Annotated in this window: 45 protein-coding genes, 2 rRNA genes and 1 pseudogene (1 of these 48 running past the window's edge); 15 read left to right on the forward strand and 33 right to left on the reverse strand. The window is 66.4% G+C overall.

All coding sequences use genetic code 11. From position 1 onward, the window contains the following. Nucleotides 1-86: 86 nt before the first annotated feature. The 6 genes from ACHQ4I_RS10505 to hisD form a co-directional block, all read right to left on the reverse strand. A 23S ribosomal RNA gene (locus ACHQ4I_RS10505) occupies nucleotides 87-3,223 on the reverse strand. A 329-nt stretch (nucleotides 3,224-3,552) separates the two neighbouring features. Beyond that, nucleotides 3,553-5,069 (reverse strand): 16S ribosomal RNA (locus ACHQ4I_RS10510). Together the 16S and 23S rRNA genes form the textbook arrangement of a ribosomal RNA operon. A 435-nt stretch (nucleotides 5,070-5,504) precedes the next feature. Then, nucleotides 5,505-6,137, reverse strand: coding sequence for an imidazole glycerol phosphate synthase subunit HisH (gene hisH, locus ACHQ4I_RS10515; RefSeq protein ID WP_420771503.1), 633 nt, complete (start codon nucleotides 6,135-6,137; stop codon nucleotides 5,505-5,507). Continuing rightward, nucleotides 6,137-6,751, reverse strand: a complete 615-nt coding sequence (gene hisB, locus ACHQ4I_RS10520; RefSeq protein WP_040688866.1) for an imidazoleglycerol-phosphate dehydratase HisB — start codon at nucleotides 6,749-6,751, stop codon at nucleotides 6,137-6,139. Before hisB ends, hisH begins: the two co-directional genes overlap by 1 nt. A 23-nt stretch (nucleotides 6,752-6,774) precedes the next feature. Continuing rightward, the gene (locus ACHQ4I_RS10525; RefSeq protein ID WP_420771504.1) at nucleotides 6,775-7,908 is read right to left on the reverse strand and encodes a histidinol-phosphate transaminase; all 1,134 of its coding nucleotides are present in this window, start codon (nucleotides 7,906-7,908) and stop codon (nucleotides 6,775-6,777) included. Next, nucleotides 7,905-9,242, reverse strand: a complete 1,338-nt coding sequence (gene hisD / locus ACHQ4I_RS10530; protein ID WP_420771505.1) for a histidinol dehydrogenase — start codon at nucleotides 9,240-9,242, stop codon at nucleotides 7,905-7,907. The genes ACHQ4I_RS10525 and hisD overlap by 4 nt, the downstream gene beginning before the upstream one ends. A gap of 222 nt (nucleotides 9,243-9,464) precedes the next feature. Between hisD and ACHQ4I_RS10535 the strand changes: the two genes are divergently transcribed. After that, nucleotides 9,465-10,118 (forward strand): Uma2 family endonuclease, encoded by a 654-nt coding sequence (locus ACHQ4I_RS10535; protein WP_420771506.1) that lies wholly within the window; start codon nucleotides 9,465-9,467, stop codon nucleotides 10,116-10,118. Nucleotides 10,119-10,183: 65 nt separating this feature from the next. On the opposite strand, the gene ACHQ4I_RS10540 is transcribed toward ACHQ4I_RS10535, so the two are convergent. Together ACHQ4I_RS10540 and ACHQ4I_RS10545 are read right to left on the reverse strand one after the other, a co-directional pair. After that, nucleotides 10,184-10,471: a putative quinol monooxygenase gene (locus tag ACHQ4I_RS10540; RefSeq protein WP_420771507.1), complete on the reverse strand. Its 288-nt coding sequence runs from the start codon at nucleotides 10,469-10,471 to the stop codon at nucleotides 10,184-10,186. A gap of 26 nt (nucleotides 10,472-10,497) precedes the next feature. Beyond that, entirely contained in the window at nucleotides 10,498-11,538 is a 1,041-nt protein-coding gene (locus ACHQ4I_RS10545) for an aldo/keto reductase (protein WP_420771508.1), read from the reverse strand. Between the two features lie 139 nt (nucleotides 11,539-11,677). Between ACHQ4I_RS10545 and ACHQ4I_RS10550 the strand changes: the two genes are divergently transcribed. After that, entirely contained in the window at nucleotides 11,678-12,538 is an 861-nt protein-coding gene (locus ACHQ4I_RS10550; RefSeq protein WP_420771509.1) for a helix-turn-helix transcriptional regulator, read from the forward strand. Between the two features lie 53 nt (nucleotides 12,539-12,591). On the opposite strand, the gene ACHQ4I_RS10555 is transcribed toward ACHQ4I_RS10550, so the two are convergent. The 5 genes from ACHQ4I_RS10555 to ACHQ4I_RS10575 form a co-directional block, all read right to left on the reverse strand. Then, complete coding sequence (locus ACHQ4I_RS10555; RefSeq protein WP_420771510.1) at nucleotides 12,592-14,241, reverse strand: serine/threonine-protein kinase; 1,650 nt, start codon at nucleotides 14,239-14,241, stop codon at nucleotides 12,592-12,594. 103 nt (nucleotides 14,242-14,344) lie between these two features. After that, the gene (locus ACHQ4I_RS10560; RefSeq protein WP_420771511.1) at nucleotides 14,345-16,096 is read right to left on the reverse strand and encodes a penicillin-binding transpeptidase domain-containing protein; all 1,752 of its coding nucleotides are present in this window, start codon (nucleotides 16,094-16,096) and stop codon (nucleotides 14,345-14,347) included. A gap of 110 nt (nucleotides 16,097-16,206) precedes the next feature. Then, on the reverse strand, nucleotides 16,207-17,067 hold the full coding sequence (locus tag ACHQ4I_RS10565; RefSeq protein WP_420771512.1) for an arylamine N-acetyltransferase family protein: 861 nt from the start codon (nucleotides 17,065-17,067) through the stop codon (nucleotides 16,207-16,209). A 67-nt stretch (nucleotides 17,068-17,134) separates the two neighbouring features. Next, nucleotides 17,135-18,136, reverse strand: coding sequence for an alpha/beta hydrolase family protein (locus tag ACHQ4I_RS10570; RefSeq protein WP_420771513.1), 1,002 nt, complete (start codon nucleotides 18,134-18,136; stop codon nucleotides 17,135-17,137). Nucleotides 18,137-18,156: 20 nt separating this feature from the next. Further along, nucleotides 18,157-19,365: an MFS transporter gene (locus ACHQ4I_RS10575; protein ID WP_420771514.1), complete on the reverse strand. Its 1,209-nt coding sequence runs from the start codon at nucleotides 19,363-19,365 to the stop codon at nucleotides 18,157-18,159. Between the two features lie 109 nt (nucleotides 19,366-19,474). Here ACHQ4I_RS10575 and ACHQ4I_RS10580 point away from each other — a divergent pair, with 109 nt between their 5' ends. Continuing rightward, the gene (locus tag ACHQ4I_RS10580; protein ID WP_420771515.1) at nucleotides 19,475-19,810 is read left to right on the forward strand and encodes an ArsR/SmtB family transcription factor; all 336 of its coding nucleotides are present in this window, start codon (nucleotides 19,475-19,477) and stop codon (nucleotides 19,808-19,810) included. A gap of 191 nt (nucleotides 19,811-20,001) precedes the next feature. Then, entirely contained in the window at nucleotides 20,002-21,180 is a 1,179-nt protein-coding gene (locus ACHQ4I_RS10585; RefSeq protein WP_420771516.1) for a winged helix DNA-binding domain-containing protein, read from the forward strand. A gap of 207 nt (nucleotides 21,181-21,387) precedes the next feature. Here the strand turns inward: ACHQ4I_RS10585 and nadC are convergent, their stop codons facing one another. The 3 genes and pseudogenes from nadC to nadA all read right to left on the reverse strand — a co-directional run bounded on the left by nadC (nucleotide 21,388) and on the right by nadA (nucleotide 25,266). Next, nucleotides 21,388-22,248 carry a carboxylating nicotinate-nucleotide diphosphorylase gene (gene nadC, locus ACHQ4I_RS10590; RefSeq protein ID WP_420771517.1) on the reverse strand — a complete coding sequence of 287 codons (861 nt, stop codon included), beginning with the start codon at nucleotides 22,246-22,248 and terminating at the stop codon, nucleotides 21,388-21,390. Between the two features lie 106 nt (nucleotides 22,249-22,354). Beyond that, nucleotides 22,355-24,084: pseudogene (locus ACHQ4I_RS10595) on the reverse strand (L-aspartate oxidase). Between the two features lie 138 nt (nucleotides 24,085-24,222). Then, on the reverse strand, nucleotides 24,223-25,266 hold the full coding sequence (gene nadA / locus ACHQ4I_RS10600; protein WP_420771518.1) for a quinolinate synthase NadA: 1,044 nt from the start codon (nucleotides 25,264-25,266) through the stop codon (nucleotides 24,223-24,225). A 92-nt stretch (nucleotides 25,267-25,358) separates the two neighbouring features. Between nadA and ACHQ4I_RS10605 the strand changes: the two genes are divergently transcribed. Further along, complete coding sequence (locus ACHQ4I_RS10605) at nucleotides 25,359-26,117, forward strand: NUDIX hydrolase (RefSeq protein WP_420771519.1); 759 nt, start codon at nucleotides 25,359-25,361, stop codon at nucleotides 26,115-26,117. Between the two features lie 865 nt (nucleotides 26,118-26,982). Here the strand turns inward: ACHQ4I_RS10605 and ACHQ4I_RS10610 are convergent. The 4 genes from ACHQ4I_RS10610 to bioB form a co-directional block, all read right to left on the reverse strand. Further along, a complete protein-coding gene (locus ACHQ4I_RS10610; RefSeq protein WP_420771520.1) occupies nucleotides 26,983-27,267 on the reverse strand; it encodes a hypothetical protein in 285 nt (94 codons plus the stop codon). 158 nt (nucleotides 27,268-27,425) lie between these two features. Next, entirely contained in the window at nucleotides 27,426-28,148 is a 723-nt protein-coding gene (locus tag ACHQ4I_RS10615; protein ID WP_420771521.1) for a DUF2567 domain-containing protein, read from the reverse strand. Between the two features lie 2 nt (nucleotides 28,149-28,150). Beyond that, the gene (gene bsaP, locus ACHQ4I_RS10620) at nucleotides 28,151-28,366 is read right to left on the reverse strand and encodes a biotin synthase auxiliary protein BsaP (RefSeq protein ID WP_420771573.1); all 216 of its coding nucleotides are present in this window, start codon (nucleotides 28,364-28,366) and stop codon (nucleotides 28,151-28,153) included. Nucleotides 28,367-28,428: 62 nt separating this feature from the next. After that, the gene (bioB, locus tag ACHQ4I_RS10625; RefSeq protein WP_420771522.1) at nucleotides 28,429-29,442 is read right to left on the reverse strand and encodes a biotin synthase BioB; all 1,014 of its coding nucleotides are present in this window, start codon (nucleotides 29,440-29,442) and stop codon (nucleotides 28,429-28,431) included. A gap of 104 nt (nucleotides 29,443-29,546) precedes the next feature. On the opposite strand from bioB, the gene ACHQ4I_RS10630 reads away from it, so the two are divergent. Then, nucleotides 29,547-30,131, forward strand: coding sequence for a TetR/AcrR family transcriptional regulator C-terminal domain-containing protein (locus ACHQ4I_RS10630; RefSeq protein ID WP_420771523.1), 585 nt, complete (start codon nucleotides 29,547-29,549; stop codon nucleotides 30,129-30,131). Between the two features lie 40 nt (nucleotides 30,132-30,171). Here the strand turns inward: ACHQ4I_RS10630 and ACHQ4I_RS10635 are convergent, their stop codons facing one another. Further along, nucleotides 30,172-31,593 carry an MFS transporter gene (locus ACHQ4I_RS10635; protein ID WP_420771524.1) on the reverse strand — a complete coding sequence of 474 codons (1,422 nt, stop codon included), beginning with the start codon at nucleotides 31,591-31,593 and terminating at the stop codon, nucleotides 30,172-30,174. 175 nt (nucleotides 31,594-31,768) lie between these two features. Between ACHQ4I_RS10635 and ACHQ4I_RS10640 the strand changes: the two genes are divergently transcribed. Both ACHQ4I_RS10640 and ACHQ4I_RS10645 read left to right on the forward strand, forming a co-directional pair. Continuing rightward, a complete protein-coding gene (locus tag ACHQ4I_RS10640; protein WP_420771525.1) occupies nucleotides 31,769-32,746 on the forward strand; it encodes a sigma-70 family RNA polymerase sigma factor in 978 nt (325 codons plus the stop codon). Further along, nucleotides 32,743-33,291, forward strand: coding sequence for a maleylpyruvate isomerase family mycothiol-dependent enzyme (locus ACHQ4I_RS10645; protein ID WP_420771526.1), 549 nt, complete (start codon nucleotides 32,743-32,745; stop codon nucleotides 33,289-33,291). The genes ACHQ4I_RS10640 and ACHQ4I_RS10645 overlap by 4 nt, the downstream gene beginning before the upstream one ends. A gap of 17 nt (nucleotides 33,292-33,308) precedes the next feature. Here ACHQ4I_RS10645 and ACHQ4I_RS10650 read toward each other — a convergent pair whose 3' ends face one another. The 8 genes from ACHQ4I_RS10650 to ACHQ4I_RS10685 all read right to left on the reverse strand — a co-directional run bounded on the left by ACHQ4I_RS10650 (nucleotide 33,309) and on the right by ACHQ4I_RS10685 (nucleotide 42,035). Next, on the reverse strand, nucleotides 33,309-34,502 hold the full coding sequence (locus tag ACHQ4I_RS10650) for an MFS transporter (RefSeq protein ID WP_420771527.1): 1,194 nt from the start codon (nucleotides 34,500-34,502) through the stop codon (nucleotides 33,309-33,311). A 180-nt stretch (nucleotides 34,503-34,682) separates the two neighbouring features. Beyond that, nucleotides 34,683-36,026 carry an LLM class flavin-dependent oxidoreductase gene (locus ACHQ4I_RS10655; protein ID WP_420771528.1) on the reverse strand — a complete coding sequence of 448 codons (1,344 nt, stop codon included), beginning with the start codon at nucleotides 36,024-36,026 and terminating at the stop codon, nucleotides 34,683-34,685. After that, the gene (locus tag ACHQ4I_RS10660) at nucleotides 36,023-36,772 is read right to left on the reverse strand and encodes an ABC transporter ATP-binding protein (protein ID WP_420771529.1); all 750 of its coding nucleotides are present in this window, start codon (nucleotides 36,770-36,772) and stop codon (nucleotides 36,023-36,025) included. The genes ACHQ4I_RS10655 and ACHQ4I_RS10660 overlap by 4 nt, the downstream gene beginning before the upstream one ends. Beyond that, nucleotides 36,748-37,614: an ABC transporter permease gene (locus ACHQ4I_RS10665; protein WP_420771530.1), complete on the reverse strand. Its 867-nt coding sequence runs from the start codon at nucleotides 37,612-37,614 to the stop codon at nucleotides 36,748-36,750. Before ACHQ4I_RS10665 ends, ACHQ4I_RS10660 begins: the two co-directional genes overlap by 25 nt. Before the next feature lie 2 nt (nucleotides 37,615-37,616). Next, the gene (locus ACHQ4I_RS10670) at nucleotides 37,617-38,705 is read right to left on the reverse strand and encodes an ABC transporter substrate-binding protein (protein ID WP_420771531.1); all 1,089 of its coding nucleotides are present in this window, start codon (nucleotides 38,703-38,705) and stop codon (nucleotides 37,617-37,619) included. 78 nt (nucleotides 38,706-38,783) lie between these two features. Beyond that, the gene (locus ACHQ4I_RS10675; protein ID WP_420771532.1) at nucleotides 38,784-39,950 is read right to left on the reverse strand and encodes an alpha/beta fold hydrolase; all 1,167 of its coding nucleotides are present in this window, start codon (nucleotides 39,948-39,950) and stop codon (nucleotides 38,784-38,786) included. 256 nt (nucleotides 39,951-40,206) lie between these two features. Continuing rightward, on the reverse strand, nucleotides 40,207-40,884 hold the full coding sequence (bioD, locus tag ACHQ4I_RS10680) for a dethiobiotin synthase (RefSeq protein WP_420771533.1): 678 nt from the start codon (nucleotides 40,882-40,884) through the stop codon (nucleotides 40,207-40,209). After that, nucleotides 40,881-42,035 (reverse strand): 8-amino-7-oxononanoate synthase, encoded by a 1,155-nt coding sequence (locus ACHQ4I_RS10685; RefSeq protein WP_420771534.1) that lies wholly within the window; start codon nucleotides 42,033-42,035, stop codon nucleotides 40,881-40,883. Before ACHQ4I_RS10685 ends, bioD begins: the two co-directional genes overlap by 4 nt. Before the next feature lie 133 nt (nucleotides 42,036-42,168). Between ACHQ4I_RS10685 and ACHQ4I_RS10690 the strand changes: the two genes are divergently transcribed. Next, complete coding sequence (locus tag ACHQ4I_RS10690) at nucleotides 42,169-42,480, forward strand: hypothetical protein (RefSeq protein ID WP_420771535.1); 312 nt, start codon at nucleotides 42,169-42,171, stop codon at nucleotides 42,478-42,480. Nucleotides 42,481-42,622: 142 nt separating this feature from the next. Here ACHQ4I_RS10690 and ACHQ4I_RS10695 read toward each other — a convergent pair whose 3' ends face one another. Beyond that, nucleotides 42,623-43,918 carry an adenosylmethionine--8-amino-7-oxononanoate transaminase gene (locus tag ACHQ4I_RS10695; RefSeq protein WP_420771574.1) on the reverse strand — a complete coding sequence of 432 codons (1,296 nt, stop codon included), beginning with the start codon at nucleotides 43,916-43,918 and terminating at the stop codon, nucleotides 42,623-42,625. Nucleotides 43,919-44,089: 171 nt separating this feature from the next. Here ACHQ4I_RS10695 and ACHQ4I_RS10700 point away from each other — a divergent pair, with 171 nt between their 5' ends. The 3 genes from ACHQ4I_RS10700 (at nucleotide 44,090) to treY (ending at nucleotide 49,708) form a co-directional block, all read left to right on the forward strand. After that, nucleotides 44,090-45,055: a bifunctional helix-turn-helix transcriptional regulator/GNAT family N-acetyltransferase gene (locus ACHQ4I_RS10700; protein WP_420771536.1), complete on the forward strand. Its 966-nt coding sequence runs from the start codon at nucleotides 44,090-44,092 to the stop codon at nucleotides 45,053-45,055. Between the two features lie 82 nt (nucleotides 45,056-45,137). Next, nucleotides 45,138-47,258, forward strand: a complete 2,121-nt coding sequence (glgX, locus tag ACHQ4I_RS10705) for a glycogen debranching protein GlgX (protein ID WP_420771537.1) — start codon at nucleotides 45,138-45,140, stop codon at nucleotides 47,256-47,258. An 11-nt stretch (nucleotides 47,259-47,269) separates the two neighbouring features. Further along, a complete protein-coding gene (treY, locus tag ACHQ4I_RS10710) occupies nucleotides 47,270-49,708 on the forward strand; it encodes a malto-oligosyltrehalose synthase (RefSeq protein ID WP_420771538.1) in 2,439 nt (812 codons plus the stop codon). On the opposite strand, the gene ACHQ4I_RS10715 is transcribed toward treY, so the two are convergent. Continuing rightward, the gene (locus tag ACHQ4I_RS10715; RefSeq protein ID WP_420771539.1) at nucleotides 49,694-50,875 is read right to left on the reverse strand and encodes a DUF2235 domain-containing protein; all 1,182 of its coding nucleotides are present in this window, start codon (nucleotides 50,873-50,875) and stop codon (nucleotides 49,694-49,696) included. The two genes, treY and ACHQ4I_RS10715, sit on opposite strands and share 15 nt — an antisense overlap. A gap of 89 nt (nucleotides 50,876-50,964) precedes the next feature. On the opposite strand from ACHQ4I_RS10715, the gene ACHQ4I_RS10720 reads away from it, so the two are divergent. Continuing rightward, the gene (locus tag ACHQ4I_RS10720; RefSeq protein ID WP_420771540.1) at nucleotides 50,965-53,808 is read left to right on the forward strand and encodes a helix-turn-helix transcriptional regulator; all 2,844 of its coding nucleotides are present in this window, start codon (nucleotides 50,965-50,967) and stop codon (nucleotides 53,806-53,808) included. 423 nt (nucleotides 53,809-54,231) lie between these two features. On the opposite strand, the gene ACHQ4I_RS10725 is transcribed toward ACHQ4I_RS10720, so the two are convergent. Then, nucleotides 54,232-54,444 carry a hypothetical protein gene (locus ACHQ4I_RS10725; protein WP_420771541.1) on the reverse strand — a complete coding sequence of 71 codons (213 nt, stop codon included), beginning with the start codon at nucleotides 54,442-54,444 and terminating at the stop codon, nucleotides 54,232-54,234. Nucleotides 54,445-54,530: 86 nt separating this feature from the next. Between ACHQ4I_RS10725 and ACHQ4I_RS10730 the strand changes: the two genes are divergently transcribed. Next, the gene (locus ACHQ4I_RS10730) at nucleotides 54,531-54,965 is read left to right on the forward strand and encodes a nitroreductase family deazaflavin-dependent oxidoreductase (protein ID WP_420771542.1); all 435 of its coding nucleotides are present in this window, start codon (nucleotides 54,531-54,533) and stop codon (nucleotides 54,963-54,965) included. 85 nt (nucleotides 54,966-55,050) lie between these two features. Then, nucleotides 55,051-56,415, forward strand: coding sequence for a threonine ammonia-lyase IlvA (gene ilvA / locus ACHQ4I_RS10735; RefSeq protein ID WP_420771543.1), 1,365 nt, complete (start codon nucleotides 55,051-55,053; stop codon nucleotides 56,413-56,415). Nucleotides 56,416-56,477: 62 nt separating this feature from the next. Here ilvA and ACHQ4I_RS10740 read toward each other — a convergent pair whose 3' ends face one another. Then, nucleotides 56,478-57,671, reverse strand: the 3' portion of a protein-coding gene (locus tag ACHQ4I_RS10740) for a serine hydrolase domain-containing protein (protein WP_420771544.1). Its footprint extends 57 nt past the window's final position; only the last 1,194 of its 1,251 coding nucleotides appear in the window; its start codon lies off the right edge, out of view — the gene reads right to left on this strand; it ends in the stop codon at nucleotides 56,478-56,480.

A 57,671-nucleotide genomic window follows, 5' to 3' on the forward strand; every position in this document is an offset into this window, starting at 1 on the left:
ACCCACACCCACCCCAGGGGGTTTGTGTGGTGCATCTGTATCTGTGTGTTGTTTCAGATACCGCACAGTGGACGCGTAGCTTCTTTGTTGGTAAGTCCTCGGCCGATTAGTACCAGTCACCTACACCCGTTACCGGGCTTCCAGTTCTGGCCTATCAACCCCATGGTCTGTGGGGGGCCTTAACCACTCGAAGGTGGTGAGAAACCTCATCTTGGAACAGGCTTCCCGCTTAGATGCTTTCAGCGGTTATCCCTTCCGAACGTAGCTAACCAGCAGTGCCCTTGGCAGGACAACTGGCACACCAGAGGTTCGTCCGTCCCGGTCCTCTCGTACTAGGGACAGCCTTCCTCAAGTTTCTGACGCGCGCGGCGGATAGAGACCGAACTGTCTCACGACGTTCTAAACCCAGCTCGCGTGCCGCTTTAATGGGCGAACAGCCCAACCCTTGGGACCTACTCCAGCCCCAGGATGCGACGAGCCGACATCGAGGTGCCAAACCATCCCGTCGATATGGACTCTTGGGGAAGATCAGCCTGTTATCCCCGGGGTACCTTTTATCCGTTGAGCGACACCGCTTCCACTTGCCGGTGCCGGATCACTAGTCCCGACTTTCGTCCCTGCTCGAGCTGTCACTCTCACAGTCAAGCTCCCTTGTGCACTTGCACTCGACACCTGATTGCCAACCAGGCTGAGGGAACCTTTGGGCGCCTCCGTTACATTTTAGGAGGCAACCGCCCCAGTTAAACTACCCACCAGGCACTGTCCCTGAACCAGATCATGGTCCGAGGTTAGAAGTCCAATACGATCAGAGTGGTATTTCAACGATGACTCCACCAACACTGGCGTGCCAGCTTCACAGTCTCCCACCTATCCTACACAAACCGTACCGAACACCAATACCAAGCTATAGTGAAGGTCCCGGGGTCTTTTCGTCCTGCCGCGCGTAACGAGCATCTTTACTCGTAATGCAATTTCGCCGAGTCTGTGGTTGAGACAGCAGAGAAGTCGTTACGCCATTCGTGCAGGTCGGAACTTACCCGACAAGGAATTTCGCTACCTTAGGATGGTTATAGTTACCACCGCCGTTTACCGGGGCTTAAATTCTCAGCTTCGCACCCCGAAGGGCGCTAACCGGTCCTCTTAACCTTCCGGCACCGGGCAGGCGTCAGTCCGTATACATCGTCTTACGACTTCGCACGGACCTGTGTTTTTAGTAAACAGTCGCTTCTCTCTGGTCTCTGCGACCACACCCAGCTCAGACCGCAAGGGCCATCACCAGACGTGGTCCCCCTTCTCCCGAAGTTACGGGGGCATTTTGCCGAGTTCCTTAACCACAGTTCTCTCGATCGCCTCAGTATTCTCTACCTGACCACCTGTGTCGGTTTGGGGTACGGGCCGTGTACCAACTCACTAGAGGCTTTTCTCGGCAGCATAGGATCACTGAATTCACCTCAATCGGCTACGCATCACCTCTCAGGCTCAATGTTGTGCGGATTTGCCTACACAACGCCCTACAGGCTTACACCAGTACAACCACTGACTGGCCCAGCTACCTTCCTGCGTCACCCCATCGCTTGACTACTACAGCAGGGGTCGTGCGCAGCCCCATCCAGCTTCCCGAAGGAAGTCTTTCAGGTTTTGGGCACTTAGCACCACTGATTCGCCATTGGGCGCGGATACACGGGTACGGGAATATCAACCCGTTGTCCATCGACTACGCCTGTCGGCCTCGCCTTAGGTCCCGACTCACCCTGGGCGGATTAACCTGGCCCAGGAACCCTTGGTCATTCGGCGGACGAGTTTCTCACTCGTCTTTCGCTACTCATGCCTGCATTCTCACTCGCATAGCCTCCACGGCTGGATCACTCCGCCGCTTCCATGGCTACACGACGCTCCCCTACCCATCCACACCACTGGAAGAAGATCCGTAGACCAACCTCGGTGTTATGTGTGAATGCCGCGGCTTCGGCGGTGTACTTGAGCCCCGCTACATTGTCGGCGCAGAATCACTTGACCAGTGAGCTATTACGCACTCTTTCAAGGGTGGCTGCTTCTAAGCCAACCTCCTGGTTGTCTTCGCGACTCCACATCCTTTTCCACTTAGTACACGCTTAGGGGCCTTAGCCGGCGATCTGGGCTGTTTCCCTCTCGACTACGAAGCTTATCCCCCGCAGTCTCACTGCCACGCTCTCACACACCGGCATTCGGAGTTTGGCTGATTTCGGTAAGCTTGTAGGCCCCCTAGACCATCCAGTAGCTCTACCTCCGGTGTGAAACACGTGACGCTGCACCTAAATGCATTTCGGGGAGAACCAGCTATCACGGAGTTTGATTGGCCTTTCACCCCTACCCACAGCTCATCCCCTCAGTTTTCAACCTAAGTGGGTTCGGGCCTCCACGACGTCTTACCGTCGCTTCACCCTGGCCATGGGTAGATCACTCCGCTTCGGGTCTAGAACATGCGACTGGAAACGCCCTATTCGGACTCGCTTTCGCTACGGCTACCCCACACGGGTTAACCTCGCCACATGCCACTAACTCGCAGGCTCATTCTTCAAAAGGCACGCCATCACCCACCCACCCGAAGGTGGCGCAGGCCCTGACGGATTGTAAGCGCACGGTTTCAGGTACTATTTCACTCCCCTCCCGGGGTACTTTTCACCTTTCCCTCACGGTACTAGTCCGCTATCGGTCACCAGGGAGTATTCAGGCTTACCGGGTGGTCCCGGCAGATTCACAGCAGATTTCACGGGCCCGCTGCTACTCGGGCACTTTTCACGAGAGCCAAGAAGTTTTCGTTTACCGGACTATCACCGTCTATGGCAGGCCGTTCCAGACCACTTCAACTAACAACTTGGTTTCTAACTCTCGCTCATCACGGCAGTGATGAGAAGAAAAGCCCCACTACCCCACACGGACAACGACTGCCGTCTATCACATCCGCATGGTTTAGCCTCATCCGCTTTCGCTCGCCACTACTCACGGAATCACTATTGTTTTCTCTTCCTGTGGGTACTGAGATGTTTCACTTCCCCACGTTCCCTCCACACACCCTATATATTCAGATGCGGGTAACACGACATCACTCGTGCTGGGTTTCCCCATTCGGAAATCCTCGGATCTCAGCTCGGTTGACAGCTCCCCGAGGCTTATCGCAGCCTCCTACGTCCTTCATCGGCTCCTGGTGCCAAGGCATCCACCGTACGCTCTTAAACACTTACTAACAAAGATGCTCGCGTCCACTGTGCAGTTCTCAAACAACACACCCACTCAAACCCCAACCCCGCACCAGCAGAAGACCTTTCAGCCTTCCCGGTATGACAGGAGATCCGAGCGGATCGTTATCTTGCCTGGAAAGAACGCCTGTTCTTTCAGGACCCAACAGTGTGTCGATATATTCACCGCGACCAACCACACAGGATTGATCGAATGCGATAAAGCTTGTCAGCGTTCCACCCATGAGCGTCCGCAGTTCTACATGTGAGAACTAAACGGTCTCTGACGCGGTCGAGGACGACTGTTCGAACCGACCAGCGTAGAAGTGCTCCTTAGAAAGGAGGTGATCCAGCCGCACCTTCCGGTACGGCTACCTTGTTACGACTTCGTCCCAATCGCCAATCCCACCTTCGACGGCTCCCTCCACAAGGGTTAGGCCACCGGCTTCGGGTGTTACCGACTTTCATGACGTGACGGGCGGTGTGTACAAGGCCCGGGAACGTATTCACCGCAGCGTTGCTGATCTGCGATTACTAGCGACTCCAACTTCACGGGGTCGAGTTGCAGACCCCGATCCGAACTGAGACCGGCTTTAAGGGATTCGCTCCACCTCACGGTATCGCAGCCCTCTGTACCGGCCATTGTAGCATGTGTGAAGCCCTGGACATAAGGGGCATGATGACTTGACGTCGTCCCCACCTTCCTCCGAGTTGACCCCGGCAGTCTCTCACGAGTCCCCGCCATTACGCGCTGGCAACATAAGATAAGGGTTGCGCTCGTTGCGGGACTTAACCCAACATCTCACGACACGAGCTGACGACAGCCATGCACCACCTGTACACCGACCACAAGGGGGCCTACATCTCTGCAGGTTTCCGGTGTATGTCAAACCCAGGTAAGGTTCTTCGCGTTGCATCGAATTAATCCACATGCTCCGCCGCTTGTGCGGGCCCCCGTCAATTCCTTTGAGTTTTAGCCTTGCGGCCGTACTCCCCAGGCGGGGTACTTAATGCGTTAGCTACGGCACGGATCCCGTGGAAGGAAACCCACACCTAGTACCCACCGTTTACGGCGTGGACTACCAGGGTATCTAATCCTGTTCGCTACCCACGCTTTCGCTTCTCAGCGTCAGTTACTTCCCAGAGACCCGCCTTCGCCACCGGTGTTCCTCCTGATATCTGCGCATTTCACCGCTACACCAGGAATTCCAGTCTCCCCTGAAGTACTCTAGTCCGCCCGTATCGACCGCAAGCCCACCGTTGAGCGGTAGGTTTTCACGATCGACGCGACGAACCGCCTACAAGCTCTTTACGCCCAGTAATTCCGGACAACGCTCGCACCCTACGTATTACCGCGGCTGCTGGCACGTAGTTGGCCGGTGCTTCTTCTACAGGTACCGTCACTTACGCTTCGTCCCTGTCGAAAGAGGTTTACAACCCGAAGGCCGTCATCCCTCACGCGGCGTCGCTGCATCAGGCTTCCGCCCATTGTGCAATATTCCCCACTGCTGCCTCCCGTAGGAGTCTGGGCCGTGTCTCAGTCCCAGTGTGGCCGGTCACCCTCTCAGGTCGGCTACCCGTCGTCGCCTTGGTAGGCCATTACCCCACCAACAAGCTGATAGGCCGCGGGCCCATCCTGCACCGATAAATCTTTCCACCACAAAACATGCATCCCGTGGTCATATCCGGTATTAGACCCAGTTTCCCAGGCTTATCCCGAAGTGCAGGGCAGATCACCCACGTGTTACTCACCCGTTCGCCGCTCGTGTACCCCGAAGGGCCTTACCGCTCGACTTGCATGTGTTAAGCACGCCGCCAGCGTTCGTCCTGAGCCAGGATCAAACTCTCCGTTGAAGACTCTCAATCACACCCCAAAGGATGCAATCAGAAGAATTAACCAGAGTCCGAAAACCTTGGCAAAATCAAACGCCAGCAAAAGTATTTGCTGACTAAAATGTCCAGCCCCACCACACGGGGGTATGAGGAGCCGGAACCAATAAATAATTGGCACTGACATTCATCGACACACTATTGAGTTCTCAAAGAACACACGCACACACATTCACTCCGGATTAAATCCGGGCTTCCGTGAGGCAACTTGGTGAAGCTTAGCCCAACCGTTCCCCGACACAAAATCAGGGTCCGTTCGAACCAGTGTGATCGTCAGGCGCTCCTCGTCCTACCTCGTTTCCCAGGCCGTTCGGCTCCGGGTCGGTGTCCGTGTCGCTCTGACTTGGATAAAGTTACTTACCGGCGTGCACGATGTCAAATCGCCTGGCCAGCGGGTGTTTACAACGAGTTCACCCAATTGCGGAGCAGCTGCGCGCCCGCATCACCTGACTTTTCGGGATGAAACTGCGTCGCCGACAGCGGACCGTTCTCGACGGCCGCCAGGAATGGGACACCGTGTTCTGCCCAAGTGAGCTTGGGCGTAGCGAAGTGTTCGCTCGGCGGCAGGTCCCAAGTCTGCGCGGCATAGGAGTGCACGAAATAGAAACGCGTATCGCTATCCATACCCGCGAACAGGACACTGTCGGACGGAGCCGACACCGTGTTCCAGCCCATATGCGGCAGCACGGGAGCGGAAAGACGCTCGACCACGCCCGGCCATTCCGCGCATCCCTCGGTTTCGACACCGAACTCGACTCCGCGCTCGAACAGGATCTGCATACCGACGCAGATTCCGAGCACCGGACGCGCACCGGCGAGGCGCTGGCCGATAATGCGCTCGCCTTTCACCTCGCGCAGTCCGGCCATGCACGCGGCAAATGCGCCGACACCGGGGACGACGAGTCCATCGGCGGCTAGCGCGATACCGGCGTCGGCGGTCACCTCGACATTCGCGCCCGCGCGGACCAGCGCGCGCTGCGCCGAGTGCAGATTGCCGGAGCCGTAGTCGAGCAGGGCGACAGTCTTGGTCATCACAGCGTCCCCTTCGTCGATGGCACACCGCTCACCCGCGGGTCCAGTTCGACGGCGGCGCGCAAAGCGCGTGCCACCGCCTTGAATTCGGCCTCGGTGATGTGGTGCTGGTCGCGGCCGTACAGCACCCGCACATGCAGGGCGATGCGGGCGTTCAGCGCGATCGACTCGAAAACGTGCCGGTTGAGGACGGTGGAATACGGCGCGCCCGGGCCGGAACCGGGGATCACCGCGTGCAGCAGGTGGTCGGGTTCGCCGGTGTGCACGCAGTACGGGCGGCCGGAGACGTCCACCGCGGCGTGCGCCATGGTCTCGTCCATCGGAATGAATGCGTCGCCGAAGCGGCGGATGCCGGACTTATCGCCCAGCGCCTTACCCAGCGCCTGGCCGAACACGATGGCGGTGTCCTCGACGGTGTGATGCGCCTCGATCTCGATATCGCCCTCGGCGCGCACGGTCAGGTCGAAGCTGGCGTGTGCGCCGAGCGCGGTCAGCATGTGGTCGTAGAACGGGACACCGGTGGAGATATCGGTCTTGCCGGTACCGTCCAGGTCCAGTTCGACGACGATATTGGATTCCTTGGTGACGCGCTCCACCCGCGCGGTGCGATTCATCGTTGCTTCCTCCACAGGCGGATTCATCGGATGGTGAGGTCGGTATCGGCGAGGGTGCCGCTGACGCTCAGGAATTCATCGTTCTCGGCGGCGAGACCGATGGTGGCGCGCAGATATCCGGGGATACCGACGTCGCGGATCAGCACACCGCCGTCCAGATAGTGCTGCCAAGCGCGCGGTGCATCGGTGAAGCGGCCGAAGAGCAGGAAGTTCGCATCGCTGGGGATCACGTCGAAACCCATGGCGCGCAACGCTTCCGCGACCCGGTCCCGCTGCGATGCCAGTTCGGCGACGCTGGCGAGGGTTTCGTCGGCGTGCCGCAGGGCCGCGCGGGCGGCGGCCTGAGTAACCACCGACAGGTGGTACGGCAGCCGCACCAGCAGCATCGCATCGATTACCGCGGGGGCCGCGACCAGGTAGCCGAGGCGCCCGCCCGCGAAGGCGAAGGCCTTGCTCATGGTCCGGGTGACCACGAGTTTCGTCGGATACCGATCGATCAGCGCGATCGCGCTCGGCTCGGCGGAGAACTCGCCGTATGCCTCGTCTACGACCACGATGCCCGGCGCGGCGGCCAGAATCCGTGCCAGGTCGGCCTGCGGAATGCTGTGTCCGGTCGGGTTGTTCGGGCTGGTCACGAAGACCACGTCGGGTCGACGCTCGGCAATGGTGGTGAGCGCGTAGTCGATATCGAGGGAGAAGTCGGCGTTGCGCTTGGCCTCTACCCACTCGGTATCGATGCCCTCGGAGATGATCGGGTGCATCGAATACGACGGCACGAAACCCAGTGCGCTGCGACCGGGTCCGCCGAAGGCCTGCAGCAGCTGCTGCAGGATCTCGTTGGAGCCGTTGGCCGCCCACACATTGGCGGTGCTCACCGCGACGCCGGTCTGGCGGGTCAGGTATTCGGCCAGGTCGGTGCGCAGGGCGACGGCGTCGCGGTCCGGGTAGCGGTGCAGATCGGTGGCGGCGGCGCGGATGGATTCGGCGACGTCGTCGACGAGGGCCTTACTCGGCGGGTGCGGGTTCTCGTTGGTGTTGAGCTGCACCGGGACCGTCAATTGCGGTGCGCCGTAAGGCTTTTTGCCGCGCAGGTTATCGCGCAGCGGTAGATCGTCGAGGCTGACTTCGGCACCGGGCACGGTGATCTCGGGGGTCATGCCAGCGCCTCGAATCGCGCCTGCACGGCCTGCCCGTGTGCGGGCAGATCCTCGGCATTGGCCAAGGCGACCACGTGACCGGCGACATCTTTCAACGCGGCCTCGGTGTATTCGACCACGTGGATGCCGCGCAGGAAGGTCTGCACGCTCAAGCCCGAGGAGTGCCGCGCGCAACCCGCGGTCGGCAGCACGTGATTGGAGCCCGCGCAGTAGTCGCCCAGGCTGACCGGGGCGTACGCGCCGACGAAAATCGCTCCGGCACTGCGCACCCGGGCCGCGACGGCCGGTGCGTCGGTGGTCTGGATCTCCAGGTGTTCGGCCGCGTAGGCGTTGATGACGCGCAGGCCCTGCTCGATATCGTCGACGAGCACGGTGCCGGATTGCTTGCCGGACAGCGCCTCTCGGACCCGGTGCGCGTGCTTGACCACGGTCATCTGCGCGCTGAGCGCGGCATCGACCGCATCGGCGAGTTCGGCGCTCTCGGTGACCAGCACGCTGGCCGCGAGCACATCGTGCTCGGCCTGGCTGATCAGATCCGCGGCCACGTGGGCCGGATCGGCGGTGGCATCGGCCAGGATCGCGATTTCGGTGGGTCCCGCCTCGGCGTCGATGCCGACCAGGCCGCGGCACAGTCGCTTGGCGGCGGTCACGTAGATATTGCCGGGACCGGTGATCATGTCGACCGGCTCGAGCTGGGCGCCATCGGTATCGAGGCCGCCGTAGGACAGCAGCGCGACGGCCTGCGCACCGCCGACCGCCCACACCTCCTCGACGCCGAGCAGCTTCGCGGCAGCAAGGATGGTCGGGTGCGGCAGCCCGCCGAACTGCGCCTGCGGCGGCGAGGCCACCACCAGCGAGTCGACGCCCGCCGCCTGTGCTGGCACCACATTCATCACGACGCTCGACGGGTAGACGGCATTGCCGCCGGGCACATAGAGCCCTACCCGCTCGACCGGCACCCAGCGCTCGGTGACCGTACCGCCGGGCACGACCTCGGTGGTGGTGTCGGTGCGCCGCTGATCGGCGTGCACCTTGCGGGTCCGCTCGATCGCGACCTCGAGCGCGGTGCGCACGGCCGGATCCAACTTGTCCAACGCGGCTTCCAGCTCGGCCGCGGGCACCCGCACGCTCGCTGGAATCACTCCGTCGAACTTCTCACTGAATTCCAGCGCCGCCGCGACCCCGCGATCCCGGATCGCCTCCACCACCGGCCGCACCTGATGCAACACCGAGTCCACGTCGACTCCCCCGCGCGGCAGCGCGGTGCGCAGCTCGGCAGCGGAGGGAGTACGGCCGCGCAGATCGACGCGGGCGAGCTCGATGCGGGATGTCATGAGGTCTGCGGTCCTGTCTGTCCTGATCGTTGGACGCCGGTTTCCGACGCCGAGCGGTCGGTATTCTCCGCTCCACTCCAGGTACCAGCCTATCGGTCCGCCACCACCGGATTTTCGCCGCGCCGGTGTTCGATGACGCACACTCGTTCCGGTGTCGAATCTGCTCGGGTCGGGCCGAGAAACAGCGATTCGCGACGTGCTGAAGTTGACTACGATGGCGTCATGTCCATTCCGCATGTTCAGCAGCCCGATCTCCCCGAGCGCATGACCTGGGAGGAGCTGGAGCGACTTCCCGAGGAGATCGCCGAGCAGATCGAGCTATGGGATGGGCGGGTGGTGTGGGTGCGCCGCGGTCCGTCCGAACATCAGGTCTTCATGGGACGTCTGTGGACTGCACTCGAGCGTTGCGCGCGCAAGGATATGTCGGATCGTCCCCAGCACTGCTGGCGAGCCGGTTTCGAGACCAACGTCTTTCTTGGACGCACCGGTAAGTCCGATTTCTTGACGCCGGACTTCCTCGTCCACCGCTGCCTCGAGTCGCCCTATCAGGATGTCCGTGGCGATGACGTCCTGCTGGTCGGCGAGGTCTTGTCCCCCTCGAACACACAGACCGACATCGAGGCCAAGAAGGGCCGCTACGCGAGCGCCGGAATCCCGTGGTACTGGGAAGTTCATCTGGCCCGCGAGGCCAGTGCGATCGCCACTGTGCGTGCCTACGCCCTCGAGACTGCTCCTGGCCGCCTCCCCGAGGGCGTCCACCCGTTGCATCCTGCCAACTACCTGCTGGCCGGTGAATGGGTACCCAACGACGAAAACGGCATCGAGATCGACTTCCCGTTCCCGATCTCGATCCCATGGGCTGAACTCGAGTACTAGCCGCGGTCTTTCGTACCGCAACCGCGATGCCCCGGTCCAAGATAGGGACCGGGGCATCGCGGGTATCAGGCCGCCACAAGGCGTTTGACGACCATCGGCTCAGCGAGGATTTGGGCCAGTACGTCGCGCACGTGGAAGAAGTGCGGGGTGGTGAAGTGCTCGTCGAGGGCCTCCGGGCCGGTCCATTCCTCGATCAACACCATGCGGGTTGAATCGTTGGGGTCGGTGTAAGGCTGGTAGACGAGGCAGCCGGGCTCGGCGAGGGAGGGTTCGATCATTGCTTCGAGTGCGGTGCGCAGCCGGTCTTCGCGACCTGGGTTGGCGCGGAATTCGGCAACTACGTGCAGTGTCATGTCGGTTTCCTTCGGGATTGTCGGGATCACCCGCGGGCGGGGCCGGTGCCCGCGCCGGTCGCGGTGATCGCGGTCTCGATCTCGGCGAGATCGTCGCTGGTGAGGGCGAGGTCGCTGGCGCCGAGCCAGCCGTCGATCTGGGTGGTGTTGCGGGCGCCGACGATCGCGCCGGTAACGCCGGGCCATGCGGTTGCCCAGGCCAGGGCCACTTCGGCGACGGTCACCTCGTGCCGGGCGGCGATCGGGCGCAGTGCCTCCACGAGGGCGAGGTTGGCGGACAGACCCGTGGTGAAATCGGGGTGCGATCGGCGCCAGTCCTCCTCGGGCAGGTTGCGCAGGCGTTCCTCGCTGAACGTGCCGGTGAGCAGGCCCGATTGCTGTGGTGAGTAGACGATCACGCCGGTGCCGTTCTCGCGTGCCCATGCGATATCGGCCGCGGCCGAGCGGTTGATCGCCGAGAACGGCGGCTGGATCGCATCGACGTGGGCGATGGATTCGGCGACCTGTAGCTGGTCCGCGTCATGGTTGGACAGACCGATGGCGCGCACCTTGCCCTCCTTCTTCAGATCGGCCATGACCTGCCAGTACTCCTCGAGCGGAGTGGCCTGGTCAGTGGCCTCGCCCTCGGCGCCGTAGACGAAAACCCCACCGGTATCCGGCCAGTGCACCAGGTAGAGGTCGATCTGATCGGCGCGCAGTCGGCGCAGCGAATTCTCGATCTCCTCGCGCACTACGTCGGGACGCATGATCCGGCGCGGTGGGCCGGAACGGTCGTCACCTTCCTCCCAGATCAGACCGGTCTTGGTGAACAGGTAGGGCCGTTCGGATTCGGGGATGTCGGCGAGGGCGCGGCCGACCAGCTCCTCGGAATGTCCGAGACCGTAGGCGGCCGCGGTGTCGATCCAGTTGATTCCGGCGCCGACCGCGTGCTGGATGGCGGCGATCGATTCGGCGTCGTCGGTGGCGCCCCAGGAGTACTGCCAACCGGATCCGCCGAAGACCCAGGTGCCGAAGCCGAGCGGGGTGATGCGCATGCCGGTGTCGCCGAAGGGGCGGGTGTCGCTCATTGTGTCTGTCTCCTCGTTGCCGGAACCGTTCCGGCTGTGACCTCTACTTTCGGCTCCCGCAAGGGCGGTAAACAGCGCCTCCCGAGCCTGGGCACACCATGACCACCCTGGCCCGCTATCGCCCGGTAATACTGGAATCGTGAATCTGGATCGACGCGCCGAACTAGGCGAATTCCTCCGTTCCCGACGGGCCCGCCTGAGCCCCGAGGAAGTGGGCCTGCCCGATTACGGCAGCCGCCGCCGGGTGCCGGGCCTGCGCCGCGAGGAGCTGGCCATGGTGGCCGGGGTCAGCGTCGATCACTATGTGCGCCTGGAACAGGGCCGTACCCTGCACTTTTCGGAGTCGGTGCTGGACGCCGTCGCGCAGGCGCTGCGACTGAACCAGGTGGAACGCGAGCATCTGTATCGGCTGGCCCGTCCCTGGTCCGGTGAGGAGCCGCCGGCCGAGCAGCAGGTCCGTCCCGGACTGCGCACGCTGCTGGACGCGGCCGCCGATGTGCCCGCCTACATCGTGGGCCGGGGCACCAATGTGCTCGCGTGGAACGCACTGGCCGCAGCGCTCATCACCGATTTCGGCGCGCTACCGCCGCGCGATCGCAATCTGGCCCGGCTGGTCTTCCTCGACGAGGGGATGCGGGAGCTGTACGAGGACTGGGCGGCGAAGGCGGCCGACGTCGTCGCCTATCTCCGGCTGGATATGGCACGCAACCCCGGCGATGCGGGCATCGCCGCACTAATCGACGAGCTGAGCGCCGAGCCGGAATTCCAAAAGCTATGGGAGCGGCACGAACTCAAGGACAAGACGCACGGGCGCTATGTGTACCTGCACCCGGTGGTCGGCAGGCTGGAGCTGGGTTTCGAGACGCTGCGCCTGCCCGACGATCCGGATCAGGCGCTGATCATGCACACCACCGAGCCGGATTCGCCGAGCGCAACGGCATTGCAGCTGCTGGCGACGTGGGCGCGGACCTCGGTGCGGGCGGGCTCCCACTCGGGGTGATTCGCGTGACCAGCGGGGTCGCTGAATTTCCGCTCGACGGTAGAGCAGGCGGGTTAATGGGTGTCGCTGTCAATGAGTGGGGCCCCGCTGCCAGGGTTGATCAAACGCAGCGTCACCGACCTGTTCTGGCCCGCAGAGGTCACGCTGGCCACATTGACTTCCACCGAACCGTCCGGGTTGGTGCCCGTACCACCACCGGCATCAACGGTGTTGAAGCCCGTGACCCGATTCTGCGTCCAGTAATCCTGGAAGGCCGACTGAGTGCCGTAGACCCGCTGGGCAGCGGGAGTCAACTGTTGCCATGCAGCCGCGAACCTCAGATAGGTGAGGTTGTTGTAGAAGTCCACCACTTGATCGATGGATTGCCGCGAGTCTGCCGGGCCGACGCTCTTCGTCTGCCCCGGCGCACCAGCAGAGGCCGTGGAACTGGTCCCGCCCTTCGAAACCGACGATGAAGGCGGACTCGCTTGCACCGATGGCGTATTGGTGCCCGACTGGGTCAGCGCGCCGATCACGATGGCCACGACGGCCACCACCGCACCGACGGTCGCACCGATCAGCACCGCCTTGCGCTTGCCACCGGACTTGCGCGGCAGCGGACGCGGCTGGGTGGTCGTGCGCGGATGCGCGGCGGTGCGCGGATGCGCGGAGTCGCCGCCGGAGTTGTTGGGGCGGACCGAATTTCGCGGCGGCGGCACCGGACGCGGCTGACGGGCCGTCGGCTGGTGTTCCGGCGTCGGATTCGCGGGCGGCCGCAGGGCACGGGTGGCGGACTCGCCGCGGCGGCCGAAAGCCTCACTGGCGGGGACGAATCCGGCGTGCACCGGTGTGGAACCGGCGTCGGCGAGCGCGGACAGGTGTTCGCGGGCGGCGCGCATGGTCGGCCGCTCCGCGGGTTCCGGACTGAGCAGATCCAGCAGGAAGTCGGTGGCCGGGCCGGCATGTCGCGGTTCGCTCACCTGGCCGTTGGCCGCGGCGTAGAGCACGGCCAGCGGGTTGGCGCTGGAGCCGTATGGCGGTTCACCCTCGAGTGCGTGGAAAAGCGTTGCACCCAAGGCGAATACGTCGGCGGCGGGCGTCGGGTCGGCGCCGCGGGCGACCTCGGGTGCGAGATAGGCGGCGGTACCGCAGATCAGACCGGTCTCGGTGAGGGTGACGTCACCGGTGGCGCGGGAGATGCCGAAGTCGGTGATCTTCACGGTGCCGGTGTCGTCGAGCAGGATATTGCCCGGTTTGACATCACGGTGCACGATCCCGGCGTGATGCGCGGCAATGAGCGCCGAGGCGACCTGTTCGCCGATCCGCGCGACCTGGGTCAGCGGCAGCATGCCCTGCGCGGAGATCACTCCGGCCAGACTCTTCGACTTCAGGTACTCCATCACCAGGCACGGATCGCCGTTGTGCTCGGTGATATCGAAGACCACGATCGCATTCGGATGCTGGAAGCGCGCCGCATTGCGGGCCTCGCGGAACGCGCGCTGACGCACCACATCGCGCTCGGCTTCGGGCAGGCTGGGCTTGATGTGGATCTGCTTCACCGCGACCGAGCGCTGCAGGCGTTCGTCGATGGCACGCCAAACCACACCTGTGCCGCCGCTACCAATCCGCTCGACCAGGCGGTAGTGCTCCGCGATCAATTGACCGGTATCGATGGCGCCTACTCCGAACCTTCTCGAAATCGTGACATCACGCGTATTGACCATCAACGCGTTCCGCCGATGAGTGTAGCGGGGCGCAATCCTCAGCACGCGGCTGCGGGGGTATATTCGCCGCCCACAATGCGCCGAGTGCCGCTGCCGTGCTAATTCACGGCCGCGCACGAAGCATACGACCCGCGGCCTCCACCGCCGGACCCGAGCTGTTCGCATCGCTCACGAATACGGCAAAGGCCAGGTCACCGTCTATGCCGACGAACCAGCCGTGCGCATGTTTGTCATCGATGTACTCGGCGGTGCCGGTCTTGCCGATCAGGCCCGGGATATCCCGCAGCGCGGTCGCGGTGCCGCCGGTGATGGTCTCGCGCATCATCGTTTTCAGCTGCTCATCAATGGTCGGCGGCAGCGGCGCCGGTGCGTGGTCGGCGACGCCGGGCTGTCCGTTGACGACCATCGGCAGCGGCATCGATCCGCGCGCGATGGACGCGGCGACCAGCGCCATGCCGAATGGTGATGCCGTCACCCTGCCCTGGCCGATGCCCGATTCCACCCGCGCCGCCGGAGTGTCGGCGGTCGGCACCTTGCCGGTAACGGTGGTCAGGCCCGGTGTGACGAAGTCGATGCCGAGGCCGAGTTGTGCCGCGGCATCGGTCAGACCGTTCGGTGCGAGATTCGCCGCGAGCTGGCCCATGGTGGTGTTGCAGGACTGGGCGAAAGCGGTGTGCAGCGGGACGTTCCCGAGATCGAAGTTGTTGTCGTTGGGTATGCGGCGGCCCTCGATATTCGCGGTGGCCGGGCACGGCAGCACCGTATCCGGTGTCACCGCGCCGGATTGGAGTGCGGCAGAGACGGTGACCGTCTTGAAGGTGGAACCGGGTGGGTAAAGGCCGGTGAGCGCGATCGGGCCCTGCGTGTCGGCGGCCGCGCTCTGCGCGATGGCGAGCACCTTTCCGGTTGAGGGTTGCAGTGCGACGATCGCGGCGGGCTGGGTGATCGGCGTCAACGCGCTCTCGGCGGCGCGCAGCAGATCGGTGTCGAGGGTGGTCACGATGTCCGCGGTGGGTTTCGGATCCTGGCCCGCGATGCGTTCGGTGCCGTCGGGGGTCTGTGCCCGGACCGCCCAGCCAGCGGCCGCGTCGGCGGAGTTCTGCCACAGGTCGGCGAGGCCCGACAGCACCGGGGAGGCCAGGGATTTGTCGGTGGCGAGCAGGCGGGTCTGCGGCGCGAGGGTGACGCCGGGGATCGCGGCCAGCGCCGTTTGGATCGGCGCGATATCGGCATCGCGCAGTGTGATGGCGGTAATCGACTTGCCCTGTGCCGCAGCGAGATCCGATTGCAATGATTGGGCGGTAATGCCCGCCGCGACGGGGGCGAGAACGCCGGCCAGCGCTGCGGTGTCGGCACCGGGAGCGACGTTCACCAGGGTCACCACCTGCTCGGTCATCAGCTCACCGCCCGATGACTCGAGGATGCGGGCGGGCTTCGGATAGGTGGTTCCGTAGCTCAGCGGACCTTTGACGAGGCCGGGTGCGATGGCGTTGGGATCCCACTTGATCTTCCAGCCGTCGCCGAAATCACTGGCGGTGCCGTTGGTGGTGTAGGCCCACTCGTTCTTGCCGTCCTTGCCGAGCTTCCAGGTGGCGGCGAGGGTGAAGGAGTTCTTATCCGCGCCGCGGACATCGAATTTCACCTCTTTGCCCAGCCCGTCATAGAGCTGGCCCAGTGCAGCCGAGGCCTTGGCGGGATCGTCGGTGAGTGCGGCGGCCGCGGCGATATCGTCGCGGTTGAGCGCGTCGGCGAACTGCCCGGCGACGGTGTCGGGCTGGTCCGGTCCGGAAATGCAGCCGGTCGAGGCCACGGCGGCGGCTGCGAACAGGACGAGGAGATTCCGGTATGCGCGCACCCGGCCGACTCTAGTGGCCGACGGTGACCGGCCCGGGTAGCCCGCACGGAGCGAATCCGCACCCTTGTCGGGATTCGCACCCGTTGCGGGCGCCGGGGCGGGTCCGAATTTCAGGCGAGCCAGGGAGTTTCGGCGAGGGCGGCGGCGTCGGGGTCGGACAGGTCGATGTCGAAGACCTCGGCGAGGATTTTGGGTAGTTCGGTGGGTTCGAGTTCGCGGGTTTCGCTGGTGCCGTCGGGGTATTCGGTGATGAGGGTGAGGCCGTCCAGGACATGGTGGACCTGCGGGAGGAAACGCTGCACGAACGGGCGCGTGGTGAACGGGGAGCGCGGGGACGTGGAGACGAAGTGGTTGCCGACCGCGAAATCGGTGCGGTACTGCGGGTTCAACGTGAAGGTGTAGCGGTCGATCCAGCCGTCGCGTCCGAATTGGTGCAGCACCCACAGATCGCTGTCGAGTTCGCCGGTGGTGTGTTCGAGCCGGAATCGCCAGTCGCCGAGCGCGAATTCGCCGCCCTCGACCAGTTCGTAGGGTGCGAGCGGGCCGGAGCCGAAGCCGACATCGCAGAGCCAGATCCGGTCGTCGTCGCTGGTGGTGACGCGCAGCAGGGCGTGGGTGGCGGGACGCACACCGCCGGACGCGCCCATGGTGACCCGGCCGCTGAGACCGGTGACGCCGAAGCCGAGCCGTTCCAGCGCGGCGGCGAACAGGCCGACGTTCTCGTAACAGTAGCCGCCGCGATGCTGCCGGATCATCTTGTTCTGCAACGCTTCCAGGTCCAATGGCACCGGACGGCCGAGGATGGTCTCCAGGTTCTCGAACGGGATCGTGGTGGTGTGGGCGTAGACCAGGGCCCGCAATGTGGCCAGCGTAGGGGTGCGGTCACCGTCGTAGCCGATGCGGGTGAGGTATGCGTCGAGGTCCAACTCCTCGCCGTTCCAGTGGTAGGCGGGATCGTTCGGCTTCGTCATCGCAGTTCTCCTCGTATCGGGTTTGCTGAAATGAACCACAGCTCCCCGACGGGTGTTCCCACGGGGTTCAGGCAGCGCATTTGGCATTCGACGGGGCCGCGGGGGCAGTGTCGATGCCGTGGGCGACATCGACCAGATAGTCGCGGTCCGGTCCGTCGACGGGTTCCGCGCCGATGAGCAACCGCTCGACGACGCAGCCGCCCTCGAAGTACGCGGGGCCGACGCTGTGGTCACCCGGGACCACGGCTCCGTTCAGGTCGCGGCCGGTGACGATGGTGTACATCGAGGTGGGTTTGCCCGCGGCCGCCAGTCCGGCACGCATCTCCAGACTCGCCGGGTAGGGCACGACGTCGTCAGCGGTGCCGTGCACGAGGAAGGCGCGTTTCATGCCCATTCGGGCGGCCAGCAGGACGGGTGAGCGTTCGGCGTAGGCCTGTGGGCAGACCGTCGGTGCGCAGCCGCCCGCGTCGCGTTCGATTTGGGCGGGTAGCGCGGGATCGACACCCGCCGAGGCGAACCACATGGTGAAATCGTCTGCGGGGCTGTAATTGTCGACCCAGTAGTCGAAGAGTCCCGGTGGGCCGTATGCCACTGCGAGGCCGCTCATGGTGCCGCCCTGGCTCCAGCCCCATAGCACGGTGCGGCCGATCGCGGGGTGCTCATTCTTGTACCACTGGGTGGCGGTGACGATATCGCGCCAGCCCGCCCACAGGTTCCAGTCGCCGGTCCGCCAGACGCTGGTCGCGCTGCGTGCGTCCATGGACAGGACCGGGGTCGCGGTGCGGCGGGCGATCGAGGTCAGATATCCGGCGTAGTCGGCGGAGGTGCCGTCATGGCCGTGTACCGCGACGACCAGATCGTGCGGCGTCAGATCGCCTGCCGCACAACGGTACGGCTCGTACACGCGGCCGGTGGCGTCCTCGCCGTCCACCGTCAGGGTGACCGGCCTGATGTCCACCTGGACCGCGCACTCCGGTTCGGCCGAAACGGCCGGTGCGGCAAGGCTTGTCGTCGACACCGCGATGAGCAGCGCACAGCAGACCGTCAGCAGTAGGTATCCGCGCCTCATCTTGGAATGATGACATGCGGCTATCGGGGTCCGATGGCAGCGGCGCGCGTCGCGACGAATATCGCGCCCACCACCGCGGCGGTGCCGACCACGCCCGCGAAGGTGCTCGCGCCCGTCGGCAATCCGATTGCGTCACTGAGGAATCCGGCCGACAGCGGGAGCACGGCGGCGGGCAGGTAGCCGCCGACATTCTGGGCGGCATTGGCCTCGGCGAGTCGATCGGCAGGCACGTTCGCGCTGATGGCGGTGAGGCCGCCGAACTGACCCATGCCCTGACCGATTCCGGCGAGTATCGCGGCCGCGGCGAACAGCGCGATCGATGACAGTCGCAGCGCCGAGCCCAGGGTGACCATGCTGAGCAAGGTGGCCGCAGCGCTGCCGAGCAGGATCGCGCGCAACCGCAGCCGCCGCACCGCGAATTGAATTCCGGTGGCGCCGAGGAACATGACGAAGGCCAGGCCGCCCGCGAGCACCCGGTTGGTGGCGCCCAACAGGTTCGACAGCAGGGAGGGGCCGAGCGAGAGCACGAACGACGTGGCGGTGATGCCCGGGGCAAAGACCGCGATGCCGAGCAGGACCGCGGTGCGGCCACCCGGCGCGACCGCCGGGATGCGGATCCACGGGCCGCGCCCGCCCGCGCCCTTGGGCAGGTCGAGCCGAGCGATGACCACGAAAGCCGAAGCGAGCAGGACGATCTCGACGATGAAAATGGTGACGGTCGGGCCGGGCATTGTTTGCGAAAGCACACCCGCCAACAGCGGACCGAATCCCGCGCCGAGCACCATGGCCGACGACGCCGCCAGTGCGGCAACACGTTTGTGTTCCGGACCGCCGATATCGGTCACCGCCGCCATACCCGCCGACACGGCGGCACCGACCGCGATGCCGGTGAGCAGGCGCGCGATCGCCAGCACCGCAACCGAATTCGCGGTGGCGAACAGCACGCAGGCGAGCATCGCGAGCACCACCGCGGGCAGCAGCACCGGTTTGCGGCCGATGCGGTCCGAGACCACGCCAGCGACCAGCAGCGCGCCTAGCAAACCAACGATGTAGCAGGCGAATACGGCGGTCAAGGTGCCCGAGGAGAAGCCGAGCTGGCGCTGCCACACGACATACAGCGGCGTCGGCGCGTTCGAGAGCACGAAAACCGCCAACACAGGCCAAGCCGCCAGCCACACCGCGCCTTTGCGCTCGACAATCTCCGACTCGGGCGCCACGAGTGTCGCCATCGCCAACCTCCATCAGTTCGAAATTTCTCGTACTAGTACGACGAGAGTCGAACTTAACATCTAGTACGATAGAAGTCGAACTAAGGATTCGAGACCCGCAGGAGATCCGATGCCCGCCACCGACACCGCCGCGACCACGCTGCCCGAGCCCGCGCGCGCCGAGTTGCGGCTGGAAGAGGTGCTCGGCGTGCTCAGCGATCCGCTGCGGCTGAGCATGGTGCAGAAACTGTTGCTCGAATCCCCCGAAACCGACCGCTCCTGTGGCTGGTTCGATATCGATCGACCGAAATCGACACTGACGCACCACTTCCGGGTGCTGCGCGAGGCCGGGGTCACCCGTCAGCGGCAGTACGGGCTCGAACGCCGCAGCCGGGTCCGAATCGATGACCTCGACGCCCGCTTTCCCGGCCTGCTCGATCTGGTTCGCGCCTGGCAGCCGGCATAATTCGGCGGTGTTTCGGAAGCAGGTATGTCCCGGTGGGTCCTGCTACCGCGTGCGACAGTCGACCGAGGCTCCGGCCGTCGTCTTGATCGGCAATGCGGATGGGAATTTCGATCAGGACGAGATCGCGGCGGCGCAGGAGGCGTGTCGGGCGTTGTCGCAGCAGTTCGGTATCCGACCGCTACTATTCGCATATGCGTTCGATTGATGCGGCGGAGCGGCGGGCCCGGCTTGCGCGGCGGCATCGGCTCACGCCGACGTCCCGCACCGATGACGTTGCCGATATCGTTCGGTCCCTGGTCGTGCTGCATGCGACCGATCCGGCGACGGTGTATCTGTCGGTGGGCGCGCGCAGTCTGACTGCCGAGCCCGCGCATGTCGAGAAGGCGCTGTACGACGATCGGACGCTGCTGCGCCTGCTGGCGATGCGGCGCACGATGTTCGTCGCGCCGGTCGAATTGCTGCCCGTGTTGCAGGCGTCGTGCGCGGATGCGTTGGCGGAGAAGCAACGTCGCACCTACGGCAGGTTCATCGAGCAAGCCGGAGTTGTCGACGGGGATGTGCGGGCATGGCTCGCCGATGTCGAAGACGAAACGCACAGGGCGCTGTTAGCGCGAGGGGCGGCGACCGGCGCGCAGTTGAGCAAGGACGTACCGCGGCTGCGCACGCAGGTGAATACCGCTCCGGACAAGGCATATTCGCGTCCCACCAGCATCACCACCTGGGTGCTCGTGATCCTCGGTGTCGAGGGGCGCATCGTGCGCGGTCGACCGAACGGCAGTTGGACGAGCAGCCAATACACCTGGGCGCCGATAGAAACCTGGCTGCCGCAAGGTGTCGCGACCATGCCAGCCGATGCGGCCCGCGCCGAACTCGTCCGGCAGTGGCTCTACGCCTTCGGCCCCGCGCCCATCACCGATATCAAGTGGTGGACAGGCTGGACCCTCGGCGAAGTCCGCAAGGCCCTCGCCCAACTCGACGTGGTCGAGGTCGATCTCGACGGCGTCACCGGCCTACTACTCGCCGACGACCAGGCCCCGGTCCCCGAACCCGAACCCTGGACCGCCCTGCTCCCCGCCCTCGACCCCACCCCTATGGGCTGGCAGTCGCGTGCCTGGTACCTCGGCCCACACGCCCCAGCCCTGTTCGACCGCAACGGAAACATCGGCCCCACCATCTGGCACAACGGCCGCATAGTCGGCGGCTGGGGCCAGCGCAAAGACGGCGAAATCGCCTACCGCCTCCTGGAAGACGTGGGCTCCGAAGCCGAAGCGATGATCGAGACCGAAGCCGCCCGCACCACCACCTGGTTCGGCGAAGTCCGCGCCATCCCCCGCTTCCGCACCCCCCTCGAACGCGAACTCACAGCCTGATCCGCCGTCGCGCGGGTGACGCCAAAGGCGTACCGCCCCAGCGGAATTGGCGTGCCATGTGACGGCGATCAACGGGGTGATCCCCATCCGGGCTCTGGCGTTCACCGAGTTCGGCTCGGCATCCAGTAAGCGCGTCAGCTCGGCGGTATTCCCGATTCGGGCGGCTGCGACTATCGGCGGCTCGGGCTGCATGGACGTCGGTTCCGACTACATGTCGAGGCCGAGGTCGAGGACTTGGACGGAGTGGGTCAGGGCGCCTATGGCCAGGTAGTCGACGCCGGTGCGGGCGTAGTCGGCGGCTTGGTCGAGGGTCAGGCCGCCGGAGGATTCGAGTTTGGTGTCGGGGGCGGTGTTGTTGCGGCGTTGGACGGCGGCTTGGGTTTGCCAGAGCGGGAAGTTGTCCAGGAGGACCAGTTCGACGTTTTCGGCCAGGACGGCATCGAGTTGTTCGAGGCTGTCGACTTCGACCTCGCAGGCGATATCAGGGGCCAGGTCACGGACGGCGCGTAGGGCGGCGACTACCGAACCGGCGGCGACGACGTGGTTGTCCTTGATCAGGGCGGCATCGCCGAGGCCCATCCGGTGGTTGACGCCGCCGCCGACGCGGACCGCGTATTTCTGCAGGGCGCGCAGGCCGGGCAGGGTTTTGCGGCTGTCGCGGATGCGGCATTTGGTGCCCGCGACCGCGTCGACCCAGGCCGCGGTGGCGGTGGCGATGCCGGAGAGGTGGCAGACCAGGTTGAGCATGGTGCGTTCGGCGGTGAGCAGGCCGCGGGTCGGTGCGACGAGGCCGAGCACGCTCTGGCCCGGCTCGACCCGGGTGCCGTCGGCGACCCGGTCGGTGATTTCGTAGTTGCCCGCGCCGATCACCTCATCGAGGACGAGCAGTCCTACGTCGAGCCCGGCGACGGTACCGGGCTGACGCGAGACCACCGACGCCTTGACCGCCGCGTCGGCGGGAACCGTTGCGACCGTGGTGATATCGGGGCCATAGCGCAGATCTTCATCCAGCGCGGTGCGGATCAGCGTCAGCACCTCGTCACGATCCAGGCCGGTATCCAGACCCATCAGTGCACTCCTCGTCCTACTGAGCAATTCTCGAATCGCCAGGCCGCCATGTCGCCTGGACCTCGGTCCGCCGAAACTCTGACGCAGCCATGTCCCCGCTCGCCGATCATGAGGCGCTGGGGATGGGGTCCTGGGTCCAGTCGGCCAGGTCGAGGCCGTCGGGGGCCGGAACCGGATGACCTTCGGGGCCCAGACGTACTGCGCGGCTGTGGCGTTGGTGTTCGTCGGGGTTCGGGTGATCGGAGCGGGTGTGGCAGCCCCGGCTCTCGGTGCGGGCTGCCGCGGAGAGCAGCAGCACCTGGGCGGTAAGGGTCAGTGCGGCATCCTCGAACGCGGTGATGCGTTGTGCCGCAGCCGTACTGCTCGACTCCCCGGTGCCCTGCAGTGCGGAGATATCGCCACCCACACCGGTCACTCCGGCGATTCGAGCGGCACCGGTCAACCCGGCACGCAAGCGGTTCGCGGCACTGTGCGACACCGCATCTCGCAATCGCGCGGCAGCCTCCGCGAGTCCGGCCGCCTCGCGAACCACCGAGGCATGCAATGTCATCGACTGCTGTACCAGTGCTCGCGCGGCACGCGGCACGGTGTGGAAGGACACCTCCGTCACCTGTGCGTCCTCGTCGAGCCGTTCGGCGGCGGCCACCCCCGCCCGCTCGCCGACCACCAGCCCCTCGAGCAGGCTGTTCGAGGCCAGTCGGTTGGCGCCGTGCAGTCCGGTCCGCGCCACCTCACCCGCCGCGTACAGACCGGGAACCGCGGTCCGGCCGTGCGTGTCGGTGACGATCCCGCCGCATTGATAGTGCGCGGCGGGCGCGACCGGAATGAGATCGGTGCGCGGGTCGATCCCCGCGGCCAGACAGGACGCGGTGATCGTCGGAAAGCGTTGCGGGAAACCGTCGATCGCACGGGCATCGAGGTAGACGTGATCGGTGCCGAGCGCGCGCATCCGTGCGGCGATGGCGCGCGACACCACATCGCGAGAGGCCAGATCGCCGCGCGGGTGCACACCCGCGGTCACCGAATTCCCTTCGGAATCCACCAGCGTCGCGCCCTCGCCGCGCACGGCCTCGCTGATCAACGGCCTGCGGCCGAGCCCACCCGGGGTGTAGAGCACCGTCGGATGGAATTGCACGAATTCGAGATCGGCCACCGTCGCCCCGGCCCACAGGGCCAGCGCGATACCGTCGGCGGTCGCGCCCGGCGGGTTGGTACTCAATGCGTACAGCTGACCGAGTCCGCCGGTGGCCAGCAACACCGCCGGTGCGTGCACGACCCCGAATCCGTTCTCGGACACCGCGATCACGCCCTGCACACCGGTCCGGCCGGTGACGATCTCCAGTGCCGCGGCGCCGAACAGGACCGGCAGTCCGGCCGCGTTCAGCGCACGCTGCACCTCGGCGCCGGTGGCATCGCCTCCGGCATGGATGATCCGCCGCGTGCTGTGCCCGCCCTCGCGGGTGCGCGAAATCTGGCCGTCCCGAGCGAGATCGAAGACCGCGCCCAGATCGGTCAGCGCGGCGACGGCCGCCTGACNCCCGCCACGATCGAGCGCACCGCCGACTCGTCACACAGCCCGGCACCGGCCTCCACGGTGTCGCGCATATGCGATTCCACCGAATCCTCGTGTGGCGCGACGACAGCGATACCACCTTGGGCGTACTGGGTGGCAGTGTCCGTCGGCCCGCCTTTGCTGAGGATGAGCACCCGCAGCCCGCGCAGCGATGCCGTCCGTGCCGCGGTCAGTCCGGCGACGCCGCCGCCGACCACGACCAGATCGGCGTCGGCTTCCCAGTCGATGCGCGGCGCGGTGCTACCGGCCGCCCCGGCGGTCATTCCGCACCGCCACTCCGGACGAGCGCGCATATCGCACTCCGGTCGCACCCGGGCGCGCTCATGCCTGCGCCTCGCTGACGCTCGGCTCCGGCATGACCGCGAAGGCGGCTGTGTTCACTGTTCGCTCGCTACGCTCGCTCACTCGCCACCACCCGGGTTGCCGATTTCGATCATCCGCTGCACCGAATTACGTGCCAGCGCGGCCGTTTCCAGGTCGACGTGCACCTCGTCGGTGTTCTCGACGAGCGAGCGGAGCAGCGCCGCCGGGGTGATCATCTTCATGTACTTGCAGGACGCACGGTCGTTGACGGCCTGGAAGTCGATGCCCGGGGCGGCCTTTCGCAGCTGGTGCAGCATGCCGACCTCGGTGGCGACCAGCACCTGATTCGACTTCGCGGCGCGCGCGGCGTCGATCATGCCGCCGGTGGACAGAATGTGCACCCGGTCGGCCGGGAACGAGCCCTCGCCCGCGAGGTACAACGCCGAAGTGGCGCAACCGCATTCGGGGTGCACGAATAGTTCGGCATCCGGATGGGTGCGGGCCTGCTCGGTCAGTTCGTCGCCGTTGATCCCGGCGTGCACATGGCATTCGCCCGCCCAGATGTGCATATTCTCGCGGCCGGTGACGCGCTTGACGTGCGCGCCGAGGAACTGGTCCGGCAGGAACAGCACCTCGCGATCGGGATCGATGGAGGCGACCACGTCGACGGCATTCGACGAGGTGCAGCAGATATCGGTGAGCGCCTTCACCGCCGCGGTGGTGTTCACGTACGAGACGACCACCGCATTCGGGAATTCGGCCTTCCAGGCGCGCAATTCGTCGGCGGTGATGGAATCGGCCAGCGAGCACCCCGCCCGCTGATCCGGGATGAGCACGGTCTTCTCCGGGCTGAGGATCTTGGCCGTCTCGGCCATGAAATGCACGCCACAGAACACGATGGTGTCCTCGGGGGCCTCGGCCGCGATGCGGGACAGCGCCAGCGAATCACCGACGTGGTCGGCAACGTCCTGGATCTCGGGCAACTGATAGTTGTGCGCGAGAATCGTCGCGTTGCGCTCCCGGGCGAGCCGCTTGATTTCGGCCGCCCACTCCGGCGTGGCCTCGACACCGGTGAATCCGGCCGGACCGTCGACTACCTGTCCCATCAGCGGGGGCGCCAGCTTCACACCCATCGTCGACATGATGGCTCCTCTCCTCGTGCGATCGGAGCTTGTGCCTATTCACATGGCAGCCGATTCACACCAAACCAGGTTTTCGACTTATAATCGAAAACGTGCCCCATAGTAACACCATCCACGAAACGCTTACCGCGGTGTTCCAGGTACGGCGCTTCCCCGACGACATCAGCGCAGGTAGCGCCCCTGCGCGGGTGACGGATGAGCTGATTCGCCCCTGTCCGCCCGGCCAGCGGACCGAACTCGCGGTGCTGCTGTGGGAGCGCGCGCTCGATCCGCAGAAGGACACCTGGTCACTGCCCGGCGGCCGCCTGCGCGACGACGAGGACCTCAACGTGTCGGCCCGTCGTCAGCTCGCCGAGAAGGTCGACGTGCGCGAGTTGGCGCATCTGGAGCAGCTGTCGGTCTTCAGCAGTCCGGACCGGGTGCCAGCGCCGCGCCGGATCGCCTCGGCGTATCTGGGTCTGGTGCCGTTGACCGCGGATCCGCGGCTCCCCTCGGACACCGCGTGGCATCCGGTTTCCCAGCTGCCGCGCATGTCGTTCGACCACGGCACGGTCGTCGAACATGCGCGCACCCGGCTCGCCGCGAAGCTCTCCTACACCAATATCGCCTTCGCGCTGGCGCCGGAGCAGTTCACCATGTCCACCCTGCGCGAAATCTATTGCTCTGCACTCGGTTACGAGGTTGATACGACGAACCTGCAGCGAGTTCTCACCCGCCGCAAGGTGATCACGCCGACCGGCGCGACCGCCTCCCCCGGTCGGGCGGGTGGACGGCCCGCGGCGGTCTATCGGTTCACCGACTCCGAAATCCGAGTCACCGATGAATTCGCCGCATTCCGCCCACCCGCCTGACCCACTCGATCGCCCTCCCCGCGATCGGCCCCCACCCGGCGACCGGAACCCCGAACCGATCGCCGAGCACGAAACGGACTGTGCCGCAGCCGCTGTCATAGGGGCTGCGGCATCCGAGCGCGCCCCGATCATCACTGACCCGGGCACTCCCCTTCTACTCGGACAGCCCGCCGGGCACACCCAGATGCCCGGAGCACAGGATCCACACGACCCAGTTGGACGGGAAGCGGGTCTCACGTGAAGACCCGTCCGCCCCCGGACGACCGCCGGATCACCGGTTGCCGCCGCGGTCGCGAGCGGTGTGCCCACGACCAGTCCACCCACCAGAACCGTCCCAACCACTAGCGATTTCCAGAACATTGCCGTCCCTCCCTGATCGGCCGAAGTTCCCTCTGCGCTATGCGGCGGCGGAATCGACTGTCCGCCTCCGCTGTTCGATCGATCGAACGACTTCGACGTTAGGGATCGGTGCGCCGCGACGGAACGGCCATGCGTTCAGAGTCGCCGAATATGGCTGGTCACGGTCGGATACGAGTTATCCGGACCGGAAGCGGATGGCCGCGGGCAGCGGGGTGATCTTTCCGGACCGGATCGAGTGATGACTCAGTGCACCGGCGATCACACTGTGACAGAGAAGTTTTCGGCCTCGTCGGTGAGTTCGCCGTGGAGCGATTGCTGGATGGATGCGATGGTCCGTGCAATGCGGCGGGTCGACGGCGTCGGGAGGGATGGCGGCAGCATCAGGGCGGCGACGCGCCCGATGCGCTCAATAACGGATTGTCCTAAGCGACCACAACAAAAACCCCGCTTCCGCTCACGCGAAAACGGGGTCGTCAACTATCAACGGGAGCACTATCGAAGGGCCTCAATCTCGGTCCCGTCCCTGATGTTTCGCCTTCCGCCGATACCGCCGCTTACTGGGAATCGGCTGCGCGGCACTGGACCGCCGCAACGCATTGCGCCGCCGCCAAGCCACCAAATCCGGCCGCTCCTGCTCCGCGGATACGTCCGGGATCAACACCGCCTGCCCATGCCTGGTCAACATGTCCTCGCTCATCGCCACCTCCTTCCCATCGCTCGGCTCGAGCTTGCGCGCCAACGGTATCCGCGCGACCGGCGCATGACCACCGATTTTTGTCGGAACAGCCACGGGAATACGGTCACCACGACCGCGGGGATGGAGCGGAACAGCACCGAGGGCACTGCGATGAGCAGGAACCGGGCGATATCGCCGAGTGTGGCGGCGCGGGTGTAGACGCCGTACCGGTACGACTGTGCCGACCCGCGGGCAACGGTTCGGACGATACGTCAGCGAGTGCGATCGGAGCCGGGCGATCCGAAGCCGCCGTAAGGCACGCCGTAGGGTACCGGCCCGCCGTTCGCAGCGTTGCCATAGGCAGGATCGAATGCCTCGAATGTGCTTGTCGCGGTGAAGGTTGGCCGCGAATCACCGAACGGCCCGCTGAATCCGGTACCCAGATCCTCCGATGGGCTCAGCGCCGCAAGGAATAGCACGATCAGCGAGGCGAGCAGCGGCTGCACGAGCAAGGCCAGCCAGCTGCCGACCTCCACCGGCACCGGCACGATCTGTCCGACCGGCGGGTCGTACGGCATCGGGTGCTGCCACTGCATGATCTGCTCGCCGAGCTCGGACATGACATAAGCGCCCGCCGCCGAACCGATGAGCAGCCCCAGCTGCAGCAGCGGTCCGCGCACCCGGCGCCAACGCCAAACACCGACCGCGGTGAGCACACCCAACACCGCGCCTATGCAGGCGAAGATCGCCAGCGCGTCGAACTGGTGCACGCTCTCCCCGGTCAGGGCCGCACCCTTGGCCGGTACCGCATCGGCGCGCGCCTTCGTCACCAGGAACTGTTCGGTGGGTGCCAGGAAGGCCCACACCACACCACCCAGCACACTGAGCAACAGCACCCCGACCGCGACCAGCCCCGCGGCCCGCAACTCGCCCCGCACACCGACCCGCCGGGCCGGTCGCTGCGCCACGATGTCGACATCGCCGTATTCGGCCACCACTAGCGGTGTTCCAGATTCTTCGAGTCCAGCACGCCGTGCCGCGAGCATTTCGCCCACCACCCGTCCGGGCTGACCTGCACGATCATGCGGCGGCCGCATTGCTCGCAGAAGCGCGGCGGTTCCAGTCCCAGCGCCGCGGCGGCGGGGACCGGATCGTCGAGCCCGGCCACGACGGGTTTGCCGGTGAACGGGTTGTAGCGCTCGTCCATATCCATGACAGTACTCACGGCGCCAGCCTCTTTCGTGATGCTTGCGTACTCAGTGTTCGCCAGCCGGATCAGAGTGTTTCGTTGAGCGCCTTGATCGGCATCTTCAGCTCGCCGAGCAGATCCAGGTCCGCTTCGGCGGGTCGGCCGAGGGTGGTCAGGTAGTTGCCGACGATGACGGCGTTGATACCGCCGAGGATGCCCTGCTTGGCGCCGAGGTCGCCGAGGGTGATCTCGCGACCGCCCGCGAAACGCAGGATGGTGCGCGGCAGCGCGAGCCGGAATGCGGCGACGGCGCGCAGTGCGTCGGCGGCGGGCAGCACCTCGAGGTCGCCGAAGGGGGTGCCGGGGCGCGGGTTGAGGAAGTTCAGCGGGACCTCGTCCGGTTCGAGTTCGGCCAGGTTGGCCGCGAATTCCGCACGCTGCTCCAGGGTTTCGCCCATGCCGAGGATGCCGCCGCAGCAGACCTCCATGCCCGCATCGCGGACCATGCGCAGGGTGTCCCAGCGCTCTTCCCAGGTGTGCGTGGTGACCACGTTCGGGAAGTGCGAACGGGAGGTCTCGAGATTGTGGTTGTAGCGGTGCACACCCATGGCGGCGAGCTGGTCGACCTGCTCCTGGGTGAGCATGCCGAGCGAGCATGCGACCTGGATGTCGACCTCGTTGCGGATGGCCTCGACACCGGCGGCGACCTGTGCCATCAGCCGCTCGTCCGGACCGCGCACGGCGGCGACGATGCAGAATTCGGTGGCGCCGGTCTTGGCGGTCTGCTTGGCGGCCTCGACCAGGCTGGGGATATCGAGCCAGGCGGCGCGCACGGGCGACTGGAACAGACCGGACTGCGAGCAGAAGTGGCAGTCTTCGGGGCAGCCGCCGGTCTTGAGGCTGATGATGCCCTCGACCTCGACCTCGGGACCGCACCACTTCATGCGCACCTCGTGCGCCAGGGCCAGCAGCTCCTCTAGCCGGTCGTCGCCGAGCCGGAGGACCTCGAGGGTCTGCTCCTGCGTCAGGCCTTCGCCGCGCTCGAGCACCTGCTCGCGGGCGGTCGCCAGAATATCGGTTTGGACGGGTGCCTGGGTCACTGCACGAATCCCTTCGTCCGGCCGAGGTGGCCGTGCAACTTGAACGGTGTTCAGGCTAGGGTAGCGGTAACAGTGAGTCAAAACACCTCGGGGAGGAGAACCTCGTGCAGTTGCACCGGTCGGACGTGGTCGACGGCGCCATCGCCATTCTCGACCAGTACGGTCTCGCCGATCTGACCATGCGCAGGCTCGCCGGATCACTCCAGGTCCAGCCGGGGGCGCTGTACTGGCACTTCCCCAACAAACAGGCGCTGCTCGGTGCGGTGGCCGATACGATCCTCGCGCCGATGGAGGATCCGGTCGAGGCCGAGGAATGGTCCGGCCAGATCACCGAGTTGGCGCATCGCCTGCGCAGCTGCCTGCTCGCGTATCGCGACGGGGCCGAATTGGTCTCGGCGACGTACGCTTCCCGGCTCACCACGAGCAAGGGCCGGGAACGACTCGTGGTGTCCGCGATCCGCGCCGGAATGCAGCGGCCGGAGGCGGAATTGGCGGCATATACGCTGCTGTATTACGTGCTCGGGCAGACGGTGGACGAACAGTCCAGGATGCAGATGGATTCCGCGGGGGCATTGACCGAGGATGCCTCCCCGCTCAACGAAACCCCGGACGCGACCGCACGTTTCGACTTCGGCCTGCAGCTGTTCGTGGGTGGCGTACGTCACCTGCTCGGCACCCGCGTGCGCTGAGTCCGGTACGCCCGGTGTCGGCGGGCGTACCGGTCCCGACTCAGACGGACGCCGCCGCCGTCTCGAGATCAGAGGCCGCGACGCTCGCCCTGCGCCCGGGCAGCGCGAGCGCCACGACCGCGCCCAAGAGAGCAAGTGCCGCACCGACTTCGATGGCCGGGCCGAATCCGGCGGTGAACTCATCCACCGAGCCGTATCCACCGGAGCCGGCGAAAACCGCCACCGCGACGGCGATTCCGAAGACTCCGCCCAACTCCCGCATCATGCTGTTGGCTCCGGCGGCCTTGCCGAGCATCGCGTGTTCGACCGCGCCGACGACCGAGCTCTGCGCCGACGGCAGCACCATCGAGGTGCCGACGCCGGAGACGATGAACGGAATCACCAAGGCCCCGTATGACATTGCCGGATCGGCGATGGACGCGATCCAGAACATGCCGCCGGCCATCAACGCCAGCCCGGTCACCATGAGCGGCCGCTCCCCGATCCGGTCGGCGAGCGCACCGGCGATCGGGGCGCAGAAGAACAGCGTGAGAGTCCATGGCAGCAGCCGCAATCCGGCGCCGAGCGGTCCGTAGTGCAGCACCGCCTGCAGGAACTGGGCGTAGAAGAACACCTCGCCGAAGAGGGCGGCGAAGGTCAGGAAGATCGCGATATTGCCCGCCGCGAATCCGCGATTCACGAATAGCCGCATCGGAAACATCGGTTCGCGCGACCGGGCTTCCCAGACTGCGAAGGCGAGCAACAGCGCGATCCCGCCGATCAATGCGACCAACACCTCCGAACCGGACCAGCTCGCGATGTTGCCGCGCACCAAGCCCCACACCACACCGAACGCGCCACCGGTGACGAGGGCCAACCCGGTGCCGTCCATCGCGGTATCGGGACCGAAGCCCTCCGGAACCTGGGTCGCCACCAGTGGCATCGCGACCAGCCCGATCGGCACGTTCAGCCAGAAGATCCACTGCCAGGACAATCCCTCCGCGACCGCGCCGCCGACCAGCGGCCCGCACGCGACCGCGAGGCCGGTGATGCCCTGCAGCAGACCCATGGCCATGCCCCGCTTCTCCGGCGGAAACGCCGCACTGACCAGGGCCAGCGCCAGGCTCATGATCAGCGCCGCGCCGACGCCCTGCAGCACGCGCGCGGCGATCAGGGCCGTGACGGAGCTCGATACCGCGCAGGCCGCCGAGGCCGCGACGAAGATGGCGAGCCCGACCATGAACATCCGCTTGCGCCCGAAGCGGTCGCCGAGCACGGCCGCGGTCATCAGCAGGACGGCGAAGCTGAGGTTGTAGCCGTTGACGGTCCATTCGAGCGTCTCCAGCGACGCCCCGAGGTCGTGGCGGATGGTGCTGAGCGCCGTGCTGACGACCAGGGTGTCCAGTGCCGCCATCAGCGAGGCGACCGCGCCGAGTGCGAGCACCCAGCGCTGTGTCACCGCCGAAACGATCGGTGTGCTCACGATGGTCCTTCCTGTGGTTTCGGCGTATCCGGTGGTTTCGGACACGCACAGATACCGACCGGCCCCCGCCCGAAACTCATCGGTCGGATCGATTCGCGGCGCACCGATGAGTTCCGGGCGGTACGGCGGTCGGTATTCGGAGGGACACATTTCGGGGCACCCGGAAGGACAGCGCATGACCGACAGCGACGAATTCGCCGCCCGCACGACCCCGTATCGGCGCGAACTGCTCGCCCACTGCTATCGGATGCTCGGTTCGGTCGACGACGCCGAGGATCTGGTGCAGGAGACGCTGTTGCGGGCCTGGCGCGCGTACGGCGACTTCGAGGGGCGCGCTTCGATGCGGACCTGGTTGTATCGGATCGCGACGAACGCCTGCCTCAACGCACTCGAGCACAGCAGTCGGCGTGTGCTGCCGGCCGGATTGTCCGGGCCGACCGGCGATCCCACGCAGGAGGTTCGCTTCGCACCCGAAATCCCTTGGCTGCAACCGCTTCCGGATGTGCTGGTGACGCCGGAGGTCTCGGATCCGGCCGCCATTGTCGCGGCCCGCGACGATATGCGGCTGGCGCTGATCGCCGCGTGGCAGTATTTGCCGCCGCGCCAGCGCGCGGTGCTGATTCTGCGAGATGTGCTGCACTGGAAGGCTGCCGAGGTCGCGGAACTGATCGGGGTCAGTGTGGGGGCGGTGAACAGCATGCTGCAACGCGCCCACGTCACCCTTGGTGAGCTCGGCCCGCACACGCCGGTCGTCGAGCCGGACGACCCCGAAATCCGCACGCTGCTGGATCGATACGCCGCGGCATTCGAAGCCGCCGACATGGATACGCTCGTCACACTATTGCGATCGGACGCGGTCTGGGAGATGCCGCCGATCGCGGAATGGTTCCGTGGCGACACCACGATCGTGGACCTGATTCGTTCGAAGTGCCCGTATACGGCGGGCGAGGTCCGGATGGTGCCGATCGCGGCGAACGGTCAGCCCGGATTCGCGTTCTACGTGCGTGGTCACGCGCAATCGCTGCAGGTGCTCACGCTCACCGCGGAGGGGATCTCGCACGTCGTCTCGTTTCACGACACCAGGCTGTTCGAGGCATTCGGCCTGCCCACCTCCTTGGTCGAGGCCGCGTGGTGCGAGCCGGTTCTGCCATGACCGATGATCTGCTCGAGCGGGCGGTCGTCTATCTTCTGTCGGTCCTGACCGAGGTCGGCCCCGATCTATCGGCGCCGACACCGTGCCGGGGCTGGAATGCGCGCATGCTGCTCGCGCATGTGGACGAGTCGATCGCCGCGTTGCGGGAAGGTCTGGCGGGCGGGCAGGTTCGGCTAACACCTGGTGCGCCACTACCGAGTTGCGCTGGAACCCTGCATATTCGCATTCGTGCCGAAGCCCTGCTCGGCGACTGGGCGAACGAACACCCGGAATCGGTGGTCGTCTTCGGCCGACCGATTCCCGCCCGGGTCCTCGGCATGGTCGGCGCCCTCGAATTGACGGTCCACGCCTGGGATCTCGCCGCCATCTACCCGTCCGCCACACCGATTCCCGACCGCCTCGCCCGCGAATTACTCACGGTGGCACCGGAACTCGTCCCGGTGGCGGACAGATGGCCGTTGTTCGGTCCCCCGATCGAACCACCGACAGCTACCCCGGGCGACCGACTCCTCGCATACTTGGGCCGAACCCGTCCAGTGACCTGAGGTACGGCCGTTCACGGTCATGGGGCAGCGGGGTCGGCACCCGGGAACCATCGGTGCATGGCGATCGCGCCTGCCGATGCCGCCGCCGCGACGGCGAGCGCCGAGGCACCGAGAACCGTTGCGGCGCTGATCAAACCCACCGCGATGGGACCGGCGAACATGCCTATGTCGTGGGTCAGCCGCCATGCGCCGAGGAATTCGGCGCGCTGGCCCGGCGGTGCGACATCGGCGCCGACGGTCATGATGATGCCGTTGCTCACGCCGTTGGCGAGGCCGAGTAGCACCGCGACACCGGCGAGTTCGACTGCGGTCGAGGTGAGCGGGATGGCCGCGAAACCGGCCGCGAACAACAGCATCGACGGGACGCCCGTGGCGCGACTGCCGTAGCGATCGAGCCAGATGCCGCCCGGATAGGACAGCAGCACATCCATTGCCCCGGCGATCCCGAACACCAGACTCGTGATGGCGGCACTCACGCCGATGTGTGCGGCCCACAGCGGGAGCAGCGTGGTGCGGGTCGCCCGCGCGGCACCCATCAGCAGGGCCGCCAGGCCGAGTGTGCCGAGCACCCTGCGGTTCCCGACGACCACCGAGCGCAGCGTGTGGTCGGCGGAGTCGGCGGCATCGCCGTCGGCCGGACGGATGGCGAGCATCGCCGCACCCGCTATGACGGTCGTGGCGAACTGCAGCCATAGTGCGCCGCTCGGCCCCATCGCATAGACCAGTCCCGCCCCGGCGAACGGTCCGCAGAAGGACCCGAGCCGCGAGGCTCCGGCGAGGGTCGAAAATGCGCGGCCACGCTCGTTCTGCGGCACCACGGCCACGATGTAGGACTGGCGCGCCAAACCCCACACCGCGCTGGCGGTTCCATTGAGCAGCACACCCACCGCGAGCACGCCGGCATGCGGAGCGCAGATCGCGCACAGCACCCCGACCAGACCGAGGCCCGAACCGAGGGCGATCGCCCAACGCTCCCCTATCTGCCCGACGATCCGCCCCGCGGGCAGATCCGCGAGCACCATTCCCAACCCGCTCAACGCGACGACGATCCCCGCTACACCGGCCGAGGCACCGAGATCCAGCGCACGCAGCGCGTACATCGGCGCGGCCGCGCCGGATCCGATGCCGTAGAGCACCACCGGCACGAATACCGTCCACACCAGCGATCGCAGTCGCACGGGTTCGGTTGTGGCGTAGCGCTGTTCACTCACGAATCCACCTCGCTGACGCTCGGCTCCGTCGTGCGCGAAGGCGCACATGCGCTGATGGAGACCGCGCTGCGCGGGCGGCTCACTCTGAGCCAGGCCGCGCAGCGGGAGCGGATCGGCGCATGGTGCTGATGGTTCGCTCGATGACGCTCGCTCACAGCGCCCGCAGGCTGCTACCGGCGCTCACTGGGCGAGCGCAGGCCGGCGGGCGAACCGGCTCTCCGGTCGTGTCAGACCGAAGTGGTCGCGCAGGGTGGTGCCGGTGTATTCGGTGCGAAACAGGCCGCGCCGCTGCAGGATCGGGACCACCTGCTCGGCGAAAACCTCCAGCCCGCCCGGGTAGTAGGGCGGCATCACATTGAAACCGTCGGCGGCGCCGTTGCGGAACCATTCCTCGATCGTGTCGGCGACCTGCTCCGGTGTTCCGGCGAAAACCCGATGCCCACGGGCGCCGGCAAGGCGGTGCAGCAGCCCGCGCACGGTGGGCCGCTCCCGCTGCACGATCCCGGCGACCACTTGCCGACGGCTCTGGCCGTTATCGGTGACATCGCCCGCGTCGCTGAACAATTCGAGCGGTACCGGCTCATCCAGCGGCAGGTGCCGCAGACTCTGCCCGGCGATACCCTCCAACTGCTTCAGACCGTATTCGGGCACCGTGAGCTCGTTGAACTCCCGCTCGAGTTGTTTGGCGGCCGCTTCGGTATCACCGATGAACGGGCTGATACCGGGCAGAATCTTGACCTGATCGGCGTCGCGGCCGAATTCGGCCGCCTTGGCCTTGATATCGGCATAGAACGCCTGCGCGTCCTCTAGGCGCTGGTGTGCGGTAAAGATCGCCTCGGCGTACTTGCCCGCGAACGCCCGGCCGTCATTGGAGGCCCCGGCCTGCACGAGCACCGGATGTCCCTGCGGGGTGCGCGGCGCGTTGAACGGCCCACGCACGCTGAGGTATTCGCCGACGAAGTCGATCGGATGGATTCTGTCCGGATCGGCGTACACGCCCGCTTGCTGATCCAGCAGGATCGCATCGTCTTCCCAGCTGCCCCACAGCGCGACGACGGCGTCGACGAACTCCCTGGCCCGCGCGTATCGCGTCGCGTGATCGGGATGTTTGTCGAGTCCGAAATTGGCTGCGGCGAGGTCGGTTCCGGTGGTGACGATATTCCAGCCCGCCCGGCCGCCGGAGATGTGATCCAACGTGGAGAACAGCCTGGCCAGGTTGTAGGGCTCGTAGTAGGTGGTCGACGCCGTGGCGATCAGCCCGAGATGCGTTGTGGCCGTGGCGATCGCGGTGAGCAGCGTGATCGGCTCCAGTCCGGAGGCCGCGTTGTGCTTGACATTGGTGCGCAGCGCGGGCCCGTCGGCGAAGAACACCGCGTCGAGTTTGGCCGCCTCGGCGGTGCGACCGATCTCCTGGTAGTAGGCGACATCGTAGATCCGGTCGGGTCGGCTCTGCGGATGCCGCCAGGCCGCCTCGTGATGGCCGGAGGGATAGATGAACGCATTGAGGCTGAGTTGGCGAGTCATGAGGCTTTCTTCTCATCGTGTAGCGCCGCGACATCGACGCCGAGGCTGGCCAGCAGCAATTCGCGGAGGCGGTTGAAGTCCGGATGGGTGTGTCGGCGTGGACGTTCCAGGTCGATGCGCTGGTCGATGGCGATGCGTCCCTCGTCCAGGACGAGCACGCGATCGGCGAGCAGCACCGCCTCGTCGACATCGTGGGTCACCAGCAGTACGGCGGGCTTGTGCCTGGCGCACAGATCCTGCAGCAGCACATGCATTTTGATGCGGGTCAGCGCGTCCAGCGCACCGAAGGGTTCATCGGCCAGTAGCAATTCCGGCTCCCTGACCAGCGACCGCGCCAACGCGACGCGCTGCTGTTCGCCTCCGGAAAGCTCCTTGGGCCAGGCCTTTTCCCGCCCGCCCAGGCCGACCTCCGCGAGCGCGGTGCGGCCGCGCTCGGCGGCGTCGGAACCCTTCAACCCGAGAATCACGTTGTCCAGCAGACGGTTCCACGGCAGCAGTCGCGAATCCTGGAACACCACCGCACGTTCCGTCGGCACGCGCAGCTCACCGGAGCCGGGCACGTCACGATCCAGTTCGGCCAGCGCGCGCAACAGCGTGCTCTTACCCGAACCGCTGCGCCCGAGCAGAGCGACGAATTCACCACGCGCGATATCGAGGTCGATGCCGTGCAATACGACCCGATCGCCGAAACCCCTGCGCAAATCGCGGGTTCGAACCACGCTCAGTCCGCGATCGTCTGCCGCCATGCCAGCGCCCTCCGTTCCGTTGCCCGCACGGCGATATCGCCGAACAGTCCGAGCAGGCCGTAGATCACCAGGCCGACCACGATGACGTCGATCTGGCCGTAGGTGCGCGCCTGCGTCATCAGATAGCCGATGCCGCTGGTGGCATTGACCTGCTCGACCACCACCAGCGCCAGCCACGAAATGGTCACCGCCAGCCGCAGACCGGTGAAGAATCCCGGCAGCGACCCCGGCAGCGCGATCCGGCGGACGAAACCCCATCGCGAAAGACCCACCGTCGCAGCCAATTCCACATATCGGCTGTCGACGCCGCGCAGTTGCGCATGGGTATTGATGTAGATCGGTATCGCGACACTGGTCGTGATGACGATGAGCTTCATCTCCTCACCGATGCCGAACCACACGATGAACAGCGGAATCAGCGCCAGCGTCGGAATCGAGCGTTTGATCTGGATCGGGCCGTCGAGCAGGGCTTCGCCGATCCGGCTCAGCCCGGCGATCAAGGCCAGCACCACACCGATCACGACACCTAGCCCGAGGCCCCAGCCCGCGCGCTTCAGTGAGGTGACCAGATTCGATTGCAGTCTGCCATCGGCGAGTAGATCACGCGCGGTCTCGGCGACCGTCCACGGTGCGGGTAGCGTCTGCGAATCCAGTGCGCCCGAGGCGGATCCGAGCACCCACGCCCCGATCAGCAGCACCGGCCCGATGGCGATCCCGAACGGGATGGGGCGGCCGGGACCGAGGCGGGGTCGAGTCGGCTTGCGCCGGGCCAATACCGGCTCCGAAGCGGTGTGCGAACCTCGTCCGATTCGGCCGAGTACGCCGACATCCAGGGTGGCCATGGCTATTTCGCCTTCTGTTCGAATGCCGCGCCGCTCTCGGTGACGGCCTGCGCGACGACGGCGTCGAAGCGCAGATCGAAACCGTCCGCAGCACGTACCTTCTTGGGCAGTTCGCCAGCCTTGTCGATCGCGTCGATGGTGCCCTGCTGACGATCGACGAGCTGCTGATCCAGGTGCGGGAAGGTATAGGTGCCGAGCGAGTCGACGATCCGCTTGGCGTCATCGGCGCTGACCTTCTGGCTCTCGACGTAGTACTTGCGCGCCCACTCGTCTTGGTGCGTATTGACCCACTGGTAGGCGCGAATATAGGCGGCGACCAGCGCCCGAGTCGCGGCCGCCTTGGCCGGATCGGTGACCACGGCACGACGCGCGTACAGGTAGCCGACACCGCCGTAGATGCCGGTGGTCTCCGAATCCGGAATCAGCGACGCACCGGGGGTGCGCAACAGCCGGGTGACGTTCGGTTCGGCCAGCGGCGCGATATCGACCTGTCCCGTGCGCACCGCGTCCAGGAACTCCGCGAGCTGCAGCCGAACCAGTTGCACATCACCGGGTTTCAGCCCGGCCTTGGCCAGCGCACGCAGCACCGCGGCCTGTTGGGCGGTACCCTCCGCGTAGGCGATCTTCTTACCTTTGAGGTCGGCCAGCGTGGTGGCCGTCTTGCCCGGCGCCACCGCGAGTTTCAGTGCGCTGGGGCTGGATTGGTAGGCCGCGATGATGGGCACATCCTGCCCCGCCACCTGCGCGTGGATCGGCGGGACATCGCCGACCGTCGCGACATCCGCGGCGCCCGCCCGGAAGGCCTCCAGGATGGCCGGTCCACCAACGAAATTGGCGAATTCCACCTTGAACGGCAGCTTGTCGAGTTCGCCGGAGAACTGCAGCACCGACTTGAACCGCTCTTGCTGATCGGCGAGCACAAGCTTGGTACCAGCGGGGATTTCGGTGGGCAGCGGGGCGTCGACATTACCGACCGGCTTATTGTCGCTCGCGCAGCCGGACAAGCCCAGGCTCGCAACGGTCGCCGCGGCGAGCAAAGCGGCGGTAGTGCGGCCGCGCAGGCCGGTCAGGAACGTAGTTGGTCGGAGCATGCGTGGAATTGAAGCAGGGCGAAACCGGCACGCATACGGTTTGTCTTAGCCTGATTCCAACTCAGCGCACGATGCCAACTAGGGCGGCGCCGCCGAGGAGATCGAACCGCGCACCTGCTCCTGATACCGCTGGATGAACGGCAGGATCTGCTGGTCGATGATCTGGTTGTAGGCCTCGGGCCGCTGCATCGGATTGGCGTGCCCGGTATTTCGCGGCATGACGACCAGCAGCGTGCCGTCCACGCCGCCGGCCCGCTCGATGAGCACCTGATGGGAGTACTCGACATCGACCACCGGGTCGTTACCCGGATCACGCGGGCGGATGAACACGATGGCCGGACGTGGTTTGCCGTCGGCGGGATGGGACAGTGCGCGCAGGTCGTTGATCGCACCGCCCGCCACGATCGCCAGGAACTGCGTCTCGATCAGGCCGTTGCTGGCCGCGTCGCGGGAAAAGACCTTCTCGCTCAACACCTCCTCGACCACGTCGCGCAACGGCTCGAGCCGGACACCGGGTAACCCATTGCGCCCGCGATCGACGAATCGGTCTCGGCGCGCATAGGTTTCGACGGCCAGCCGCAGTGTCCGGCTCTCCCGCGCGCCGGGCAGCCAGCCCATCCAGCGCACCATGTCCTCGCCCGCGCCGCGGCTCTCCGGGCGCACCGCATTCAGATCCACCGGTGTGCAATCCAGCAGCACCCCGACCAGCCGCCGGTCGCTGCCGGTGTGGATATGCCGGGCGACCTCGAGCGCGATGACCCCGCCCATGCTGTGCCCGACCAGCACGATGTTCTTCAGGCCCGACATCTGGGCGGCGCGGATGATCAGATCGGCGATCACCTTGGTGTCGATACCTTGATTGTCGTATTTGATCGCCCAGACCACGCCCATCTCGCTGAGGGCGGGCAGTGCGGCCGCGGTATTGCTCGCGTTCAAACCGCCGAGACCGACCATATCGACGACGACGGTGTCCCAGTCGCGCTCGTGCGCGGGAGTGGCGATCGGCAGCACCGCGGGTTCGGTGCGCGCGAGCCGATCGCGTTCCGGGGTGACGTCGTGCTCCCAGTACTGGGCGAACACGATCAACCCGGCAAGCAATACCAAGGCGACCCGAAGCAGCGCCTGCCTGGTGCGGCGCAACGTCTGCCACCCGTGCCCGAGACGAGTCTCCCGTAGCCGGGCTCTACGTCGCGCGTCGTCCCAGTCCGAGACGGTGGACGGGTGCCGATCGTCCAACGGCGACATCTACCCCACTGTAGGTACCGTTGGCGAGCGCTGCCACGCAACCCGATGCCCGCCTCCACCATTGAGCCACGCGCCCACAGTGTGGTGCGGCGGCTCGATACGCGATCAGTGCAGTTCGCCGGCCTCGGCGAGCGCGGCGAGCTGGCCCAGCGAAATACTCCAGCCGAGTTCCGATACCCGAGCCACCCGATCCGATCAGCCCGAATAGCCGCGATCCCGGAGCCAGCGGCCGAAACCGCGGCAGCCCTGCGGACACCTAGCGCTCGAGCGGGGACCACCCAGGCGTGAACCAACCGGGAGCGGCTGCCGAGAACCGATCGCGATCCCAGCCGCCCGCACCCGCTGGCACCGAACCGACCACGTCGACGCCGGTAACCCGGGGCAGATCGCCGCGATTGCATTCGGCGGCCAGGTCCGGATGCGCGGGCCAGGAACCGATCACCAGACCCGCACAGCGGACCCCAGCGGAAGACAATGCGCGCGTGGTCAATTCGCTGTGGTTGAGGGTGCCGAGGCCGGCCGCGGCAACGACGAGCACGGGAGCATCGAGCTTCTGCGCCAGGTCGAGCAGCGTGAATTCGCCCAAACGGACCAGCAATCCGCCAGCGCCTTCCACCAACGTCAGATCCGCATCGGCGAGCGGGTCGATGGCGGCGGCGGTTTCACTCAATGTCAGCTGCGGCTGCCCGCAACGGCGCGCGGCGGTGTCCGGCGCCAACGGGTCGGGATAGCGAGCCAGCTCGACCGTTCGAGTGACCGTGGTCAGGCGTTCGATTTCGGCCAGATCGCCGGGTTCGCCCGGCCCCACACCGGTTTGGGCCGGTTTGCACACGGCAACAGTCCGGCCAGCGGCAAGAGCGGCCGCCGCAAGAGCGGCCGTCACCACGGTCTTGCCGACCTCGGTCGAGGTCCCGGTAACGAACAGCATGCTCATGCGCCGACCACTTCCAGCCCACGCGCCCGCGCCAACACCTCGCCGAGAACCGTTGCGATGGTGTCGAGTTCATCCGGAGTCAGGTTCGCACGCGCGGTGAGCCGCAGCCGCGAGGTGCCCTCGGGCACCGACGGCGGACGGAAGCACCCGACATCCAGCCCACGCCCCCGACAAGCTTGCGCTGCGTCATAGGCGACCTGCGCCTGCCCCAGCACGACCGAGACAACCGCCGAATCCGGTTCCGCCACACCGGCAATGCGCGCGATCTCAGCAGCCCGTTGCAATACCCGGCCCGCCATCTCGGGCTCCCGGCGCAACAGCCGCAGCGCCGCGCGTGCCGCACCGACCGCGGCAGGCGCGAGTCCGGTATCGAAGATGAACGTGCGCGCCGCATCGATCAAATGCGCGCGCACCCGCGCACTGGCGAGCACCACACCACCCTGCGCGGCAAGGGCTTTCGACAGTGTCGCGGTGATCACCAGATCCGGCTCCCCGGCCAGACCGACCTCGTGCACCAGCCCGCGTCCGCCCGTGCCGCGCACACCGAGCCCATGCGCCTCGTCCACGATCAACACCGCACCGTTGGCCCGGGTAACCCGGTGCAATTCGGCCAGCGGAGCCAGATCACCATCGGCACTGAACACCGAATCGGTGAGTACCAGCGCCCGTTCCTCGGTGCGCTCGCCGAGCAGCCGCTCGACCGCCGCGACATCGCAGTGCGCGGCGATCTCCACCCGCGACCGCGAGAGTCGGCAGGCATCGACCAGCGAGGCATGGCTGCCCGCATCGGAGACGATCAGCGCACCACGCCCGGCGAGCGCGGTCACCACGCCGAGATTGGCCGCGTAGCCCGAGGCGAAGACCAAACCGGCTTCGGCGCCGACGAATTCGGCGAGTTCGGTCTCGAGCTGTTCGTGTTCGGCGGTGGTCCCGGTGACCAGCCGGGATCCGGTCGACCCGGCGCCCCAGCGTCGCACGGCGTCGATCGCGCCCTCGATTACCTCGGGGTGGCGCACCAGCCCGAGGTAGTCGTTGGAGGCCAGGTCGATCGACGGCGACTGTGGCGCGCGCGGCCGTAGCTCACGGCGCAACCCAGCGCTCACGCGCTCGGCGGCGCGTTCATCCAGCCAGCCCAACGGATCGGTAGTCACAGCTCCGCAGCATACTTGAACACCGTTCAGGCCGCCTGCCGAGGGTCGGATGCTGGTACCGTGGGAGCAATCGTTGACAGGTCGCCACCGGACAACGGTGGCGCGGCATTTCCGCCAAAGGGAGTAGGGCCGGATGCCACGGTGGGCGTTAGTCGTCGAAGAGACAACAGGTTCCGGGGATCACAACCGTTGGTCACCGCGGGTACTCGCGGAGGTGATCGGTACGCGCGAGCAGGCGCTCGCCAAACTGACCAGTCTCATATCGACTTTCACGCCGCAGCATCCGAAGCTCCCCGGCCGCCGCATCCTGCTACGCGACGGCGACAGCTTCCTCCTGATCGCCAGCGGCTGGGCCGAGGACTACCACTGTGTCTTCCGCGTCTGGGAGGTCGTCTCCGACACCGACCATCCCGAAATCGCCCGAACCCAGAGCAGCACCCGCTAGCGCCCCGTTCAGCTAGCTCCTGCCGTACCGAGCCCGGGGACGCGGGGTTCCCGTCGAACGCAGTCGAATGGTGGCCGCCCAGGCCGTATTCGACCGCCATATGACTACGCTCGGCGATCAGCAGGAGTGGGTGGACGGGCACTCAGGCCTGGGCGGCGGCGACCATGGCGGCGGCGATGCGTTCGACGTCCTGGGTGGTGCTGATGAACGGGGGCATGGTGTAGATCAGATCGCGGAAGGGGCGCAACCAGACCCCGGCCTCGACGGCGGCGTGAGTGGCCTTGCGCATATCCACCGGATGGTCCAGTTGGACGACACCGATCGCACCCAGCACCCGCACATCCACCACCCCGGGCAGCGAAAGAGCCGGAGCCAGGCCGGCTTTCAGCTCCGATTCGATGCGGGTGACCTCGGCACGCCAATCCCGTTGCAGCAGTAGCTCGATCGAGGCGACCGCGACGGCGCACGCCAGCGGGTTGCCCATGAAGGTGGGCCCGTGCATCAGCCCGCCGTGTCCGGCGCTGATGGTTTCGGCGATCCGCGAGGTGCACAGTGCGGCCGCCAAGGTCATATATCCCCCGGTGAGCGACTTGCCGATACACATCACATCCGGGCTCACCCCGACATGATCGGCCGCGAAAAGCGTTCCGGTGCGGCCGAATCCGGTCGCGATCTCATCGAAGGCAAGCAATACCCCGTATTCGTCGCACAGGCGGCGCAGGTCGGTCAGATACCGCGGATCGTGCCAGCGCATCCCGCCCGCCCCCTGCACGACCGGTTCCACGATCACCGCCGCGACCTCATCGGCATGCGCGGCAAGCAGCCGCTCGAATTCGGTCACATACTCCGGCGAGTACTCGCGCGGCGGCGCCGGGGCGAAGATCTGCTCGGTGAGCACGTCGGTCCACAGCGAGTGCATGCCGCCCTGCGGATCGCACACGCTCATCGGTGTGAAGGTGTCACCGTGGTACCCGCCGCGCCAGGTGAGCAGCCGCCGCTTGTCCGGCTTACCCGCAGCGCGCCAGTACTGCAGGCACATCTTCACCGCGACCTCGACCGAAACCGATCCGGAGTCACACAGGAACACCTTGTCCAGTCCCGCGGGCGTCAACTGCACGAGCAGTTGGGCCAGCCGGGCCGCCGGTTCGTGGGTGAGGCCGCCGAACATCACATGACTCATCCGCTGCGACTGCGCCACCAGCGCGGCGTCCAGCACGGGGTGCCGGTAACCGTGGATGGCGGCCCACCAAGAGCTCATCCCGTCGACCAATTCCCGCCCGTCGGCCAGCGTGAGCCGTGTCCCGGACGCACTGGCGACCACCAGCGGCTCGGTCGTCGCGGGGAAGCCGCCGTAGGGATGCCAGACATGCGCGGCATCGATGGCGGTGATCTCGGCAGGGGTCAGGGGGGTGGCAGCCGGCGGGGTGGGTGAATTCAGTGCCACGGGAATCCTCGCGGTCGTGCGACGGCCCCGGCCTCCCCGGGGCGAGCTTGAACGCCGTTCAAGTTACCACTCGAGCTGCACACGCACGATCCCGCATCGGCGAATACCACACTTAACCGGATATTCCGACGTATCCTTTGACTCAGTCAAAGATTGGGAGCCGCCGTGACCGCCGTTGCCGCCGCCGATATCGACGCCGTCCGCGAATTCAACCGCCGCTACACCCGGGTCATCGGGGTGCTGCGGGAGGGCCTGCTCGACAGCGAATACTCACTGACCGAAGCGCGAATCATGTTCGAACTGGCCAACTCCGGCTCGACCGAGGTCGTCGCACTGCGACGCACGCTCGACCTCGACCCCGGATATCTGAGCCGCATTCTGGCCCGCTTCGAGAAGGACGGATTGGTCCAGCGCAACCGCTCCGAGAGCGATGGGCGACGCCAGGAGGTCCGGCTGACCGCGCGCGGCCAGGAGATCTTCGAGGCACTCAACCAGCGGTCCAGCAGCGAAGTCGGTTACCTCCTCAACGCGCATTCACCGGCCGAGCGCGCCAAGCTGGTCACCTCCATGCGCACCATCCAGCGCATTCTCGACGGCACCGGACCGGGCGAGCTGGTGATCCGCGCCCCGCGACCGGGCGACTACGGCTGGGTGATCCAGCGCAACGCCGCGCTCTACGCCGCCGAATACGGCTGGGACGCCAGTTACGAAGTGCTCGTGGCCCGCATCGTCGCCGATTACCTGGACGAGCACGACGAGCGTCGCGAGCGCGCCTGGATCGCCGAATACGACGGCGAACCGGTGGGCTGCGTGTTCTGTGTGGCGGAAAACGAGACCACCGCCCGGCTGCGGCTACTGCTCGTGGAACCCACCGCCCGCGGCCTCGGAGTCGGCTCCGCACTGGTCGACCGATGCCTGCGATTCGCCACCGAGGTCGGCTACCACGAGATGGTGCTGTGGACCAATGACGTACTCACCTCGGCGCGGCGCATCTATCAGCGCGCGGGATTCGAACTGGCGGAATCGAATCACCATCACAGCTTCGGCCACGATCTAGTCGGCCAGACCTGGCGGCTGACGCTCCCGACACGCGATCAATCACCCGGATCGGCTACCGGCGGCGTCGGGTGAAAACCGGCCGCGACCAGGACTGACTCGCCCGGCCGCAACCACCCGCTCCGAGTGCGGCCCGGCTGACGCTAGTGTCGTTGACATGGCTCAGCCCGACGCAGCGCCCGGTGAGGTGACACCCCTCGGTGTCTGGCCCGGCACCGCCTACCCACTGGGCGCGACCTACGACGGCGCCGGTACCAATTTCTCGGTGTTCTCGGAGGTTGCCGACGCCGTCGAGCTGTGCCTGATCGCCAGGGACGGAACCGAAGCCAGAGTGCCGCTGGATGAGGTCGACACCTACGTCTGGCACGCCTATCTCCCGACCATCGGACCGGGCCAGCGCTACGGCTTCCGGGTGCACGGACCCTACGATCCTGAGCACGGATTACGCTGCGATCCAAGCAAATTGCTGCTCGATCCCTATGGCAAGGCCTTCGACGGCGATTTCGACAACGACTCCTCGCTCTACACCTACGGCCAGGATTCGCTGGGGCACACCATGACCGGTGTGGTGATCAACCCGTTCTTCGACTGGGGCGCGGACCGTCGGCCGAATCGGCCCTACCACGAAACGGTCATCTACGAGGCGCACGTCAAGGGCATGACGATGACGCATCCGGATATTCCGGAGGAATTGCGCGGCACCTACGCGGGCATCGCGCACCCGGCGATCGTGGAACATCTGAAGGGCCTCGGCATTACCGCGATCGAGCTGATGCCGGTGCACCAATTCCTGCACGACCGTGTCCTTTTGGATCAGGGGCTGCGAAACTACTGGGGCTACAACAGCTTCGGCTACCTGGCGCCGCACAACGAATACGCCGCCAGCCCGCGCGGCGGCGCCGCGGTTACCGAATTCAAGGCCATGGTGCGGGCTCTGCACGCGGAGGGCATCGAGGTGATCCTCGACGTCGTCTACAACCACACCGGCGAGGGCAATCATCTCGGGCCGACCCTGGCCTTCCGCGGCATCGACAACGCCGCCTACTATCGCCTGGTCGACGACGACCCATCGCACTACATGGATTACACCGGCACCGGTAACAGCCTCAACGTGCGCCACCCGCACACGTTGCAGCTGATCATGGACTCGCTGCGCTATTGGATCCTGGACATGCACGTCGACGGCTTCCGCTTCGACCTGGCCGCCACCCTGGCCAGGGAACTGCACGATGTGGACCGGCTCTCGACATTCTTCGATCTGGTGCAACAGGATCCGGTGGTCAGTCAGGTGAAGCTGATCGCGGAACCGTGGGATGTCGGCGAGGGCGGCTACCAGGTCGGTAATTTCCCCGGCCAGTGGACCGAATGGAACGGCAAGTACCGTGACACCGTTCGCGACTACTGGCGCGGCGAACCCGCCACCCTCGGCGAATTCGCCTCCCGGCTCACCGGATCCTCGGATCTGTACGAGGCCACCGGCCGCCGCCCGAGCGCCAGTATCAACTTCATCACCGCGCACGACGGCTTCACGCTGCGGGACCTGGTGTCCTACAACGAGAAACACAACGAGCCCAACGGCGAGGGCAATCGTGACGGGGAGAGCTACAACCGCTCGTGGAACTGTGGTGTGGAGGGACCGACCGACGATCCGGAGATTCTCGCGTTGCGCGCCAAGCAGAGTCGCAATCTGCTCGCCACGCTGGTGCTCAGTCAGGGCACCCCGATGCTCGCGCACGGCGACGAGATGGGCCGCACGCAGCAGGGCAACAACAATGTCTACTGCCAGGATTCGCCGCTGGCCTGGATGGATTGGTCACTGATGCAGACGAATTCGGACCTGCTCGAGTTCACCAAACGGGTGATCGCATTGCGCACAACGCATCCGGTATTCCGTCGCCGCCGCTTCCTGGCGGGTAGGCCGATCCGCTCCAAGGAGCATGCCCGCGATATCGCCTGGCTCACTCCCTCCGGTGAGGAGATGACGCCCGCGGACTGGGACAGCGGATTCGGCAAATCGCTGACGGTGTATCTCAACGGTCTCGGCATCAACGAGCCGGGTCCGCGCGGCGAGCGCATCACCGACGACTCGTTCCTGCTGTGCTTCAACGCACACGACGCCGGCCTCGACTTCGCACTACCCGGTCCCGATTACGGCGCCGAATGGTCTGTCGCACTGGATTGTTCGGTGCCCGACGGCCGAGCCGAGGCCACCCATCCGGCGGCGAGCACCATTGCCGTCCCCGCCCGTTGTCTGCTAGTCCTCCACTGCCCCGCATAACCGAAACGCCGATGACCGAGACCCACAAGATCGAGACGCACACTTATCACACCGATCCCATCTCCCGCGGCCGCACCACGGCCCGGCAGACCCCGATCCGCAGCACCTACCGACTCCAGCTGCGCCCCGACGCCTTGACCTTCATCGATGCCCGCGCGATCGCGGAATACCTACAGCAGTTGGGGATTTCGCATCTGTACCTGTCGCCGATCCTCACCGCGACGGCCGGGTCGGCACACGGCTACGACGTCACCGACCCCACCACGGTCTCGGCCGCCCTCGGCGGCCCGGCCGGACTCAAGGCGCTCTCGGACGAAGTGCGCAGCCGCGGTATGGGTTTGATCGTGGACCTGGTGCCCAACCATGTCGGCGTCGCCGATCCCAGGCAGAACCCGTGGTGGTGGGATGTACTGCGCAACGGGCGCGAATCGAAGTTCGCGCACTTCTTCGATATCGACTGGAGCGCGGGCAACGGGGCGGGCGGGCGGCTGGCGCTGCCGGTGTTGCAGAGCGAAAACGATCCGGCCGCACTGACGGTCGATCGATCCGGTTCGGAACCGATGCTGGCGCTGCATGATCTGCGCTTCCCCATCGCGGCGGGCACCGACGGTGATAACGCGCTGCGCATCCACGACAAACAGCACTACCGGCTGGTCAGCTGGAAGGCCGGGTTGTGCACCTATCGGCGGTTCTTCGCGGTCAGCAGCCTGGCCGCGGTGCGTCAGGAGGATCCCGAGGTCTTCGAGATCACCCATCGGGAACTGGCGGCCTGGTGTGAGCACGATCTCATCGACGGCGTCCGGATCGACCATCCGGACGGATTGTCCTATCCCGCCGCATATCTGACGAAGCTGCGTCGGCTCATCGGCCCACACCGGCTACTGCTTGTCGAAAAGATCCTCGCCAACCGCGAACCGCTGGACGCCACCCTGCCGGTCGACGGCACCACCGGTTACGACGCCCTGTCCGACTACGGCGGCGTGCTGATCCACCCCGACGGCGAACCGGCGCTGACCGAACTGTCGCGCAAACTCGCCGGACACGGCAGCGACCGCGCCTGGGTCGGCGAAACCGAACATCGGATCAAACGCGCGGTGGCGGAGAACATTCTGGCCCCGGAGATCCGGCGCCTGGTCGCCGCGATCAAGCGCGACGCGCACGCCGAGAGCTTCGACACCATGGCATTGACCAATGCCACCATCGAGGTGCTGGCCTTCATGCCGGTATACCGGGTGGATTACGCGCCACTGGCGGGTATGACCGGTGCGGTGGTCGCCGAGGTGGAGAAGCGCAATAGCGAACTCACCGTGCCGCTGAGCGTGCTGGTGGCCGCGCTGGCCACCGACGGTGAGGCGGCTGTGCGATTCAGCCAGGTCTGCGGCGCGATCACTGCCAAGGCCGTCGAGGACACCATGTTCTATCAGGCGGCACGACTGGTCTCGCTGCAAGAGGTGGGCGGCAATCCGGCGCGATTCGGCCACTCGCTCAACGAATTCCACCTCTCCAATAGCGAACGCGCACTGCGCTGGCCGGCCACCATGACCACGCTCTCGACCCACGACACCAAGCGCGGCGAGGATGTGCGGGCGCGGATCGGGGTGCTGTCCCAGGCCGCGGAGACCTGGGCGCGCGCCGTCGAATCCTGGCAGGACATCACACCGGGTCCCGACGGCGCGACGACACTGTTCCTGTTGCAGAACATGTTCGGCATCTGGCCCGCCGACGGCCGTCCCGCCTCGTCGGTGGCCGGGTTGCGCGAGCGGCTGCATCTGTTCGCGGAGAAGGCGATCCGCGAGGCCGGAGTCCATAGCTCCTGGGAGGAACCGGATTCCGAGTTCGAGAAGAAGGTGCACGGCTGGCTGGACGCGGTGATCGACGGTCCGGTCGGCTCCGAAATCGGTGATCTGGTACACGAACTCGCGCCGCACGCCTGGTCGGATTCGCTGTCGCAGAAACTGCTGCAGCTGTGCGGGCCCGGGATTCCGGATATCTATCAGGGCTGCGAACTGTGGGAGGACACGCTCGTCGATCCGGACAACCGGTGTCCGGTGGACTTCGCCGCCCGCGCCGGACTGCTGCAATCGCTCACCGGCACACCGGCATTGGACACCACCGGCGCGGCCAAGATGTGGATCGTCGCCTATGCGCTGTGGCTGCGCCGCGAACGTCCGGACTGTTTCGTGGGCGGCACCTATCTGCCGCTGTTCGCCACCGGCGAGCAGGAGAGCAGGCTGGTCGCCTACGCGCGCGGCCGCGCCGGTGAGACGCCCGAGGTGATCGTGGCGGCCACCCGGCACAGCCTCGGTCTGGCCGAAACCGGGTGGGGCGACACGACATTGGAGCTGCCGCAGGGCAATTGGACCGACCGGCTCACCGGTCACACCTTCCAGGGCCGGGCCCGATTGGAGAAGCTGTTCGCCCGACTGCCGGTGGCGCTACTGGTGCGCTGAGGGTTCCTCCGGTGCGATCGCGGTGGCCGTGCTGGTCTTCTCGATCAGCGTCTCGGGCACCGTCCCGTCGTGATCGTGCAGCCAGCGCCGCAGATTCATAGGCCGGTATCCGGTGGCGTCGTGCACGGTGGAGGCCAGGCGAACGCCCCGGTCCCCATCGGTGTACAGCCGCCGCCAGGAGTCCCAGTAGAAGCGCGGATTCATCGGCTGGCGAATGGTGCGCAGCACGTTGAGGATTCGGTATCCGATGCCCAGGGACCTGTGCAGCTCCATATGGTTTTCCTGGGCCCGGCAGCGCTCGGCCAGACCCTCCAGCCGCTCCCGGTCGAAGACGAGCCCGACGGCCTCCGCCTCGGCCACCATCCAGCGCAACGTGATGTCGGACAGCCCGCATTGTCGGTAGCCGCCGCCGATATCGCTGTGCACGCCCTCGAACCACACCTGCTTGACGCGGTCGTAGTGGCGGGAGTACTTCACATCCGGTTCGATCGGCACCTCCCAGAGGCACGGTTCGAAATTGCGGCGCCGCTCGTCGAGGGCAAGGGCCTGGCGCGCGCAGTAAACGTTGCGTCCGAGCTTCACATCGTGGAACCGATGCCGCAGCGAGGTCAGTCCGGGCACGCCGAGCGCGCCGACGGTATCGAAGACGCCGATGAAGTCGATCTTGGCGGGCCCGTCCCAGCAGTTCTCCTTGCGAAAGTCGATCCACTCCTGTGGTTCCTTCGGATCCGGGTTCTCCGGTGTCCGCATCGGCGCGGGCTGATGGTGAATCCGCAAGGCCTGCGGGTACTTTCCCTCGATCATGGCATCGGGCGTCATGATCCCGATGCGGCCGATCAGACCGGCCAGGCTGCGTGCGGTGAAGGCGCCGCGGCTGAAACCGAAGATGTAGATCTCATCGCCCGGCTGCCAGTTCAACGCCAGATGCCAGTACGCCGAGGACAGATTCGCCTCGAGTCCGAGCCCGAACGCACCGCCCATCAGGCGGTCGGCCAGGAAGCCGCGGGCACCCGGCCCGGAAACATAGCTGACCCACTGCTGGATCGGCTCCCCCGACGGTCCCGGCGCCTCGTACCGGATCGTCTGCGCGATCTTGATGATATTCGATACCGTGCTGCTCGATTCGGCCTTCCAAGTGCCGTCGCAGCAGACCACCAGTCGTTTCATAGGTAGCGATCCTCCGCCCCGATTACCGTCGAAACCTGCGTACTCGACTACCCGAATCATCGACGGCCCAACCGGGAACGTTAATGAAAATGTCGTCTTTCAATGGAAAGGACGCGCGCCGGACGGGACTTTCGCGAGTATCCTGGCGCGGCTACAACCGGGTGGTGTCGCAGAACACCGCGATGCGGCCCGTTATCCGATCGAGCAACGCCGCGGACAACGGTTACGGTGAGCAGATGCTCCATGGAAGACAAGCCGAACAAGCACAGATCGATCGGCTTCTCGAGCAGGCACGGTTGGGCCGCAGTGGGGCGCTGGTGCTGCGTGGGGAACCCGGCATCGGGAAGACGGCGCTGCTGGATTATGCGGCGGCGCAAGGGATTGCGTCGGTGCGCAGCGCCGGTATCGAGTCCGAGGCGGAGTTGCCGTTCGCGGGGCTGCATTTGCTGATCAAGCCGGGGATGGCGCTGGTCGACGGGCTGCCCGCGCCGCAGCGCGATGCGCTGCGCGGGGCCTTCGGGCTGGCACACCACGATCCGGCGGATCGGATGCTGATCGGATTGGCGGTGTTATCCCTGCTGGCCGAGGAGGAGGGGCCGCTGCTGTGTTTGATCGACGACGCGCATTGGCTGGATCGGGCGACGGCGGAGACGCTGCTGTTCGCGGCGCGGCGGCTCGATGCCGAGGGGGTGGTGATGATCTTCGCGACGCGGACCGGCGAGCAGGATTTTCCCGCGCCCGGACTACCCGAACTGGTGCTGACCGGTTTGACGCAGGAGTCGGCGGCCGCGCTGGTGGACAGCCGAGGTCCGGAGTTGGCGCCCGCCATCCGGTATCGGCTGCTCGCCGAGGCGGGCGGTAATCCGCTCGCGCTGCAAGAGCTGCCCGCCGTATTGGCCGCCGAGGCAACGGGATCCGGCCATACGAGCGGGCCCAATCCCCTACCGCTGACACAGCGATTGCAGGTCGCCTTCCACGGCCAAGTGAGCAGGCTCCCCGCCGCCACACGGACGTTGCTGCTGGTGGCCGCCGCCGCGGGCACCGACGATCTCACCACGGTGCTGCGCGCCGCCGACGGACTCGGCGCGCGCCTGCCGGATCTGCAACCCGCCGCCGACGCCGGACTCGTCCGCAGCGACGGACTGACCGTGCGGTTCCGCCATCCCCTGCTGCGCTCGGCCGTTTACCAGGGTGCGCCGCTGACCCAACGTCTCACCGCCCACGCCGCCCTCGCCGCCGCGTCGACCGAACCCGAGAACGCCGATCTGCGCGCCTGGCATCTGGCCTCGGCGGCGACGGGACCGGACGAAACCACCGCCGCCGCCCTAGAGGACTCCGCCGATCGCGCCCGGCGCCGCAGCGGCTTCTCCGGGGCGGTTGCCGCCTACGAGCGCGCGGCCGGCTTGAGCACCGACGCCGCCGCTCGCGTGCGCCGACTGGTTTCGGCCGCCGAAACCGCCGGCGAGGCCGGACAATTGGATCGCGCGAGCCGCCTGGCCGACCGTGCGGCCAACCAGACAACCGACCGGATGCTCTGCGCCCGACTCGATCTGGTCCGGGCCACGGCGGAATTCGGTGCGGGCAAACCACTCTCGGCGCACCGGCTGCTGCTGGCGGGCGCCGACCTGGTGCGCGCCGACGATCCGGCACGCGCCGCCCGCATCCTCATGCAGGCGGTGCACACGGCCTGGTATCTCGGCGCACCGGAACTGGCGGAGGTCGCCGCGCACATCAACGCCCTGATCCTGCCCGAATCCGAGCCGATGGCGCCCATCGCCAGCTACACGGTCGCCGGTATCGACGGCCGATTCACCATCGACCTGCGCGACGCGGCCGCCGCGGCCCGGCGCAATGGCGCGGACAGCCCGCGCGATCTGGTGCAGATGTGCGGCACCGGCATGGTCGTCGGCCAGGACGAGCAGGCCGCGGAGCTGGCCGCGACCCTCATCGCCGAATGCCGTGAACAGGGTCGCATCGCCCTGCTGCCGACCCTGCTGTTCTTCCGCGCCGAGACCGAACTGTTCCTCGGCCGACCCCGCGAGGGCCGTATTGCCGCGACCGAGGGCCTGCGGATCGCCCAGGACATCGGGCAGCGGCACTGGATCAGCCAGATGTCGAGCTATCTCGCCTATCTGGCCGCCCTCGAAGGGCGCGAGCAGGACTGCCGTGAGTTCGTAGACCGCGCGCTCGCCGAAGAACTCGGCGGCGCCGCGGCCCCTGGCGCGCCGTGGACGCTGGCGGCGCTCGGCGTGCTCGAGCTGGGCCAGGGCAAGGTCGACAGCGCGCTCTCGCGGCTGGAGTTGCTCACCGTAGAACCCGCCCGCCACCACGTGATCGGTTTGCGCGCCCTGCCCGACCTGATCGAGGCGGCGGTGCGCCTGGGCAGCCCGGAGCGGGCGGGTGACGCACTGGGTCGACTACAGACTTGGGCCGTGGCCTCGCAGCAGGAATGGGTCGGCGCCCTTGTCCAGCGCTGTATGGCACTGACCGCGCCGGAAGATAAGGCGGAGAAGCACTTTCAAGCAGCGCTGGAGCGCGGCGGCCGCCCCTTCGAACAGGCGAGAACCCAACTGCTCTTCGGCGAATGGCTACGCCGCAACCGCCGGAAGACCGAGGCACGCAACCAACTCCAGCCCGCCCTGGAAACCTTCGACCGCCTCGACGCCGCCCCATGGGCCGACCGTGCCCGCACCGAACTCGCCGCCCTCGGCGTCGGCGCCGCCACCCGCCCGACCACCGGCGTCCTCGCCCGTCTGACCCCGCAAGAGCTGCAAATCGTCCGCCTCGCCGCCCAGGGCATGTCCAACCGGGACATCGCGGCCCAACTCTTCCTCAGCCCGCGCACCGTAGGTCACCACCTCTACAAGGCCTACCCCAAGCTCGGCGTCCTCTCCCGCACCGAACTCCCCGACCTCCCCTTGGACGAGGCCTAAGTCCCCGCAGCGATCAAGATCAGGTGGCACTGGTGGCGGGGGCTTCTCGGGCGATGCCGCCACAGATTCCACGTGATCACATGTCCAACTGAGGGGGTGGGTGGTGGCGTTCGGGTTGGGTGGGCTGCGGTAGGTCCTGTTGTTCTGCACCGACTCCCAGAGGGTGCTCGACCCGGATGGTTTGGCGTTCCGTGGTTTTGCCGGTGCAGTGCTGGGCGCGTCGGGTGCCGTACCCGACTTACCTCCCGCAGTCGGGTGGGCAGGCCCGTGGCTTCCAGCTTGGTCGACTGGCTGTGGTTGCGTTCTCGAGCGTTTCGAGGGGGGTTGAGTGGTGGTTGTGGGTGGGGTTTGGAGCCGCCTTTCGACTGCGCCTGAAAGCCCGTGCCGCCATTGGACTGCGCTCGGCGGCGTGGGATGGGGTCGTTATGTGCTGCGGCGTGTGGTGATGTGGCCTATGACCCAGCGGGCTGTCGCGATGGCGGCGGCGGCTAGGACCGCGATTTGGAGTGATCCGGTGATCAGTGCGAGCACGAGGCAGATCATGAAGCCGAGGCTGAGCGCCTCGAGCTTGTACATCGGCCATGCGCTGCCCGCGATGTCTACCGCTGCGGGGCGGGCCGGGTGAACCACTGCCATGGCGTCAGGCTACACGGATTGGGAAGTTCGGGCTACCGAACATTTGTGGCGGGAACAGTGACAGGGTCGGTGGTGTTGCCGATGTCATGCCATTGACAGGTGAATACGCACCGAGTACATCCGATTGGGCCCGTGAGCAGGCCGAGCAGATCGAGAATTCCGGCGGCACCGAGGGTCTGACTCTGCAGGGCAAGCCCGTCGTCGTCCTGACCAGCAAGGGCGCGAAGACCGGTCTGCTGCGCAAGACCGCGCTGATGCGGGTCGAGCACGACGGCGAGTACGCGATCGTCGCATCGCTGGGCGGCGCGCCGAAGCATCCCGTCTGGTACTGGAATATCAAGGCCGAGCCGCATGTCGAGCTGCGCGATGGCACCGTGAACAAGGATTACACCGCGCGCGAGGTCTTCGGCGAGGAGAAGGCGCTGTGGTGGGAGCGGGCGGTCGCGGTCTGGCCCGATTACGCGGGCTATCAGACCAAGACGACCCGTGAAATTCCGGTTTTCGTCCTGACGCCGCGGTAAATCCGGTCGAAGGCGGCCGCGAAAGCGGTCGTTTGCCAGCCCCGACGCCGACCCGCCGCGTCCGGCCGACGCGGCGGGTGGCAGCATGTTTCGGGTGTCCAATCCGCTTGACCTTCTCGACCAGTCCACTTCTCGTCCCGCGCTCAGCGCGGACGAGATCGACGCCGCCGCCAAGCGAATTGCCGAGATTATCGAGCCGACCCCGTTGCAGCACAGCCCCCGGCTTTCCGCGCTGACCGGGGCGCAGGTCTACCTCAAGCGCGAGGACCTCACGGCCGTGCGTTCCTACAAGCTGCGCGGCGCCTACAACCTGATCGTGCAGCTCACCGAGTCCGAGCGGGCCGCGGGGGTGGTCGCGGCCAGTGCGGGCAATCACGCCCAGGGCGTGGCCTTCGCCTGCAATGCGATGGGTATCACGGGCCGCATCTACGTCCCGACCACCACGCCGAAGCAGAAGCGCGACCGCATCCGGGTGCACGGCGGACGATACGTCGAGCTGATCGCGGTCGGGGAAACCTATGACGCGGCCGCCGCGGCCGCCGCCGACGATGTCCGACGCACCGGTGCGACTATGGTGCCGCCGTTCGACGATGCCCGTACCGCGGCCGGACAGGGCACCATCGCCCCGGAGATCCTGGAACAGCTCGGCGGCCGGACCCCCGATCTGGTGGTCATTCCGGTCGGCGGCGGCGGCTGCCTGGCGGGCGTCGGCACCTACCTGCGCAAGCGCTCGCCGAGCACCGGCATTCTCGGCGTCGAACCGGCTGGTGCGGCCTCGATGACCGCCGCCTTGGTCGCGGGCGGCCCGGTGACGCTGCCCGAGATCGATCCCTTCGTCGACGGCGCCGCGGTGCGCCGGATCGGCCAGGTGCCTTACACCGCGATCGCCGCATTCGGCGGCAGAGTGGTCTCACATGCCTCGCTGCCATTGCTGACCGCGACCGAATCTCCAAGGGGCGCTGGCGCTTTCCAGATGATGCAGGTCGACGAGGGCGCGATCTGCACCACCATGCTGGACCTGTACCAGAACGAGGGCATCATCGCCGAACCCGCGGGCGCGCTGTCGGTGGCGGCGTTGGCCGAGATCGCTGTCGAGCCGGGATCCACGGTGGTTTGCCTGGTATCCGGTGGCAATAACGATGTCTCGCGCTACGGCGAGATCATCGAGCGTTCGCTGGTGCACCGCGGCCTGAAGCACTATTTCCTGGTGGACTTCCCGCAGGAACCGGGCGCGTTGCGGCGGTTCCTGAACGAGGTGCTCGGTCCCGATGACGACATCACCCTGTTCGAGTACGTCAAGCGCAACAACCGGGAAACCGGTGCGGCGCTGGTCGGCATCGAACTCGGCGCACCGGACGGACTCGGCCCGCTGCTGGCGCGGATGGACGATTCGCCGATCCAGTGCGAACGCCTGGAGCCGGGTTCCCCGGCCTACCGTTACCTCACCTGATCCGACCTGAACAGCGAAACCGGCCGCGGGGACATTGTCCGCGCGGCCGGTCTTTCAGCCGATCACGCGGCCTCGGGCGTCTCCATCGGAGCGGCGGCCCGGCGCGTCGTGCGCAGACCCGCCATGACCATCGGCAACAGCCATGCGGCCGAGGCCTGATCGAAGCTCAACTGCCCCGCCGAGAGTCGGTTGTGCACGAATCCGACCGACAGCCCGAGGCGCGGCTCGGCCCAGCCGAAGGAACCGCCGAGGCCGATATGGCCGAAACCGCCGCGTGCGCCGGGCATCGGCAGCGAGTGGTAGCCCAGATGCCAGAGCATCGGCGCGTAGAAGAGTGCGCGGTCCAGACGGAAGGTCCGAATCCGGCTCAGCGCCTCGATGGTTCGCGGTGTCAGGTACTGCACACCGTCGGCCATACCTTCATTGGCCAGCGCGCCGTACATGGTGGCCAGCGCCGGGGCGGTGCAGACGCCATTGCCCGCACCGAGTTCGGTGTGCAGGATCGGCGGCAGTTCACCCTCCAGAATGGTCTCCAGCCCGGGTAGGAACAGGCATCGGGCGGCCGCGCCGAGCGCACCGGGCAGACCATAGCTGAGGCCCAAAACCTTTGTGCTGATCGGCTTTCCGATCAGACTCAGCTGGGTGCCCGCCAGCGGCGCATAGGTAGTCGACGAATGGGCGGGCGGCTTGCCGAGGTGGATGCCGTCGATGCCGAGCGGCTCGGCGACCTCGATGCGGAACAACTCGCTCATCCCCTGGCCGGTGACGGCACGGGCCAGTCCGGCGAGCAGCCAACCGAAGGTGAGCGCGTGATAGGCCGGAGTGCCGAGCAGGTGATCGGGCTTGGCGGCGGCGAGGCGTTCCTCCATCAGCTGATGGTCGAGCACATCCTCGAGTCCGGCAGCGATCGGGTTGAGTCCGCCGAGTCCGGCACTGTGGGTCATCACCTGACGAATGGTGATGTCACCCTTGCCGTTCTGACCGAATTCCGGCCAGTACTCGGCCACCGGCGCCTCGTAGTCGAGCAGACCGCGATCGGCCAATCGGTGGATGACCGTGGCGGTGACGCCCTTGGTCGCGGAGAAGATGATCGATCCGGTGTCCTGGGTCCAGGGCGCGTCACCCGCGCTGCCGGTCCAGATGTCGACCAGGGGCTCGCCGTGCAGATGCACGGCCAAGGCGCCGCCCGCCCCCCGGCGGTGCCCGAAGACCTTCGCGAATGCGCGTGCCAATGGTGCGAATTCGGCGGCGGCGCT

It is taken from the genome of Nocardia nepalensis (assembly GCF_048910785.1).
Classification (GTDB): domain Bacteria; phylum Actinomycetota; class Actinomycetes; order Mycobacteriales; family Mycobacteriaceae; genus Nocardia; species Nocardia nepalensis.

What these genes read in the sequence shown, in the direction of transcription:
- ACHQ4I_RS10540 (WP_420771507.1), bottom strand. Translation starts at nt 10,471, where the DNA reads ATGACACTGCACGTAGTTGCCGAATTCCGCGCCAACCCAGGTCGCGAA.
- hisD (WP_420771505.1), bottom strand. Translation starts at nt 9,242, where the DNA reads ATGACATCCCGCATCGAGCTCGCCCGCGTCGATCTGCGCGGCCGTACT.
- ACHQ4I_RS10665 (WP_420771530.1), bottom strand. Translation starts at nt 37,614, where the DNA reads ATGGCCACCCTGGATGTCGGCGTACTCGGCCGAATCGGACGAGGTTCG.
- nadA (WP_420771518.1), bottom strand. Translation starts at nt 25,266, where the DNA reads ATGTCGACGATGGGTGTGAAGCTGGCGCCCCCGCTGATGGGACAGGTA.
- bsaP (WP_420771573.1), bottom strand. Translation starts at nt 28,366, where the DNA reads ATGGATATGGACGAGCGCTACAACCCGTTCACCGGCAAACCCGTCGTG.
- ACHQ4I_RS10565 (WP_420771512.1), bottom strand. Translation starts at nt 17,067, where the DNA reads ATGACGAAGCCGAACGATCCCGCCTACCACTGGAACGGCGAGGAGTTG.
- hisH (WP_420771503.1), bottom strand. Translation starts at nt 6,137, where the DNA reads ATGACCAAGACTGTCGCCCTGCTCGACTACGGCTCCGGCAATCTGCAC.
- ACHQ4I_RS10725 (WP_420771541.1), bottom strand. Translation starts at nt 54,444, where the DNA reads ATGGCAGTGGTTCACCCGGCCCGCCCCGCAGCGGTAGACATCGCGGGC.
- bioD (WP_420771533.1), bottom strand. Translation starts at nt 40,884, where the DNA reads ATGAGCATGCTGTTCGTTACCGGGACCTCGACCGAGGTCGGCAAGACC.
- ACHQ4I_RS10675 (WP_420771532.1), bottom strand. Translation starts at nt 39,950, where the DNA reads ATGTCGCCGTTGGACGATCGGCACCCGTCCACCGTCTCGGACTGGGAC.
- ACHQ4I_RS10720 (WP_420771540.1), top strand. Translation starts at nt 50,965, where the DNA reads ATGTCGTCTTTCAATGGAAAGGACGCGCGCCGGACGGGACTTTCGCGA.
- ACHQ4I_RS10670 (WP_420771531.1), bottom strand. Translation starts at nt 38,705, where the DNA reads ATGCTCCGACCAACTACGTTCCTGACCGGCCTGCGCGGCCGCACTACC.
- ACHQ4I_RS10580 (WP_420771515.1), top strand. Translation starts at nt 19,475, where the DNA reads ATGCCCGCCACCGACACCGCCGCGACCACGCTGCCCGAGCCCGCGCGC.
- nadC (WP_420771517.1), bottom strand. Translation starts at nt 22,248, where the DNA reads ATGGGTCTGGATACCGGCCTGGATCGTGACGAGGTGCTGACGCTGATC.
- ACHQ4I_RS10730 (WP_420771542.1), top strand. Translation starts at nt 54,531, where the DNA reads ATGCCATTGACAGGTGAATACGCACCGAGTACATCCGATTGGGCCCGT.
- ACHQ4I_RS10660 (WP_420771529.1), bottom strand. Translation starts at nt 36,772, where the DNA reads ATGGCGGCAGACGATCGCGGACTGAGCGTGGTTCGAACCCGCGATTTG.
- ACHQ4I_RS10585 (WP_420771516.1), top strand. Translation starts at nt 20,002, where the DNA reads ATGCGTTCGATTGATGCGGCGGAGCGGCGGGCCCGGCTTGCGCGGCGG.
- ACHQ4I_RS10555 (WP_420771510.1), bottom strand. Translation starts at nt 14,241, where the DNA reads ATGGTCAATACGCGTGATGTCACGATTTCGAGAAGGTTCGGAGTAGGC.
- ACHQ4I_RS10575 (WP_420771514.1), bottom strand. Translation starts at nt 19,365, where the DNA reads ATGGCGACACTCGTGGCGCCCGAGTCGGAGATTGTCGAGCGCAAAGGC.
- ACHQ4I_RS10640 (WP_420771525.1), top strand. Translation starts at nt 31,769, where the DNA reads ATGACCGACAGCGACGAATTCGCCGCCCGCACGACCCCGTATCGGCGC.
- ACHQ4I_RS10715 (WP_420771539.1), bottom strand. Translation starts at nt 50,875, where the DNA reads ATGAAACGACTGGTGGTCTGCTGCGACGGCACTTGGAAGGCCGAATCG.
- hisB (WP_040688866.1), bottom strand. Translation starts at nt 6,751, where the DNA reads ATGAATCGCACCGCGCGGGTGGAGCGCGTCACCAAGGAATCCAATATC.
- ACHQ4I_RS10645 (WP_420771526.1), top strand. Translation starts at nt 32,743, where the DNA reads ATGACCGATGATCTGCTCGAGCGGGCGGTCGTCTATCTTCTGTCGGTC.
- ACHQ4I_RS10535 (WP_420771506.1), top strand. Translation starts at nt 9,465, where the DNA reads ATGTCCATTCCGCATGTTCAGCAGCCCGATCTCCCCGAGCGCATGACC.
- ACHQ4I_RS10570 (WP_420771513.1), bottom strand. Translation starts at nt 18,136, where the DNA reads ATGAGGCGCGGATACCTACTGCTGACGGTCTGCTGTGCGCTGCTCATC.
- ilvA (WP_420771543.1), top strand. Translation starts at nt 55,051, where the DNA reads ATGTTTCGGGTGTCCAATCCGCTTGACCTTCTCGACCAGTCCACTTCT.
- ACHQ4I_RS10545 (WP_420771508.1), bottom strand. Translation starts at nt 11,538, where the DNA reads ATGAGCGACACCCGCCCCTTCGGCGACACCGGCATGCGCATCACCCCG.
- glgX (WP_420771537.1), top strand. Translation starts at nt 45,138, where the DNA reads ATGGCTCAGCCCGACGCAGCGCCCGGTGAGGTGACACCCCTCGGTGTC.
- ACHQ4I_RS10690 (WP_420771535.1), top strand. Translation starts at nt 42,169, where the DNA reads ATGCCACGGTGGGCGTTAGTCGTCGAAGAGACAACAGGTTCCGGGGAT.
- treY (WP_420771538.1), top strand. Translation starts at nt 47,270, where the DNA reads ATGACCGAGACCCACAAGATCGAGACGCACACTTATCACACCGATCCC.
- ACHQ4I_RS10655 (WP_420771528.1), bottom strand. Translation starts at nt 36,026, where the DNA reads ATGACTCGCCAACTCAGCCTCAATGCGTTCATCTATCCCTCCGGCCAT.
- ACHQ4I_RS10525 (WP_420771504.1), bottom strand. Translation starts at nt 7,908, where the DNA reads ATGACCCCCGAGATCACCGTGCCCGGTGCCGAAGTCAGCCTCGACGAT.